Genomic DNA, 57,671 nt, shown 5'->3' on the forward strand with positions numbered 1-57,671 from the left:
GCTCTTGCGGCTTCTGCATCAGCTTTTGCTTTTGCTTCGGCGGCAGCTTTAGCTCTTGCAGCTTCTGCATCAGCTTTTGCTTTTGCTTCGGCGGCGGCTTTAGCTCTTGCAGCTTCTGCATCAGCTTTTGCTTTTGCTTCGGCGGCGGCTTTAGCTCTTGCAGCTTCTGCATCAGCTTTTGCTTTTGCTTCAGCGGCAGCTTTTGCTCTTGCGGCTTCTGCATCAGCTTTTGCTTTTGCTTCAACGGCAGCTTTTGCTCTTGCGGCTTCTGCATCAGCTTTTGCTTTTGCTTCGGCGGCAGCTTTGGCTCTTGCGGCTTCTGCATCAGCTTTTGCTTTTGCTTCGGCAGCAGCTTTAGCTCTTGCGGCTTCTGCATCAGCTTTTGCTTTTGCCTCAGCAACGGCTTTAGCTCTTGCAGCTTCTGCATCAGCTTTTGCTTTTGCTTCGGCAGCAGCTTTAGCTCTTGCGGCTTCTGCATCAGCTTTTGCTTTTGCTTCGGCGGCAGCTTTAGCTCTTGCGGCTTCTGCATCGGCTTTTGCTTTGGCTTCGGCGGCAGCTTTAGCTCTTGCGGCTTCTGCATCAGCTTTTGCTTTTGCTTCGGCAGCGGCTTTAGCTCTTGCGGCTTCTGCATCGGCTTTTGCTTTTGCTTCGGCGGCAGCGGCTTTGGCTCTTGCAGCTTCTGCATCGGCTTTTGCTTTTGCTTCGGCGGCGGCGGCTTTGGCTGCTGCTGTTTTTCTTGATCTTTCAGCTATTTCTTTAGCTTTTGTTTCTGCTAACAACTTAGCTCTTGCTGCTGCTGCTGCTTTAACTTCTGCTGCTGTTTTTCGTTTAACCGGAACTTTACTTTTAACAGAAGTTCTTCGTCTCACTGTAGATCGCTTTCTTCTTTTGTCAGGAATGATAATAGAAGCTTCTTCATCGTCACCACTATAAGCATATCTATATCTGTTTTTAAATTTATAGGCTAGTGTTATATCATGGGAATTTCCAAAAGATAACAAATCTCCTATAGCTTTTTCATAATTATATTCTATAGAAATTTGAGTACTTATATTTAAACCTAATCCTATAGATAATCCATATAAAGTATTATACCCCGCTTGTGCCCAAATACCTTTAGGAACAGTTAACATAGCTATTCCAGAAATAACTGTCTTATCTTTTTTAAATTCTGTTTTTATTAAACCAGAAAATTTACTTTCATCGAAAAAACCACGAGTGTCTGCATAACCCGTATACATAATATGGGCTTGTACACTTTGCTCAGGATCTTCTTCTACTATCTTGGATGTATTGAGATTATATAAAAAAATGTTATTAAGGGATAATCCAAAGTCAAGAAAATCTGTACCATAATTTATTCCAGGATTCGCTGTTATCAAAGAGTTTGATGGTATATTGTCTAAAGATGGGTCTGGGAAATTTGTTATGACTTTACCCTCGTTTATACCACTTTTGTAAAACCCCAAATTCATACCAAAAGTTAAATTGCTGTCTCTATTAAGTACAACATTGTAAGCGAAATTTAGAATGCCACCAAAGGTGGAAAATACGCCATAATTTTGTTGAAAAAGTCCAATACCAGCGCCTATGTTTTCTCTAAATCTTCCAGAATAACCAAATAAATATGTTTGAGGAGCATCTTCAAACTGAGCCCATTGTCTTTTATTATTAAAACTAATATATTTGTTTTGTTCTCTTACAAAACTAAAGGTAGGATTGATAGCATATCTATTAAACTTTAAAGAATTTCTAACAGGTAATACAAACGAAACAACTCCATCTTCTTCTTGAGTATGGAATTGTTGTGTAAAACACAAAAATAGAACGATATGTAATAGATATGTTTTCATATTATTTTACAACCGTTATAGACCCTTTTCTTGTTTTTTGATCTTCGGTTGTTATTATATAATAGTAAACTGGATTTACACTTTTAAAATCCAATTCATTTTCTGGCCAATTATTTTGATAATCATTGGTTTGTAATACTATTTCTCCTCGGGAGCTTATTATTAGAACTTCTGCATTTGTTCCACTTACGAATGTTTGTGGAATAACCCATGTATCATTCTGTCCGTCACCATTTGGACTTATTAAATTAGGTATTTTTTCAACTTCTGGAAATGCATCATTTATTACAAAAAGAAATTCTTTTGATGATATACAGCCTATGGTTTGATATATAACAGCTTTATAGTTACCTATTTGCGTTGCTTCATAGCTACTACTATTTTCTCCAGTAATTAGAGTGTCATTTAAGTACCATTCGTATTCTGGGCTATTAGCTGTATCTGTAATATTAATATCTAAAGTTCCACTAGCAGGCATTAAATTTACTCCTGGTAATTCTGAAACATCAATGCTACTCGTAAATTGATTGGCATCAAGCGTAATCGACGCACTGGTTGAACAACCATTTAAAGTAATATTAACGGAAAATGTACCTGATTCATTAGTTTGATATGTTTGCTCTGTGGCTCCAGAAATTTCATTGCCATCTTTAAACCATTGATAACTATTAGCCGAAACAGTACTTAAAGTTGTTAAACCCACACTAGCACAAAATGAATCTCCTAAACTAGAAGTTATACTGGAGGCTCCACCAGCCGATGCTTCACTAACGGTTACCTTGTTTGACCTTGCGGTCTCTGAAGTACATGATCCGTAATTTATTACAACAAAATAAGTTCCTGGGTCACTTACTGCTAAACTTGCCCCTGATGCAAAAGGATCCGATGTTGTCGGACCTGTTACTCTATGCCAAGTATATGAAAGTGAAGGATATTGTAATGGAGAATTATTATTTATAAGGTCTGGGTTATCTATTGTTAACAAATAGCTTCCTCCAGAACAAAAAACACCTGTATTTTCTAAATTATTAATAGAGAATCCTGTGTCAACAAATTTATAATAAGCAGGGAAAGCATCAGAAGAAACACTTGTTTCAACTGGATCTGTTCCTTTAACTCTAAGTTTAAATCCTTCTCCTGCTATTGTTGTTGGCACAGAAAAATTAATTATTCCTGGTGATGTGATAATTTCTCCAACTGAAGATGTATATAGTATCACTGCTGGATCTGAAAAATTTCCTGCTTCATCAGAGAGTTCTATTATAAACTGATTAGAAGCACCCAAACCTGATTCTGTAAAATCGAATTTTACTTCAAATGTATTAAAATCAGGATTAGCACAAGTTTTTGTAAATTCAAATGAAGGTTTTCCTATTTTTGGTTGTGCATACGCCTTTCCTACTACAAATAGTAAAATTAAAACAATAAAGTTAGTAAAAGTAAAGTTTCTCATACGACATTATTCTTTAGTAAATAAAACTTCTAGAAACAATTATCGTACTACTAACGACACCATTATAATTGAAAATCACTTTTATAATAATTAATTGTTGATTGGTTTACTAATAAGGGTCTTTTCTCGTTCTGAATTATTAATTAAGCTAAAGTAAAAACTAGAAATTTCTAGTTTTTACCGTTAGCAGCTATTATTTTATTAATACGTAATCTAAAATCTGGTCTTTTCTTATTCTTTAAATCTATAAAAGTTTCAGAATTTTGGCTTTTTGCGTATACATTATAAAATGATCTGTTACCATACCAGTTTTCTAAGTCCTCATTATTAGAATTGTTTTCTTTAAATATGTTTCCATTACAGTTATTGAAATACATATCTACAAATTTTATTCTCTCTAAGTTCTCTTGATTGATTATTATTTTATCGTCTAATATTACCGCTGGATTAAATCCAGAAATAACACTTTTATTAATATCAAGTGAAGCACTTTCTCCTATAAATATGGCTTCTTTAATTAAACCTAATTTAATATGCTCATTTAAATCATCACTAGTATTTATTAAAGTAACATTTTTAGCAATTACAGATGTTCCTTTTTTTGTAAAATCTACTTCTTCTTTTTTATCATAAGATGTTACTTGTAAGCATCTAGCTCCTTTACTACTACTACCATACGGAGATCTAACTGCTAATGAGTTAGTTAATACTACTTGTGTCCCATAATTAAATTTATAGTCATTAATGTTTGATCTATAAGAAATGGCATTTGATATATTAACGTTACCTCCTAATACTTCAAAAGAATCTCCTGCACAGTAACTTACCATAACATTTTCGAATACTGTTTCGCTTCCTACACCAGCTAAGAACAAACCATCAAATTTAGCTCCTGTTCTTAATTTTTTTCCTGCATATTCTATTCTAACATATTTTAGTATACCAGAATTACTTTTAGTGTTTGTTCCTCCATAGTTAGTATATACATAAGAAGAAGGATCCAGGTGTGCATACATAGATGCTATTGAGCTGTTTCCAAATTTATTTGTTGGTCCATCTCCTAGTATAATTATTCCTCCCCAGTCTCCTGCTTTTTTAACACTTCTATTTGAAGTAAAAATAATTGGGTCGGTTTCTAATCCTTCTGCTATTATAGTCGCTCCTTTACTTATAGTTAAAGATGCTTTAGAATCGTAATCACCTATAATAACTGTTCCTGGTTCTATAGTAAGTGTAACACTATCTGCTACAAAAACATTCCCCATTAACAAATAAGTATCTCTTTTTGATAGCTTGGTATCTTTGGTTATATTTCCTGTTATTATCTGACTAGGTTCCCCGTAATCAGACAGTTTAGGACTGAAATCTGTCCAGTTATTTAACCAGTTTTCTGTACCTACTATTCCTTTTTCCTGTTGTGCGGATGCGCTTCCAACTATTAAAAGCAACATCATTATTTGGGTGATTCTTTTCATAACAATTTATATTAATACTTGTTTAAGTCAAATTTACAATTAATTACATTTACATTCCATAAAAAGCTAATAAATTCGATGAAATACACTATTATGAAATATTTACTTACAAAAAAGTCCGATGTACTACATGTTTTTATCTATCAATTACGCATAAACGAAATTTACTTATAGTTAGTAAGAATTTTACCAACAAAATGCTTGTTCAAAAAAGTAAAGAAAAAGGAGATAAACAAAAATGTATTACAAATTAAAAAGTTTACTTATAATTAAATAATCGTTTGTACGAAATTATTTAATTACAAGTAAACTCATCAAAAAATATAAAGTATTGATCTTATACTTTACTAAAAAACGTCATTATTTTAACTTACAATTATAAGTATGTCTTGTTGACTTCTCAAAATTGAGTTTCATAAGAAAGTAGGGTTTAATTTTTTAAACCTTATAATATGATATTTTACTGAAAATTTACTGATATTATATTTAATTTAATAAATAAGTAATATCAAAAAAAGTCTACTAGTATGTATGATCAACGATATTCACTGTAATCGTGTAGCATCTTCATGGTATCTTCATAAAATATGATAGCTGCTACCAGATTACTTTTATCTGAGTATGGCAGCATCGTCCTCTGAAAATTAAGTGTTGTTTCCAGAAAAGCATCTGAAGCTTCATATTCGTCATCTAAAGTTGCTCTATTATCTTTTGTATTAGGAATTCCTAAAGTAGACATCGTTACTCCTGGTTTTGTAGCGAACGCTATATATGGTAGCGTTTTAACTAGAAGTTTTATTCTTTCAATATAAAGTTCTAACAATTGTCCCTTTTGCATGCGATCTAATTCTTCCTTATCATGGTATTTTTTTATTCCTACCTTATCACTGATAATACTTTTAGGCACATCTTTCTTTTGAGCAAAACTAGCTCCAGTTATTAAAAATAAACTTAAACTAAAAAATATAATTTTCATTTTCATATTATAAATTTTCTTGATTATGAATAGCAAAACTATGCAATTTATCTTAAAAAACAACATTTTGACCGATTTTTTTGCATTTTATCCTGTAATTTATAAAAATACGTAGTATTGTAGTGAGTTACAATTAGATAATAAAAAACCAAAACGAAGACTATTGCCTACAAATATTTAATATTTGTAGTTTTTTATATTCATATATGGTATAGAACCCTATTTTTTTTAAGAATTACATTAATTATTAGGGATAAAATATTTTATTCGAAATATTTCTTCTTTTTTTAGCCATTTATACAATAAATATTTGAAGACACTAAAATATAACCGATATTTTACTGTGTAAAAAATGTGTTTCCATGGGTAAATATCTTTTTTACATCGCCCAAAAAAGAAATAAACCATGGACTGGAAGTCCATAGGTTCGTTTTGGCAGACTGAAAGTCTGCTTCGTGAAATATGGTAAAACTGAATTTGTGTGAATTCGTGTCAAAAGTTTTTAGAAGCTGAAAGCGACATGCACTAAAGTACATAGTTTTAACTTCATTTGAGACCAATAAAAAGTCTGGTTTTAAGTTTTACGCTGGTCATATTCATTTTATATTTTTGTTATCGCGAATACGCTATCGCTATTTTGGCGGTCAAATTAGTTTTTGGTGTCTAAAAGAAATGCCCTTACACTATTGGTCATTTCACACTTATTAACTCTATTACATAAATTGTATATAATAGATTGTTTGTTCTCTCTTTCTAAGCTCAAACAACATTTATTTTTTAACGACATCTTCAAACATTTGACGCTTGCCTACAAACCTCTAGAGTGTTTACCTCCAATTCATGGTTTTAACAATTTTATAAACAGATCAATATTTGTGGGTACAACGTAGCTTTTCCAGCAGGTCTCCCTAAGGGTTGAAAAATTTTTAGATTAAGGTTTAAAAGTATCTGTTCTAAATGGGTATGCTGGTAAATCTACGCCATTTACTAAATTAACTGTTGGCTTACCTGTAAAGGCATAGCGCACATAAAGCGGTTTTTCTAATCCTGAAGTACTCAATATTATTGTTTTTCCTTTTATTTTGGCATCTGCAGGAAACCACTTTTTAGAATCATCTGATAACCAAAAGGCTTTTGGTGCTTTACCATCTTTTGTTTTAAGTTCTTTGGCATGGTCAAAGTAAATGACTAAGGTATTTTTTTTTGTTTTTATTTTTTTAAATATGGGGCCATAAGACTCTGTACCTGATTTTAAAACAGCATTCATTGCCAGTGATGCTAGACGTTTACCAATAGGTAATTTATCTTTGGGGTGTATATTTTTAACATGCCCTAAATCGATCGTGTTTACTACAGATGTATTTGGCAACTCAAGAACTTTTAATTGTGACTCTCGCATCCACGCCCATGAATGAGAATCGGGGCTTTCTAGATTAATATCTGTTCCTGAATCTAAAATTTTCCCATACCCTGGTAGCATAACCACCATAAAATGCATGTCGTCATTATTCCAAGACTTTCGATAATTTTTCACCCATTCTTTAAGTGTTTCTCCGTACTTAAGCATACCAGAGTTTCTTGAAAACCAAGGTTTTTTCGGCATGCCATGCATAGATTGTGTATTACGTTCTCCTTGATACCAAACTAATCCGCTGCATGCATAAGGAATTAATGGATGCATCATGGCATTATAAAGGATGTTTGATTGTCTGCGTAAAAAAATATCATCTTTTCTTGCCCATGGTTTTACTCCTTCTAAAATAGTTTTTATTCTATTTTTAGTATTAGTATCAGCATCAAACTCATCCATCATGGTTTTAAAATGAGGCACTGTTTTGGTCATTTCTCTTGGCATCCATGCTTCTATGGATGAACTTCCCCAAGATGTTAAAATAATCCCCACGGGAACATTGGCCGATTTCTGAAGAAAATAAGCAAAAGAAAATGCTACTGCACTATTTGGATGTTCATTCACCCATTCACCATCGCAAGTTTCTTGAGGTTGAAACGCCACTGTGTTTTTTACTTTAAAACTTCGAATATTGGAAGATGTGGGTATTAAAGCTTTAATTTCTGGGACACCTCCAACTCCCATTTGCATATTGGACTGTCCTGAACATATCCATACATCTCCAACTACGATATCTGAAATCTTTATAACATCTTTATTAATTGAAGATGTTATAAGCATTGTTCTAGACTCGAAGTTCGCATTTAATGCATCTAAATTTACACGCCATTTACCATTGGAATCTACTACGGTACTTTTCTCTGAGTTCGCAAACTTAACTGTAACGGTTGTTCCAGCTTCTGCCTTTCCCCATATAGGAATAGGCATATCTCGTTGTAAAACCATGTGGTCTTTAAAAAGAGAGTTTAGTTGGAATTCAATACGTTTCTTATTTTCTTTTTTATTTAAAGAAACAGACACATTACCAACTAATAAACAGATAATTAGTGATATACAAAAACTATACTTTTTCATATAATTTACTTTTAAAAACTTAAACAGTTTCTTATTTAATTTTAAAATTATTTCGGTAGAAATTAATTTTTAAAAATACAATATTTGTCTTAAAATTATTCCTCTATGGTTTAGAAACTGTTTAATTTTTAAAAGTATTAATCTAAGCCCATTACCCTAAGTACGACACTTTTGCTTGTTGGAAAATCTGCTTCTATATGATTATCAACTACATTGCCACTTAACCATTGTAAAGCTCTTACCATTGATTGTTGAAACGCTGCACAACGCATGCCTGGAGGCCATTCTTGGTTTTTCCACAAATGGCCATAGGTAGAACTATATACTTTACCTCTACCAAATTTCACAGTCCATTCCATAGGGAAGTTTAATTTTGTTTTTGGATCTCTAGCATAAGATATAACTTCTAAGTTTTCGGTTGTACCTCTTCCGTAGCGATAAATCTCTACATCGGCGGCTCTCCATGCTTTTGGCATACCTCTATGAATGGGATGATTGCCTATCTGGGTTATCAAGCATCTGTACGTGCTCCATGTCTTGTATTTTCTCCTTCTCCCTTTGCAATAACCTCCAGCTCTTCTTTATCATTAATAGTTACTGCTACACCAAAATCTTTATTTCGCCACCCTAAGGCTATCATTTTATTATATGCAGGCCATCCTTTAAAGGCATTGGCAGCACTGTGATATATGTATACGCCACCACCTTCGTCCACGTATTTTTCAAAAGATTGTTTTACATGATTGGGCCATTGTAAACTATCTTCCCTAAAAATATTATTGCAAGTTTGTATCACAACAGGGTATGTATTAAAATCAGGATTCCAATTTTCCCATTCTGATTTGTTTTCTTTTTGATTTGGACAGGTACTTACTGCTACTTTAAACTTCCCAGTAGATTCGAGTATTTTTCGTAAATATTTAGTATTTGTATCCCATTGGTGATTGCTAAAACCATCAATAATTAATACTGGTATTTTAGTAGAATTAGAAATATTATTTTTAATCGACTCTTTTTTTATTTGAGGTTCAACGCTTAAAATACCGAAAAAAAATACCATACATGTTATTACTGATTTATTTATATAACATCTCATAGATTATTTTTATTTACTGTTTTAACTAACTCAATAAGAACATTAGGTATTAGCTGTTAAAAATAACGATTAGTCATTGTCACCATAATATCGGTATTATTCTTTCTTCATAATTAGCTTCAATAAATACTGTAAAGCCAATCATTTATCAGGCTATTTATTCTCTAAAATAAAATCTACAATAGGTTTTGGATTTTTTAGTGAATGGGGATGATGCCCTACTTTGGGTTTACGAATAATGGTTAAATCCCAACCTAATGCTATAAGTCTTTTTTGTAATAAAGCTGTGTTTTCTATAACAGGAACAACGTTATCAATGTCTCCAACAACACTTAAAATAGGCACTTTATTACTTGCTAAATATTCCAGGTGGTTTACAGGGTTACCGTTATACAAAAGGGCTTCTTTTTCTGAAAAGTCATATTGTTTTAAACAGGTTTCCCAAGTAGATGGATTACCTTCTCCTACACCTTTTCCTCCAGGCCAACTTTTAAAGTCGCAAACAGGAGCGTCTACATAAATACAGGCTACTTTACTAGCATTACGATTTGCCCAATTAAAAACAATAAGCCCTCCTCTACTCATTCCTTCTAAAACAACTTTCGTATTTAAATTATATTTGGTTGTTATGGTATTATAAAAATCATCCCAAATTTGGATCGCTTTTTCATTTCCAAACAAACCGCCTACATTAATATATGCTACATGGAATCCTTTTTCTAAAAGCGCTAAATCGGTTTGTGGTTCATGACCCCAAAAACGGGCACGCCAAATCCAATTCTTTTTTTTATTAGCTTTTTTTGGAAAAACAAGTTTAAAATTAACGCCATTAAGTGTGGAATCTAATATTTTGTAACCATGCCATTCTTTTATATTATTAGTACTTTTTATTTTTTTATTATAAAAACTCAAAGCTCCTAATTTATTCTCTGAACCTTTAATCCAAGGTCCATTATAGACGTCTTTGGTATTTAAATAGAACTTATTGGGTACATATGTGATTTTATCAAAAACACTATTTTTTTTAACTTTTAGTGTTAATTTATCATGATTAATTGTTATGTTTTCTACCATGTTAGATACCTGTTCTGCACTATTTCCCTTTGAAAAAAAGAATTGATTTTTAAGGTAATGTATATTACCTTTTACTTTCTTTTTATCATTATAGTTAATAGGTTGATCAAATTTTAATACTATGTTATTATTATCCAGATAGTATGCATATTCCAGTTTTGGTGGTGTAATAATACCATCAGGTTTTTCATTATAAAAATCACCAGAAATCAGAGGAAAAATACGATGTGCAAACTCTAAATAGCCCTCATAAGAAAAATGGCAGCCATCATGACCAATAACACTGTTTGTAGACATTATATCTACCATGTCATATTTCTCCGAAATTTGATATTGCTTCTCTCTTAATTTAGATGCGTAATCGCCTCCACATCCTGGATGCAACTGAAATAAGTAAACCTTTTCTAAACCAAGGTAAACCCTTTTCCAATCATTAAAAAGGGTATCGAAATTTGATTCGTAAGATTCAGCTCCTTTCAAGGTATTGGTATTTGTTTCTCCTTGATGCCATAGAATAGCTTTAATATTATTTTTTAGTCCAGCTTGATTTACACGGTAAGCTAATCTACCAAAGCTAGTTTCTAATGATGGTTTTTCTGGGTAAAGCATGTTCTGCTCTATTGAAGAAGAACCACTACCGCCATTAATAATACAAACAGGAACTTGGTGTTTTTCTACAATAAGGCGCATTAATTCCATGCCCCAAACACCAACACCATGTGGATTTTTTTTAAACCAACCACCAACACCTTTTAAATTAGGGCAGTTTCCTGTGGCTAAGCCCCAACGTACTTTTTTATCTTTGTTATTATAAGATTCAAAACCAGTTTTAACCCCAAAACTTCTACAATAAGGACTACTATATGTTGATAAGCTACTACTTGCATGAGAGTTTGACTGACCTGTAATAATATAAGCATCTCCACAAACAACATTATTAGCTGTTAAATACAAACTGTCTGCATTATTTTTTTTGATGTAAAACTCAAATTTAAATTGGTGCAAACCTGCATCAATTTTAGTAGAAAGAGAAAACTTTTTATTTTTTAAAGTATCTTTTTGTGTATCATATAGTTCTCCATTCTTAAATACTTTTAATGTGTATTCTTTAAAATTGGGAGTTCCTTTAACGAGCCCAGAAATAAAAACTTTAGCACTATCTGATTTATTTCGTGCATATAGCTGAAAATCCTCAGGAGATTTTGTGATTTTTAATTCTTGTGCAGATAAATTTGCCATGAGAATTATAGAAATAATAAAAAAAAGATAGTTTTTAAAGTCGGTCATTTTAAGTTAAGTTTTTCAACATTGTTTGGTTTCTACAAATATCATGAAAAAATCTAGTTCACTCGCTCTATATCAATATAAAAAGCGTTGCGTAGTGTTCCATCCTCCGTATCAAAATAAGCTAAAAACGCTGTTTCTCCTTGAGGAATCTCCTTTTCTAGTATAGCAGCTTCTGCACTATTATCTATATTAACTTTTATACGCTTATCCCCTATTTTTAAGTTAAGCTTTTTTAAATTTATGGGACTTTCCATCTAATAATAGACTGAATATAAAAGAAACCTTGTTCTGTAACAAAAATACCCTGACCATTCAAAAATTCTTTTCTCAAATCAACCAATTATTTTCTCTGTTATAACAAAAAGACTATTAAGCGTAATCTTTTATTTATTGTAAACCTTTCATATAACTAACCAATCAACATTATGATAGGTTATAAAAATCGGTTTTCAAAATTTGCTGAATTATCTTAGAATTCTATTGTAATTTATCTATCAAAGATTTCTTTAACTCTGTTACTAAATTTGGATGTTTGTCTGCTATATTTTTGGTTTCATTTTCTAATGTTGTGTGATCATACAATTCTACGAAACCATTTTTATGAAGTAATAATCGATGCGTTTTAGTTCTTATAGTTGTAACGTTATTTTTATATGCAAATGCAGAGTGGCCTGCTTTATCTGGTTTTTCTAATATTTTTTTTAAAGACACACCTTGTGCAAATTTAGGGGTTTCTACGCCTGTTAAATCACACAATGTTGGAAAAATATCTAGTGTTTCTACAATAGCATTGGTTTTGTAACCTTCTTGTTTCATTCCTGGGTAGTGAATTATCATTGGTGAACGTAAAGATTCTTCAAACAAACTATGTTTCCCCCAAATAGCATGTTCTCCTAAATGCCAACCATGATCTCCCCAAAAAACAATAATAGTGTTTTTATCTGCTCCTGTTCGTTTTAATTCTGCAAGAATTTTTCCGACTTGCGCATCTGCATAACTAACACTCGCTGCATAATGACGCCGTACTTCGTCTGCAAAGTCTGTATCTTTATTTGGATCTTTACCCCAACGGTTATATTTCATAAATTCACTAGAATTGTGCCATGTGGTTCTTCCTTCTGGTTTTTGCGGATGCTTAATTTCTGGAAGTTTAACCTCTTTATACTTATCCAAATAAGATTTTGGAGCTCCGAAAGGCAAATGTGGTTTAATAATTCCAACGGCAAGGAAAAATGGCTTTTCGTTATTTTTGGCAAGTACTCTTAGCTGTTTTAAAGCTTCATTTGTAATCGCTCCATCTGGATATATAGTATCTGCTCCTTCTACGGATTGGAAAACATCCATACTTTTTGAATTTGTTCTAATTTCTCCATGTGCCAACCCATGCATCATTCCACGTGGATGTTGCCATTCTGCAATTGGCATAAGATGTTTATCCCACGCGCCTGGCATTTCAATAATTGTACTGTCGTTCCAGTTTTTACCGCCTCTTCCTCCTGGATGATGGGATACCTTTCCTACTGAAACTGTTGTATACCCTTGTTTTTTAAACCATTGGGGCATGCTTGAATTATTTTCTTTAGCGTTGATAAAAAAGGCATCATTACCAGAAGGACCGTATTGCCCTGTTAATAAGGTATAACGAGATGGTCCACAGCTTGGTGAATTAACAAAATGTTTTTGAAATGAAACACTAGTTTCTGCAAGTTGGTCTATATTAGGAGAAACTATATAATCTGCTCCAAAACATTTTAATTCAGGACGAAGGTCATCAACACAAATTAATAGAATATTTGGTTTTGCTTCTTTAGATGATTTTGAACACTGAAAAAATGATAGTGTACAAAAAAATAACGCGACTAGTAAATTCTTATTTTTCATTCTTAAATTTTCAAAAGAAATTTTGCACCACTATTTCTCTTATTTTTTTGGTTCAAAAACAAATGCACATAAACTATTTGCAGGTAATTGTACTGTATAGTTTTTACTAGCAAGTTTTATTTGCTGTGTTTCAATAATTTCGGTGTCGTTTTCTAAAAAAACAACGACATGTTTTTTGTTACGAACTGCCAGAGCATCAACATTATCTGGCGTTGTAGTTTTTATACTCTGATCTCCTGGGCGAACAAATTTACTAAACAACGCCATGGGTGCATAATCTGCATTATAGGTAATTGTTTGTGTTTGACGATCAATTTTAATCATACTATTTTGTTTCCAGCCCCATGCACTTTTACTTTCTTCATTAAGAACCATATTCCAATAGCAATAGTTTTCACATCCGCTATTAATCCACATGCATACTTCATTGAATCGAGATCTGGCTTGTTTCATAGTATTTTTTCCGTTCCAGCATTTTCCTTCGGTGTGCATAAAATTCATTTCTGGATAATTTTTATTTAGGGCTTTTATAGCTTTAGAACTACAGTATTGTAATCCAACACCATCAATCTTTTCAGCACCTTTTAAAGCCATAAATGCACTGGCATCTTTACGCTTACCTCTAAAACTTCCTGCCCATAATTCGGTTTTCAATTCTGCAGACTTAAATGTTGGACGAATATAATCAAAAGCTAATTCTGCCATTTGCTGAGGCGACATATCACAACCTGGATATGTTGGATTCATATCTGTTTCATTCTGAATAATCAATCGGTCTACTTGTACGCCATGTTTAGAATATTCTTGTATATATTTTGAAAAATAGAGGGCATATGCATTGTATATTTTAGAATTTGCAATAAGGGTATTATTCTCTGGATTTTCATTACCTCCATCCATTTTACCTGTTATTTTCATCCACCCTGGAGGACTCCACGGAGATGCAAAAATTTTCAGATTTGGGTTTTCAACATAAGCTGCTTTAATAAAAGGTATTACCGATGTTTCGTCGCGTGCTACAGAAAAATGTTTCATTTCAAAATCATCTGGGGTTTCACTATAACTATAAGCTCCTAAACCGAAATCGGACGATCCTATTGCCGTTCTACAATGCGATAGGCCTATACCCTTATCTGCATTAAATAATTCTGCTGCTAACTTATATTGTTGAGCTGCTTTCAAACTCATAAAAGCCTCGCCTCCTTGTTCGTTAAAGGCGCCTCCTATTCCGCTTAAATTTGGGTGAATAATGTCATTTAATCTAATTACAACCGAGGCGTCTTTAGTTTTAGAAGGCTTAATTTTAAGTCGTTTGGTTTGTATTGGTTGCGCAGTAACTGTAGTACCATCTGATAGGTTAACGTAATTTACAGATACTGGTTTATAATGCGTGACCGTTTGCGATTGTGAGAACCAAGACAAACTAATAACCAGAGTCCATGTGATAAAGAAAGTTTTATTTTTCATATATAGATTATTTACATTTTATCTTGTTTTTTCATTTTTATAAAAAAATTCCTCTTCTCTATTTATAAATTTGCTGAATCTTGATTCTTATAGTAATTTTTCACTAAAAAAAGGAGCTATATTCTAATCAAAAATAGATTAATTTTGAGAATAAAGTATTATATATTAATGATAAAAAAAATCTTAAAACTGACTATCCCTGCCTTTGCCAATAGGTGGCTCCGAAGCAAGTCATAAGAGGTATACTTCGGCTCCGCTCAACACAGATTTTCGCCAGTTTCATATCCAATCAAGTTGCCTTCAGGTTTTGCCCTTGGAAGCAAAAACCGAATTTTGTGTTTTGCCTCATCCAGAACTGCCTTTTTTGGCAGTTCTGATGGCTCCAAAGGTTGGACTAATAAGCTGATTGTTTTGTTAGAAAAAAACCGTTAGGCAAATCTGCCTCTATTGGAAACTGTTTCAATTCCTAAATCACTTTTAACTCTTTATTCGTCCCTATTTTATCTAACATCAGCACTTTTTATAGCATACTTTATGTTAAACATTGATCTTTATTGCCAATCTATTATTTACATAAATAGGTTAAGGCTTTTAATTAGTTACGGCGGAGATTTTGTATAAAATTTTCGTCGTTTTTTTGCAAAATTAAAACCTAATAAGATGGATGATCGTATATACAATTGATTAGAATAAAGAAAATAAAACTGACTTCTATTTTACGGAGTCATAAAAAAATATAGATAAACCATGGAAAAAGGAATATTACCGAAATATTATACGAATGAAAGAAGTATTCTTGAAACAAAAAAAACACAGAAACAACATATGATGGAGCGTTTAGAAAATGGAAATTCAATACTTGTAGTTGTTTCTAATTATAACCCATTAACATTTACTAGAGTCCTATAGTATTTACTACACATCATCAATCGTTGTATCTCAACCACAACTCACTACTATTTAATAGTTTACATAGATTTTTCTAAATATACAACGGGTTCTGTATATTAATTTAGTACAAAATTAAAGGCTTTTCTGTTCTTTTCTATTTCATCATAGCGATGCTATGATGAAATCAAGCAAGTACTTGATTATACTATACTTTTAATACTAACAACCTTCTAATGCATAACTCTGGTTAGCTATAACAATACTATCCTGATATTAAGAAAGCATCCAACCTTAGATTGGTTTTAAATGCAATAAAAAGTGATTTGTAGAAATAACAAACTGTTTATTTTTAAACTCTTTGCTTATTATATCTATCCCTGTTTTTATTCAAATAATACCCCGCAGCTCTGCTGCGGGGATAGAAAAACTAATCATTTGTTTTATTTATAGAAAATTGTCCATGCATAAGTTATAAATGTCCATTCCAAAACTCTTCGATTTGCAACAAATTTGCACTGTAACAAAAATTAAAAAATATGAAAACAAGAATACCTTTAAAAATAGTAATCCTGGTAATGTTTCTAGGATTTTCAATTCAATCATTTTCTAAACCCAAAAACAGTAATATTATGAAGAGTACAAAAGAAGAAATCATCGGATTATTAGTAACTATGAAAGCCAAATCTGGCAAAGAACAAGATGTTAAAAACTTTTTACTTAGTGGATTGGCACTCGTAAATAACGAGCCTCAAACGGTGTCTTGGTTCGCCTTTCAAATAGACGAAAGTACTTTTGGAATATATGACACATTTAAAGTAGAAGCAGGCAGACAAGCACATTTAACAGGTGAGGTTGCAAAAGCGCTATTAGCAAATGCTGAGAATCTATTGGAAAGCTTTGATGTAAACGTGAGTATTCGCCCCGTTAGTGTATTGGCATCTAACCATAAAGCAGGAACACAAAACAAAGGCTTATTAGTTATTATGAAAGCTAAAGCAGGTAAATCTACAGATGTAGAAAATTTTCTTCAGGTAGGTAAGCAATTAGTAGGAGATGAACCAAAAACTTTATCTTGGTATGCGATTAAGTTAGATGATATGACGTATGCTATATTCGACACTTTTGCAGAAGATACTGGAAGAGATGCACACTTAACGGGCAAAATAGCAGCAACTCTTATGGAAAATGCTCCTATTATTCTGGAAAATTTTGAAGCAACAGCTATTCAAAAAATAGATATTTTGGCTTCCAAATAATTGACTATAGTTAGAAGAGGCTAAAAAATATCATTCTGAGTATTACCGAGAAACAAAATATATTTTGTTTTGAAAGTAGCAGCAAAGCTGTGAAGAATCTCTGAAAATTTTAATGTTTTGATTTTTAATTGAATAAGATTCTTCAGTCGTAAGCTTCGCTTATATCTTCAAACAAAATATATTTTGTTTCTCGATAGCCTACCATTGACGTGTTTTGTAAATGACTAACTTTCAATTGTTTGTCATTCAGAGCGCAGCGAAGAATCTTTATCATTAATCCCTAAAGATTCTTCAGTCGTACCTCCTTCTGAATGACACCCCTATTACGTCATTTCATACGCTAGTTAAAATTTTTAACACAGATCTCTGAATGACAATAGCCTTTGCAAACATAGGATGACAAAGTTCATCACTTTTTAAACAGCCTCTTCTAACTATTTTTGAATAACGATTCCATGGAGCTGGTACGTCTTCTATTTTATTGCAAACCAATTGATGGAGTGTTTTTTAATTTTTCTAATTTAGCAAAACCAACTGTCTTTTTATAAATATTTGGTGAAACACCTACTTTCTTTTTAAAAAATCGACTAAAATAAAATTCATCTTCATATCCCAAAGATGCAGCTATCTTCTTTACAGGTTTTGATGTTAAATAAAGTTCGCGTTTAGCAGCTAAAATAATTCTATTGGTTATTAAATCTGTTAGGGTTTGATTTAAATATTTTTTTACCATTACAGCTAGAGTTTTAGGGCTTATACATAACATACCTGCGTATTCTTGTGGTGTATGCAACTTAAAGTAATTACTTTCAATAGCATCTACCAAATTTTGCAAAACTTCAGAATGTTTATCTACAAATTTTAATACAGTATCTTTATCAAATTTCTTTTTCTGTCTTACAGCTTCGATAAGAAAAATTTTTAAAAAAGCAACTAGCATTTCATATTGCGCAATAGAATCCTTATCCATTTCTCTTGAAATTTGATCTATGAGATTAAAAAACAATGTTTCTTCTGAGAGTTTAAAAAAAGGTAAGCCATGAAAATTACCAAAAAGAATACCTTCTGTTTCAATGTCATTTTGATGGCGGTATGTACAAAAAAAACCGGGATGAAAATTTAATAGAAAACCCGAGCATTCTTCATCTGAGGTCACCATAAAAGGTTGATAAGGAGATAAGCAAATCATATGATTAGCTTTGAGTTGATATTCTGAAAAATCTACTTTTAGATTAAAACTAGCACTGCGTAACAGAATGATAGAGTAATAATTCTTTCGTTGTAAATGATTAAAATGGTTTAGGTTATTGAATCGCTCTAACCTAAATGTTAATTCATCATTTTGCTTATTAATAATAATTTGTTTCATGAACTTATTTTTAATTACGTTTAACTCATTACATGTATAGTTTCTAGAACAAAGGCAGCATAAGACCTCTCTATTTATCAAACCTTTTTCTAAATCTTACAAAAAAACAGATGCTTTACCATTTTTATTACATCATCTCCCCCTTTGTTTCAGATGTAAAGTGAATAGAGCTCCAATTTAAAAGGGCATCATCTAGCGCAAAAATAATTATTTCGTGAGTATCCTATACTCTTTATAATTCGCGGAAGTTAAATGGTTTTGATTTTTTGTCGTGTACTTTAGGACTTTCTTTACAAATTTTATTTATGTAGAAAAAGGGAATAAAGAATTTCTTGAAACCAACTATCTTAAAGGAGGCAGAGCCACAGAGGTATTTCGCTGGTTTCATACCCAATCAAGTTGCCCACAAGGTTTTGACCTAAAAAGGTCAAAAACCAAAATTCTGTATTTTTCCTCTCCCAGAACTAAAAAAGGTAGTTCTGTCTTCTCCAAAGGAGAGGTGACATCGGAAACCCCGACGCAGAGTGTCGAGCAATTCTTTAGATTAAGGTTTCTATTGTAATGTTAAAATTATTTTTTTTAACATATAAAAAAAATCAATAATTGTACGATTTGCGTCAAGTTGAGTGTGGATAATAAAATACGGACACTTATTTACTTCCAATACAAAAACACTTGTTCTAAAAACGTCATTAATCGATGACTGGTATATTGTTTTTATTAGCCTATAATACTGACTATAAACACAATAATCAACAAATAAAATTATCCTTCTATAAATGCTTAGTACTAGCCAAACTTTAAATCAAATTAGCACGTATAACAATTTTAAGATTCCATTAATAATTAACCTAATTGCCAATCTTGGCAGAATTAAATTTTTTAAAATATGTTAAACAACAAGCACTATTTTTCCTTTTTAATGTTTTTACTGGTCTTTTCGGTAAATGCGCAAATAGATGGAGATCCAGATATTGGAGACTTATCGGCTCCAGGAATATTTTACGATAAGTTTGAAGCTCCTTTAGATGAAGATACTTGGCGGGTAGAACATAGAATATGGGGACAGCCAACCTATAACGATTTGTATTTACACGGAGGTGTTATACAAGAAAATTGTTATACCGAAAATGGAAATGCCGTTATGAGATCTTTAGGAGATTACTACAACGGTACTCTAACAAGTTTTAATGGCCAATTTAATACGCGCATGGGAGCAGCTATGCTTACAGATAAAAGATTTGCTTCTGGCCGTTTTGAAACCAAAATGAAAATAATACAACGAGAAAATATTGGTGTACTTTCCACAGCCTGGTTATATTGGTATGATGAAATTACAGAGAATGAGTATCCTGTACAATATGCAAAAGCGGTTACTGCTGGTAATATTGAGTATGAAAATGATGATGAAACTGTCGTAAAACTTAATAGTGAAATAGACATCGAAGTAAAAGGTATTGGGCTTTCGAATCCTGTATTTAAAAACTGGATTGGACCAGACGAAAGAGAACTCAATGAAGAGGCCGATGGTGGCGATACCCAATTACCTATTAATCTTAACGATGGTGAATATCATGTATACCGATGGGATTGGCACACAGGTGGAAATGGAGAAATTCCAAGAGTAGAATACTATATAGATGATGTATTGTATAAAACACTTTATAATAAAGTTCCTTATATAGCCGCTAATTATACTGTAGGCAATTGGTTTGCATGGTGGGCTGGTCATGATACAGGAACATATAATCCTCCATTATTTGATACAGACTATGTATATGTTGATTGGGTTAAAATAACGCCTTTTTATGAACCTAATGATGATTGGTTTCTTGCTGAAGGGCAAACACCATATCCAAATTGGGTATCTCATGAAATTCCAGGAACAATTTATGCTGTAAATTACGATCGTGGTGGTGAAGGCGTTTCTTATCATGATGATACTACAGATAATGTAGGAGATGGTATTAGACTAGACGAAAGTGTAGATACAAATATGGCCGACCCTATAAATGGAAGTTTAGGATGGATGAAAGCTGGTGAGTGGGTAGAATATACCGTATATGTTAACCAATCTGGTTTTTATGATATTAGTTTTTACGTGACCGCAGACGATGAAACTCCAGGTACATTTAGCCTAGAGGTAGATGGTACAGATGTTAGTGGTAATATTGATGCCATAAATACTGGTAGTTGGACAGATTTTCAAAGCAAAACCATTAATAATGTAGAATTGTTGGAAGGCCAACACGTATTACGAGTTAATTTTATAGAAGGTGGATTTAATTGGAACCAAATGGATTTTGAACTCTCTGCTCCTATTGTAATTCAAGAACCTTACCCAGTTGCAGATACAAGACATGCTATACCAGGAACCATTAGTGCTATCAATTTTGATGATGGTGGAGAAGGGATTTCTTATCATGATTCAGACACTATAAATGAAGGAAATAATACGACCCGAAATACAGGTGTAGATATTTTAGATGGAGATGGTGGTAGAGGAAACATAGGGTATTCTGCTACTGGAGAATGGCTAGAATATTCTGTAAATGTGGCACAATCTGGAAATTATGAAGTTGTTTTTAGAGTAGCTTCTAACTTAGATACCCCAGGATCTTTTAGATTAGAATTAGATGAAACCGATGTTACAGGCACTGTAAATGCGCTTTCTACTGGTGGATGGACTAACTTTCAAGAGTTAACAATAAATAATATAAACCTAACAGAAGGCGATCATATTTTAAGGTTTTATTACGTTGCATCTGGGTTTGATATTAGTGAAATGACTTTCACTCCAGAATATGAATCTGGACAAACACCATACCCTTCAATATTAGCAACCAGAATACCAGGTGTAATTCGAGCGGTAGATTATGATAATGGCGGAGCGGGCATTGCCTATTATGATGTTACTGCTGGAAATGCTAGTGGTCTAACAGATACGCCTGGACCTAGACAGGATGAGGATGTAGATACGACCTTTAATAATGACACAGAAGATGGAGCTGCTCCCACTATAGGTTGGGGTTCTACAGGCGAATGGGTAGAATACACTATTAATGTAACACAGTCTGGGATATATTCTGCAGAGGTACGCGTAGCATCGGTATCTGAAACTCCTGGTACATTTAGCATAGATATAGATGGTGTGGATAAAACTGGGGTTATTTCAGCCGTTTATACAGGTAGCTACTACCTTTTTGATGTTGTTACAGTGGATAATATTGATCTGGAAGAAGGTATTCATGTACTTCGCTTTAACATTGTAAAAAATGGTTTTAATTGGAGTAAATTAACCTTACAAACTAGTGATGATATTAATTTTACCAGTCAGGCTTTTTCTGATGTATCGCTTAATACAACAACTAAAGGATTGGAGGAAGACAATTCTAGAATAATCTATAAAAACCCAATACAAAATAAGCAATTAAATATTCGTTTGGATAAGACCAAAGGTTCTGAATTTGATCTTAAAGTTTTAAACTTAATAGGTTCTTTACAATTTAGTACAAAAATACAATCTGGAGACCATTTTGTAGACCTTTCTAAATTATCTTCGGGTGTTTACTTGGTTTTTGTAACTAACCAAAATAATACGTTTAAAAAAGTGGAACATATGGTTATACCTTAAACCATTTAGTAAATTATAAATAACTTAAAAAGTCTTAACCTTTTATTTAAAGGTTAAGACTTTTTTTATTCCTAACATTTTAGAGTAATAACCTGTTGTGTATTTTGATTTTTTTGGCTAAATCAGCTAGTCTTCATACCTCTTAATCTTCAAGCCCAATAAACGCCTCATCACTCAGCGTTTTCAAAAATGAAATAAGATTGTCCTTCTCTGTTTCTGTGAGCGGAATTCTATTGTTATTATCTTTAAGAATAGGATCTAAATTATCTGCTTCCAAAACACCATCATTTAAGTAATTAAGAACCTCTTTTAAAGTCGCAAACTGACCAAAGCTTCCGTAAGGTGCTGTATATTCAATGTTTCGTAACGACGGCACGCGAAAACGCATATAATCTTCTACATCACCTGTAACTCTAGCACGTCCAGCTTCTTCGTTATTTGGATTTATAGGAAACCCAATATTTCTAAAACTCTGGTCTGTAAAAAGTGCTGTACTATGACAACTGATACACTTGTCCTGAAAAACGGCATAACCTAAAGCTTCTGATTCTGTGAAAGTTTCTCCTTCATTTTTTTGTACTCTGTCATATTTACTGTTGGCAGAAATTAGTGTATATTCAAACTGTGAAATACTATTATAAATGCCTTCTGCCGTAATACCTCCACCTTCAAAAGCCTTATTGAATAATTCAATATAATCTTCGTCATTTTCAATTTTACCAATAACTTCTAGTATAGAGGAATCCATTTCTTCGTGTGTTATAATGGGAACTAATGGCTGACTCTCTAGCTGAAGTTTGTTTCCAACCCAGTTATATACTTGCATAAATGCCATATTCTGAACAGGTGGCGTATTACGAATTCCAACACGTCCTTCAATGCCTATACCTATTGCATTGTGATCTGCAAATGCATTTTCCTGTATATGACAACTCGAACACGAAATAGTGTTATCTGCACTTAATCTTTTATCATTGAATAGTTTCTCACCCAGTTCTACGCCATATACTGTTGGTATGTTCGTATAAAACGAACTATTTAATTCTGGAAAATTAATAGGAATATCCAGTGGAGCTTCTGGATTATCATAAGAAACGTGCTCAGAATCATCAGTGCTACACGATGTTAACCACAGTAGTATAAAAAGCATTCTTATTATACGTTTCATATTAAATATGTGTTTGTGAAACTATTAAAAGAGCCAGCTTGATGTGTCACCATAGCCGACTCTTATTTAAAATATTTTATTTAGTTTTCTACTGCAGTAATAGAGAACATACCCGTAATATCTTCGCTACCATCACCACCAATATTGTCTACAAACTTCTCCATTTCTGTAGCTGTATGTGCGCTTGGCGTTGCATTGTTCGTAATATCTCCAGTTGATACTAATGTAATGGTATAACTATTTCCACTTAATAAATAATCAAAATCAGCTTCGATCTTTATTATAGGTGCATTTTTACCAACAACAGCAATCGTTTCCAGGTCTAAAGTAATGTCTCTATAAGCATCTACACCCTGTGTGTAACTTCCTTCTACACCTTCTACTGTGCTACCCGAATGGAAAGACAGTTCTTTATTATCTGTATCGTAAAAACCTTCTATTTTAGTAAAACGGTATCCAGTCCCCCATTCCCAATGCATTTCGGTATCATTTTCTCCAGCTGCTTCATAAAAATTTGGAAAACTGACTTCGTCTAAAGTATTTAATTCTGTTTTTACACCTAAACCAAATTTGATTTTACTGTAATCATCTGTTGGAATGTCGCTTAAAACATATTGTAATGTTTCTGTTTTAGACTGGTCAACAATAGTTGCGCCGTTATCTAAATCGTTTACATTATAAGGAATTTCAGTTCCATCTGTCTTAATAAGACGAATATTAGTGATTACATATTTTAACTCAGAAAAATGGTAAACTTGTCCTGCTTCAGAAGTATTTACTGTTGCTTCTGTAGATGTTTCGTCTCCTAATACTATAGTCGTACCTTTAAAAGTGTTGTTGAATTCTAAGGTTACATTGTTTGCAACAGGGATGTCGTCGTCACTACAAGATGCGATGGTTAATGATAATATGGCTAATAAAAGGTAATTTGTTAAAATCTTCATTTTTTTTAATTTAATTATTAATAAGTATTTTTTTGTTAAATTTTATAAATCTATTTTTAAGGACGTGAAAATATTACGTCCCATTCTGGGGATATTTCCCCAATCTGCATACGTGCTATAGTATTCGTTAAATATATTTTCGGCTCCTACCTGAAATACAGTTTTGTAATTTTTAATATAAAAGGTGTAATCTGCAGATATATTCCAATTGGTATAAGATGGTGTTTCATCTTCTCCATATTCTGGGCTATAATCAATTTGTTTTAAATCGCCATGAAACGACGTTAGAAACCCTAGGTTTTGATACGAATAATGCAAGGACGTTTGATAACTTAAAGGACGAATAAATGGTAAATTATTTTTATTTTCATCTAAGCCGCGTGCATAAGTCAATGTCCCTTTCCAATGTAAATTCTCTAAAATAGAGTAATTAGCATGCATTGTTAAATTGAATAATGTAGCATGATCCAAGGAAGTATACCCTTTTACGCCTACCGATTGATAATTCATTGGGCTTCCCTGGCTTAAAATCTTTCCGATAATGTAATTCTGAATGTAGAAATAATTCACTTGAGCCTGAAGGCCTCCCTTTTTGTTTTTAAAACCAGCACTCGCATTGGCTTCATAAGAAATTTCATTTTCTAAATCAGGATTTCCAATGTAATCATATCTATCAAAACTGTTATAGATATAATACCCATAACCTTCAGATACAGATGGCGCTCTATGTCCGTAACCACCACCAAAAGAAGAATTAAAGACACCTGACTTAAACTGATAGTTCGCATATAGATTTGGTAAAAATCGCGTCTTTTCTTGAGAGGCTCCTGGATGAAAAATCCAATTAAATTCTGCATATTTTGAAAAATTGTAATTAACACCTAAAGTTCCTCCAAAATTCAACTGACTTTTTTCGGAAATATTCCATAAATTACTCATTGAAAGTCCCGCATAACGCGTAGTCACCCATGGCCAACTATAGGCAAACATGGTAGTTTCGCTGCGATCTTGAGGATACATACGCATTTCTGCTATAGATAAATTATTATAGGCATTGATTTGTATTTCAGATGAATAATTTTCCTTTTTTAGGTTTACTTTAGACAATAAGCCATAAGTAGTACTCCAACCTGGCATATCCATATGTACTAAATTTTCTGGTCGCGTAGTATCATCCATATAATGCTCTACAGCATTGAAATACAATTTAGTGTCCCAAACTTTTATGAGTTTGTTTTTAAAAAACTGTTTGTACGTTACAGATGTAATTAGTGCTCTGGACAGTGATAAATCCATAGGAAGTGCAGGATAACCAACATCTTTGGCTTTATCAAAAATGGCATCGATACGTACCGATGATAAATCGGTTGTTTTATATGCAATACCTAATGATGTATTGAATTTTTCATACTGCGAGTGATTGACTTCGTCGCCGTTACCATCGGTATAATTTTCTGCTTTTCGATACGACATACTACCGTCTGCTACCAGTTTATCACTTGAATACGACACATTTCCAAGGTTAAAAAGTTGTTTGTTATTAAATTCTAAACCTGTTTGATATGTACCATGCCATGTTTTTCCTAATCCAAAAGACGTTCTTTTCCGTTTCAAATCGATACTTCCAGCTACGGTTGCACCATTTATACTGCCTTCTTGTCCAGATTTTATATCAATATCAGACAAGTTATTACTTTCAACATAAGATGTTACTGGATCCATTTTATCTGTACAGGCTCCAAAAACATGCATCCCATCAATAGTAATTGCAGAGCGTTCCGTACTCATATTATTAAGTAACGGTTCCCACGCATATGCGCCACGTTTAATAAAGCTGATGTTATCTGACGATGCTAAAAATTCATCAACAGAAATAGTTTTTTTTATATCTGTTTTCATTTTATTTTTAACAGCAATAATCATCACTTCATCTAAAACCACATCCGAACTATCTTTTTCAATCGATGTATTTTGAGCATTTGCAAATGTTCCCAAGAAAAGTATTGCAAGCAGTATTCGTTTCATGGCTTAAAATAATATGTCTATATAGAGGTCACTTTTGGCGCCTTCAATTCCTGGTGTAAATTCTGTTGAAACCTCAGTACCTTTTAGCGTTTCCCCTTTTTCATTCTGAAAGATGAAATTCAATGTCCAATTTCCTGTCATCGTGTAATTCACAACACCATGATATAAACCATCATTTTCCATGGTTAAATCTTGATTGTTTGGAGATGAATGATTTCCCATAGAAGCTTCTGGCATTCTCGGGTCTAACAACAAGGTGTAATCTTGAACAACAGAATAAGCATATTGTGACGGATCTGGAAACGTGCCTTCAGAGCTAGTTGGCTGATTGTATTTGTAAATTCCAGCAACTAAATCGTTCTCTGCCACACCTGGACTTTGAGGAGACACTAATGCAATAAAATATTGCTCGTTGTCATTTCCAGTAAAAGCTGTCATATTGAGATTCATATTGGTCTGCTTTTCAACAGTAATAGATTGATCAACCTTGTATGATTGAGAGCCCTCCTGAAAATCAATATATAATTGCCAGCTTATTGTTGTATCACTTTCACTTGTAAATACAGCATAGCCTAAATAATAACCTTCTGTGGCATTATATTCTAAATTATAAGCATGTGGACAAGAAGACTTATTACCATTGGCATCTGTTACTATGGGTAAAAATGTAACATCTTTATCTTGTAAACTCACATTGGTCTGTGTGTTTATAATGTTTAGATGAATCTCGTTATATCCTTTATAAAGCGTAGCATTTAGCGCTTCAATACTTATAATATAATCCCCACTAGTTATAGAGGTTACCTCTTCAAATTCTATATATTCGGTCGTTTCGGTGCTTAATTCAGCTTCATAATCTGTTTTTTCTAAGGTACATGATGTTACCAAAACAAAAATTACGATTACTACAAAGTGTAAACGTTTCATTATTTATGGACTGTTTTATTAAAATTTTTTGAAAATAAAGTAGCTCTAAATAGAGGAGCTCATACCATTTGAAAAATTCAAAAAGGTTTAGTCCTATTTTAGGTAGGTGCAATTATTTTAATTGCTACCAAGATCGCTACAAAACATAAATAGAAACTCATATAAGTCGAAGATGCACCAATAAAGCTTTAGAGGGCTCCATTAGACTTTAAAACAATTGTTAAACAATACCAATACCTTTTTTAATGCATTAACATAAAAAAGCATATAAATAGATATGTATCCAAACAGAATTGTTAAATTATCAAGTTCCTTTTTATAATGAACTTAAGCTATAGGTGGTTGAAAAACGAAATCCATATAATAAAATTTATAAATTTTATTATATGAAGTATCTATTTTTGAAAGCTGTTCTGTAGAAAAGAACAACAGGTGATAATTATTAATATATTGAAAGTAAACTATAGAGCATTCAAATAAGATGGAAGCTCCTTTATCACTACTTTTCTCTGTATCTGTAGCTTTAGCTAATTCTTTTTTTAAATAGCATTTTCCGTTACATTGTAATTCAGGTGCTTCTTTGTTTTCACAAAGCTCATTTTTGATATAATCATAAAATACAGCATACTCCACTAATGGAATTAGTGGCTTAAATAGTAGGAATAAAAATAAGAAAATTGCTGTTATTTTCACTCTGCAAATTTGTGTGTTTTTTTTAAAATTTCCTAATTTTAACTGTTAATAATAGACAGAACAAACGCATCTAAAAAAAAGTCTTTAATTACGATTAGCAAGAAAAAACTTCTTAATCTAATATTATCTAGGTTTTGTGTTTATAATCAATATTTTATATACTTTGAAACAACAAAATAAATTAAAGTCAATTTTATTATTAATCTAATGTCCTAAATTGCTTAAAATAATTCGATTTAAAGATTGAAAGATTGAAAGATTGAAAGATTGAAAGATAAACCTATTCATATACTTTATCTTCTTACTCTATTAAAGCTTCAGATTTTTTATAGATTTCTTTTAATTCTGATATGGTTTCTTCTGAAGGCGCTTTCCACATACCTCTTTGAATCGCTTCTAGCATACGTTCAGACATATCTTTTAAAGCCCAAGGGTTATGTGCTTCTATAAAGGCTTTATTTTCATCATCAAACAAGTACTTTTCGGTAATTTGCTCGTACATAAAGTCTTCAATTAGATTAGTAGTAGCGTCATAAGCAAATAAATAGTCCATAGTAGCCGCCATTTCAAAAGCACCTTTATAACCATGTTCTTGCATCCCTTGCATCCATTTTGGATTGACAACTCTAGAGCGAAACACTTTTAATAATTCTTCCTTTAAGGATTTTACTTTAGGATTATCTGGTCGCGAATGGTCACCAAAATACATGTCTGGTTGCGTGCCTTTTATTTTATTTACCGCAGCCGTCATACCTCCTTGAAATTGATAATAATCATCCGAATCTAAAATATCGTGTTCTCTATTGTCCTGATTTTGCATAACGACTTCAATAGAAGACAAACGTTTTTCAAAAGTTTCATGAGCCGATGTACCGCTGTTATTTTTCCCATAATACGCATAACCACTCCAATTGATATAGGCTTGGGCTAAATCGTCGGACGTCGTCCAATTCTTTTCATCAATTAACCCTTGTAAACCTGCGCCATAAGCTCCAGGTTTCGATCCAAACACACGATACAAGGCGCGTTCATTAGCCTGATTTTCATCTAAGCCTTTGGCAAGCCATTGTTCTTTTTCTTGTAATACACGCTTTTTTATAGGGTTCTGTTCATCGGTTTCATCGAGTTCTGCAACTTTTTCGATAGCAGCATTAAATAGTGAAATTAAGTCTGGAAAAGCATCTCTAAAGAACCCAGAAATACGAAGCATGACATCAATTCTTGGTCTTTTAAGTTTTAAGGTAGAAATAATTTCAAAGTCTTTAACCCGCCTATTACTTCCTTGCCAAATGGGTTTTACTCCTATTAAAGCCAAAGCCTGGGCAATATCGTCACCACTGGTACGCATTGTAGAGGTTCCCCAAACGGACAAGCCAATAGATGTTGGGTATTCCCCATTTTCTTGCAAATAACGATCAATAATGTTTTGGGCACTTTTTTCGCCTAATTGGTATGCAGTTTCGGAAGGTACTGTGCGAACATCTACCGAATAAAAATTTCTTCCTGTTGGTAAGATATCCAATCGCCCTCGTGTAGGAGCACCAGAACCACCCGCTGGTATGTATTTGCCGTTCAACCCACGAATTAAATGAGTTAATTCATGTCGTGTTTTGTTTAAAACAGGAATGGTGTGTTGCTGTATGTATTGCAGTAACTGTTGGGTGTGTTTCCCTATGTTTCTTGGTGCTTCTCCTTTTAATAATTGTTGAATAAGTCCTTTTGATTTATTTTCTAAAAGCTCAACGGCTTGACCAAATGTTCTGCATTCAATACCAAAGATTTCTTTATTAAATGCATCTGAATAATTAACATGTAACGGATCAAAATTAAGCTGAAAATCTTTTGCTAAACATTGTGTGATCCCTTTTAAATTATTTTGAGGCAAACGGTGTAATGCCACTATTAAATCGATTAATTTTTCATTTTCGGGAAGACAACCCAAAATATGTAAACCACCTCGTATTTGGGCTTCTTTTAATTCACACAAATAGCCATCAATCACTTCTAATAACGCATCAATATTTTTTCCATCTTGATTTAAATCGGTTTTAAGATGGGTTTCATTTACCAGGTTTTCAATTTTGGTTTTAATGAGTGCTGCTCTTTTTTTATCGACTAAAGCAGATTCGTAGAACTCATCAATTAAAAGTTCCAACTTCAATAAATCACCATAGTTTTCAGCCCTTGTCATGGGAGGAATTAAATGATCAAGAATAATAGCCTGATTTCTTCTTTTGGCTTGTGTGCCTTCCCCAGGATCATTAATAATAAAAGGATAAAAATGCGGAATGGCTCCTAAAATGGCTGAAGGAAAACAAGTTTCGTTACTTAATGCAACACTTTTCCCTGGGAGCCATTCTAAGTTTCCATGTTTTCCAATATGTACCAAAGCATCTGCTTTAAAGTCGTGCTGTAACCAAATGTAGTAAGCCAAATAAGCAGGTGGAGGCGGTAAATCTGGGGAATGATAACTGGCTTGCAAATCTAAATTGTAACCTCTACTCGGTTGAATACTAACCAATACGTTTTCAGAAATAAATCCTGGGATTAAAAAATAACCTTTTTTATAATTGGGCGATTTGTTTGGAGCGCCCCATTGTGTTTCTATTTTTGTCCGAAGTGTGTCAGAAAGTTGGTTGTAGTAACGATAGAACACCGTTTCATCCAACTTAATGGCATGACGCTCATTTAATGAATTTATCGTTTCTAAACTGTTCGTAACAGAGTTGGTTAACTTATCTATTAACGCATTTGTAGTTTTGGGATAATCTGGAGCTAAGGTGTAATTTTCATCTGCTAATTCTTTTAAAATTTGCAAAGTACTTTGAGGGGTGTCTAGCCCTACCCCATTTGCTAACCGACTATTTTTGTTAGGATAGTTAGGTAGCACCAAGGCTATTTTTTTATGAGCATTTTCTTTTTGCTGTAAATGGATCCACCTTTTTGCCATTTGAGCCACAAACAAACAGCCTTCTGTATGCGGTACATAAGAAACAACTTCAGAATCTGTTATAGCATCTTTTTCTATAGACTCTTTAAAAGATATCACTTTTGAAATAATTTTGCCATCAACCTCTGGTAAAGCAATATTCATAGCAATATCTGTGGGAGGCAAACCAAAATCTCCATCCAGCCAACTTTCATGGTTGCAACTCCCCATGATCGCCTGAATAACGGGAACATTAAATACATCAAACAGGCTTTGCTCAGTATCATGAAAACCTTGAACACTAAAACCTGTCGTATTTATGATAATTTGAGGTTTTTCAATTTGATAGTGTTTTAACAAATCGAATATTTGTTGCTGTATATCTTTTTCGCGATAACCCGATGCCATTAGCACCGTTGATGACATACCTTCTTCTTCTAAAGCATTAATAATAGCATGAATGGGATCTAAATTATTAGATAAATAATAACTCCTATAACTAAAAATAATAGCTTGTGCTTTCTTTTCAACTCGTGTTGTTGTATTCCAAATACCTGTGTTGGGATTGTATAAAAATAAATCTGGAATTGTAGTAATCTTTGAAGGGCTTAAATTAAAATCACCAATTCTATTTATTAATAATTGTAATGCTGACTGACAGTTTTTAACACCTCCAGATTGTACATATTTCCATATAACATCGACTTCTTTTAGCGACATAGTAGACGAGCTCATTAACTCTAAATCTGGTTTATTATCTCCAGGCAAGAATATAAGCTGAATGTTATTTGTTTCACAACATTCCGTTATGGCTTCGCAGAGGTAATTATAATATGCTTTTCCTCCTAAAAGTTTAAGTATTACAATCTTTGCAGAAGAAATGACTTCATCCACATAAGTATCTATAGTCAGCTCTTGCTTAAAATAGGAAAGATTGGCAAAACGAAAAGAAGGGAGCGCATCTACGGCATGATATAATGATTTGTAGGCATTGTTCATCATAAATAAATCGGAATCTGCTGAAGACAAAAAAACAATGTCTCCAGGAGATTGATCGATGTAAAAAACACCTTCATCATTGGGATTCCATCCACCAGGTATTGTAGAAATTAAATGCACTAAATTGAGTTTTCTGCTTTTAATTCCTCAACCCCTTTACCAATAACAACCAGTTTTGTTTTACGGATTTCATTTTCTTCCCAAGGTCTTTCAAAATAATAATCGAAACGAGCCCCTACGCCTTGTAAAACCATACGCATGGGTTTGTTTGGGATGTTAACAAATCCTTTTATACGATAAATTTCATGATTTTGGACTAAGCCTTTTAAATCTGCAACTAAAGCCTTAATATCTGCTGTTTCTGGATATTCTAGTAATGCATTTTGAATATCATCATTGTGATGGTGGTGATGCCCATGCTTATGATGTTCTTCATGAATGGAATGACGGTTATCCACATCATTTTCTGCTGAAGCTTCTAAACCTAGTAATAAGGCGTTATCTAACTCGCCATTTACAACAGGAATAATTTTAGTATTTGATCTTGCTTTATTGGTTATAATTTGATTGATTTCTTCAAATGTCTCATCATCAACTAAATCTCTCTTGCTTACTAAAACCAAGTCGGCACAGGTTAATTGATCTAAAAACAGTTCTTCTATTGGCGTTTCATGATCTAACGAATCATCTGCTAAACGTTGTGCTTGCACACGCTCTCGATCACAAATTTCTCCAGTAGCGATCCCCACAGCATCTACGACAGTAATAACGGAATCTATTGTAATATGAGGTTTTAAATCGGGCCAGTTTACTGCTTTCACCAAGGGCTTAGGCATCGACAATCCCGATGTTTCTATGACAATATGATCTATTTGATCTTTACGCTCTAATAATTGCAACATAGAAGGTAAGAACTCTTCTTGTACGGTACAGCAAATACAGCCGTTTGGTAACTGGATTAAATCGCAGTCATCATCCTCACATCCTGTTGCCCCTATCAATTGACCATCTACATCTACTTCTCCAAATTCATTCACCAAAACAGCGATACGCTTGCCATTGGCATTTTTTAACATATTGTGAACCAAGGTCGTTTTTCCTACGCCTAAAAAACCTGTAACTATAGTAATTGGTATTTTATTCATTGTAATCGTTTTTATGAGTTTGTTTTTTTCTTTCTTTTATATAAAAATAAATTCCACTTTTCTTCGGCAACGCCGTGTTTGTCCATTTCTGCTCTAGCCATTGTAAAAAACAAATCTGAGAGCCTGTTTATATATCTGGAAATGTAATCGTGAACACATTCTGGATCTTCTTGCATTAAAGTAACCAACTGCCTTTCTCCCCTTCTTACTTGAGTTCTGCAAACATGGCAAAGTGCAGATATTTCGTTTCCTCCTGGCAATAAAAAATAGTCTGAAGGCGAACTAATGTTATCCTCTAATTCGTCTAACCAATTTTCGCAAAATTCTGCGCCATCTTCTGGTTTTGGATTCGGATTTTCTTTCTTAGAATCTGATGGACGCGCCAAGTGTGACATCATATTCATCATATCTTTTTGGATTCGATGCAGATTGGGCTGCCATTCATGATCGTTTCCTAATTTGCTTCTCAGCAATCCTATGGTAGAATTAACTTCATCAAGCGTTCCTATACATTCAATTCGTGGGGAGTTTTTAAATTCTCTTTTGCCTCCAAAAACACCTGTTGTTCCTTTATCTCCTTTGCGGGTATAAATTTTCATAAGTTGTGGTTTATTTCGTTTATCAATTGTGAAAGTCGTTCTGTAGTACCAAAATAATGATGTACGTAAGACCCCATTACATGCTGTTTTTTATAAATTTTCGTGGTTGTTTTACCGCCTCTAGCATTTATGATGTTTGCCTCCATACTGGTTTCGTTATCGTTTATTATACTTGAATAATGAAACTCATGCCCTTTAAAAGAATGATTGTTTATTTCAGACGTACGATACCCCAGATGCAGTTTGGGATTGGCAATGGTAGATTCAAAATTAAAATAGTTTACCATGTTATAGGTTTCATTATCTTCGGATAGAATCGATTTCCCCAAATACATCATCCCGCCACATTCTGCATATATTTTACCATCATTTTGAGCATATTTTTTAATTGCCAAAAGCATCTCTTTATTACTAGAAAGTTCTTTTAAATATAGTTCTGGGTAGCCTCCTGGGAAATAAATGAAATCGCAATTAGGAGTGTCTTTATCATGTATCGGACTAAAAAACTGTACATCGCCTAATTGTTGCATCACTCTAATGTTTTGAGGATAGATGAAATTAAAAGCTTCATCTTTAGCTACTGCAAATTTGATTTTGTTTTTTGACTTCGTTTCTTTTGATGAAACTGTTGTAGTTTCTATGTCTTTTGAAGCTTCTAAAATGGCTTTCCAGTTTACTGTTTCTTCTAGTTTATTTGCAATTTTGTCAATTACGATATCAAACTTTTTAATGTCTTCTATATTTAAGCCTAAATACCTTGAAGGTATAGCAATGTCTTTTATATTCTGAAGGTACCCAAACGACTTTACACCAATATCCTCGCAAGCTTCTTTTAAAAAAGTATAATGATTTGCAGACCCTACGCGATTAAAAATAACGCCCATGATCTTAAGGTTTTTATCAAAATTCACAAAACCTTGAATAAGCGGTGCTACTGAGTAAGCAACTGCTTTTGCATCAATGACCAACAACACTGGTGTGCGGAGTTTTTTTGCTAATTCTGCCGTACTCCCTTTATCTTTTTTTGCGCCATCAAACAAGCCCATAACGCCTTCTATACAATTCACTTGTGCGTTTCTACTATAAACATGTAAACTTGTATTGATGTCTTCTTGAGTCATCATATACAAATCAAGATTTACACCTGTTTTGTCACAAGCCAATTGGTGAAACTTAGGATCTATATAATCAGGACCTACCTTAAAAGGTTGGGGTGCTATATTTTTTTGCTTAAACAAACGCAATAACCCTAAAGTGATCGTGGTTTTTCCCGCATTACTATTTGGTGCTGCTATGATAAATTGTTTTGTCATTTTTTTTAATGGGTTGGAATTTCTGAAACCATAAAATTTACTTTAGTTGTTGTTTAAGTAATGAAACTATGTCATTCCGAACGCTACGGAGAGTAAAATATATTTTACTTGAACGTATATAGCGTAGCTATCGAAGAGGAATCTCATCCCTCTGAGATGTCTCGTCGCTCATGCTTCGCTCTGTCGACATGACAAAACAATTGTTCTTCTATTAATCATTCCCTGTAATTAAAACTTCATACTCTGCATGGATTTGTTTGGCAAGCTCTTGAGCGACCCCTATTTTTACAATGCCTTTTTCTGCATCTACAATTTGAGTTTTATGTATGCCTTTACAATAGGTTTTAAAAGCGAGTATTACATCTTCCAAATGGCTACCTTCATTTAATTTTCCATCTGTAATAACATGAAGAACATGATGATAGTCCATATCTGAACACAACCCTTTTATTTGCTTAAAACCAGCAATTAAATTGGTCTTCCCTCCTGTTTTTATTTCTGCTAATGTTGTTTCAACAGTATTTAAAACAGTAGTATTTCTTAAAATAATTTGAGCGCCTCCATCAAATAAAGAAACCATAGAAAATTGAGTGCTTTGTGTTTTTGTTTGCTCCGCTATTTTATTTACGGTGCCTTTGGCGTAGGCAATGATCTGATTTTTAAGCATCGATCCACTAGAATCTATTAAAAAAATATGATGTTGTTTTAAAACAGTGCTTTTGCGTTTGGTTTTTAGCTCAAATTTATCGGTTGCTAAATATTGATTTACTGTTTTTTTTGTATCTATTGCTGTAAGATTACCATCTAAACTTTGCGTTGAATAAGCGCCATTTTGAATGGTATTGGCATTTATTTCCTTTGGCTTCTGAAATTCATTTTCAGGTATTAAAATAGTGGCCTTTTCTTCTTTTGAAGTATTTGTATCTGGGTCTGATTCTTGAGGCTGATGGTTTTGCTCTTGTGGTCGATTTTGTTGATCTGGCGTATTCAAACTTCTATGATTTAGCACAAAATCTGCAATACTATCAACCTCCTTTGTGGTTACTTCTGTTATATTTTTATAAGCAGCATAGGCTCTCGCCGTTTTTATTAATAAAATATCGGCTCGTAAACCTTCTACTTGGTGTTGTATGGCTAATTCACTACAGTATTCAATAATGCTATCATCTATTTTTATAGATAACAACTTGCTTTTAGCGGTTTTAATTTGTGTGGCTATGCTTTCGTCTTTGCTTTTGTAATTGATTATAAATTGTGAAGGATCATCATCAAAAGCTAAACGTTGTTTCATGATTTTTTGACGTACTTTAACATCTTTAGGAGTCGTAATAGTCACACTTAATCCAAAACGGTCTTTTAGTTGTGGTCTTAAACTTCCTTCTTCGGGGTTCATAGACCCCACTAAACAAAACTGGCTTTTAAAATAACGCGATATGCCTTCTCTTTCTAAATAATAGTTGCCAGAAGCGGTAGCATCCAACAAAATATCGGTGAGATAATCTTGCAACAGATTCACTTCGTCTACATACAAAACACCTTGATGTGCTTGTGCCATTAATCCTAAGTTGACCACTTCTTTTTTAGCATTAATCAATTGTTCCAAATCAATGCTTCCAACAAGTCGATCTTCAGAGACGCCAATAGGCAAATTAACAAAGGGGGATTCCTTTTCATCTCCCATTAAATTTGTTAAGGCTCTAATCAAAGTGGTTTTTCCTGTGCCTTTATCTCCAATGGCTAATACCCCGCCAATCAATGGATCGATCAAATTTAAAATAAGCGCTAGCTTAAAGTTGTCTTGACCAACAATGGCCGAAAAGGGAAACTTTATTTGGTTTTTATCTTGTCTCATAATCCTGAAAGCGCATTATATGTCCAAAAAATTCCTATAAGGATGGATGCAAGCCCTGCCAGGCCGTTCATCCATTTAAAAACTGATAAATTCCGTTCTAAAAACCGACTCATTACGGCTATTAAAACATAACTATAAACACCCATTGCTATAATAATCCCTAAAGATTCTATAGCTAAGACCAATAAGGCTTCATTTACTGTACTGGAACTCAATACTAAAGCAGACGTTAATGCGCCGCCAGTTCCAGCTAAACCATGCATCATTCCAATCCAAAATGATTTATTCATCGGGTTTACTGCGATTTCTTCGCCTTTGGTTCCGTGAAGATGTATGGGGTTAGAGATGTCATGCTCGTGTGGTTCAATTTTTTTGTGATCTTGTACCATCTCATTAATGGCGTAATTTCTCTTAATTGCCGTAACCCCTAACCAGATCATAATAGGGCCAACAATAAGTTCTGCCCAAAAGGAAATATCCTCAATAATCAAACTAGCCATACTTCTAAAAAACAGTGCCACACCACCAAAAAGTAAAAGTGTCACCGAATGTCCGAAGGCCCATTGAGAGGCTTTAAAAACAGTTTTAATGTTAACCCTTTTTTTATTGATAGCATTTTCTGTTGCCAATACAGAAACAGCTGTTACATGATCGGGTTCAAAAGAATGTAAAATACCCGCCATTAGGGGTCTGATTAAAGAAGTTATTGTCATTTTTTATATTTAATAAGTGTTCCGTCTTTATGAATAAGGTAAATCTCTAATGCTACCTGTTTAATTTTTACCTGGGTATGCTGGTAGCAATGCTTTAATAACAGTTGGAAGAAAGCTGAGTTTTGTTCAAAATCAAACAACTCAATTAATCGTCCAGCCATATTTAATGTTCTAATTTTTTCAGTTTCTTTAAATCCAATTTCTTCGGCTAACCGAACTACAAAATCTTTATTCCAGCTAGAAACGCAGCTATGTGTGTAGGTAACCCCTCCTGCTAGTTTTACCGCTTTCCCCAACATAATACCAATGCTTACTTTTTTTATAGGTGATTTATTGATTTTAGTTAGGGTTTCTCCAATCCAATTACCATAATGAATAAATGCATGTTCTGGAAGATGGCTAAACTTTGTTCGCAAATATTTTTCGCTTCTTGCACCAGAATTAATAACCAATTCGCTGGTTTTATTGGCAACAGCAACGTCTATACCTTGTTCAATACTGGCAATATAAGATGAGGAAGAGTAAGGTTTTACAATACCACTGGTTCCTAAAATAGAAATGCCATTCATAATACCTACACGTTCATTGAGTGTACGCTTTGCTATTTTTTTTCCATCGGTAACAAAAACAGTTATCGATACACCGCATTCTAAATCGTAATCGTGCAATAGTTTTTGAATGGCGCTACGCATCATTTTTCTTGGAACGGGATTGATCGCTGGTTCTCCAATAGCAAGTTCCAAGCCTTTAAGCGTAACCGTTCCAACACCTTCACCTGCAAAAAACTGAATATCTTTTTGTTGTGTTAGTGCTACAATACATCCTATTTCTGCGCCATTAGTTACATCTGGATCGTCTCCAGCATCTTTAATCACCGAACATTTAGCAGTATCTTCTGTAAATTCACAACAATGTATTGGTAGCTCAACAACTTTATCAATTGGCAGATGTATCTTTACTTTTGAAGTCGCTTTTTGATGAATAATAGCCATTAATCCAGCTTTCGTCGCAGCAGTTGCACAGGTACCTGTTGTAAATCCCTCTCTTAATGGTCCTTTTGGAATCTTCCTTAAACTCATAGCAGGCTCTTTTTAGAAATGACTAATTCCAATTCATTAACATCATACACTATCTTAAAATAGCTTGGTATTTTAGGTTGTTTGATGATGATAATCTGTGTGTTTGTTTTTAGAGCAGCCTCAATTTTTGTGGATAAAAAACCACTGTTCCCTGTTTCTTTTGTTAGTACAACATCTATTTTATACTTTTTAAGTAATGAGATTTCTTCTTCCAAATTTGCAGAAGGCAAACCTAGGATCAGTTGTTTTTCAGAAAAGTTACTTTCTTGAGCAATAGCAATGGATTCTGGTCTATTAAGGATTCTAAAATAGCTTGTATTATTTTGCCACCAAGGTTTTAATCTTTTGATGGATTGAACACCCGTTAATGCCAATAGGGTTTGATTGCTTTTTAATAATTTTAAAGCGTCATTATATGTATTTACATAAGATACTAGCGCATGGTTTGTTTTAGAAAGTAATTGTCGTCCAAACCGTATAACAGGAATCTGTAATTTTTCAGCAACCTTTGCTATGGTTTGATGCAGTATTTCTGCAAAAGGATGGGATGCATTAATAATGATATCGATACTTTTTTCTATAAGATAAGCTTCTAATTCTTTTTCATTTAGCGCGCCATATCGATAACTAGCAACTTCTGTTTCTTCAAAAGCAATGTTGGTTTTGGTAGAATACACAAAAGGCATAGCGCTTCCTTGTAGCACCTTTGCTACCTTTCTTCCTTCTGTTGTTCCGCCAAATACTAGTATCATTCTTATTTTAAAATGGTATTACTCTGTTATTACAAATTTCTTATTGGTTCTAAAAATATGTTTCCATTCTGGGCTGTATAATTGTGATCTGTTTTTACGTGCTCCAATAGCATGCCCTACCACAATTAATACGGTTCTTGTTTTTTTACTGTCTTTTACAATTTGTGCCAGATTTTCTAATTTTCCTTCAAAAATTTCTTCATCTTTCCAAGTGATCCGATACATGACAGCCACAGGAGTTTCCGGATCAAAGTGCTCTAATAATTGTGCTTGTACTTTGGCTGCAATACCTACGCTTAAAAAAATACACATGGTCGCATTTGTGGCTGCAAAGGCAGCAATACTTTCTTTTGGCGGCATAGGCGTTTTACCTTCTCCCCTAGTTAAAACAATAGATTGTACGACTTCTGGAATAGTAAATTCAGATTTTAAAACTGCGGCCGCAGCACTAAATGAAGAAATACCGGGTACAATAAAATAATCCATTCCCAGTTCGTCAAAAATGGTCATTTGTTCTTGAATAGCACCATACAAAGACGGATCGCCACATTGTAAACGCACAATGGCATTCCCTTTTTTATAATGTTCTTGCATTAAAGAGACCTGTTCTTCGAGCGTCATCATTGCCGAATTACGAACTACAGCTCCTGCTTTACACCAATCGGTCATTTCTTCGGGGATTAAACTCCCTGCATATAGCACACAGTCGGCTTGCTCCAAATAGTATTTCCCTTTTACGGTGATGAGTTCTTCGTCACCAGGGCCTGCTCCAATAATGGCAATGGATGTTTTTCGTTCTGCATGGGTATTTAAGGCAACAGAAAAGGTGAATTTTTCATTATTGTCTAAATGTATTTTTTGCTTTTCAACCAATACATTTTTATTTCCAGAGAGTAATATGGCACAAGATTCTGATACCCCATCTACTCCAATTTTAGATTGTACCACGGCACTTGGGTTAGGCACAGAAACAGTGTTTATTTTTTCTGAAGTAAATGTGCGAAACGGAATCTTGTTTTTTGTACTAAAATCTAGGTAAGCTTGTTGTTCTGCTTTAATATCAATTGAACCGAAATTTTTAATGGCAGAAAATCTTAAACCTCTTGTTTTTAGTTCTGATTTTAAGGTTTCTTGAAAAAGAAATGGATCTAATTTTTTGGAACATCCAGATCCAACCGAAAGTACTTTTGGAATAAAAAACAAGCTTGGAATTGTGGCATCGTAAATCTTGTAACTTACTGTAATGAATAATTCGAATTGAGAAAAATCAATAGCACTTTCATCATAAAAAACAGTCACAAAACCTGGAATCGTTTTTTCCAAATGTTCGGTGCCTTTGTCTTTAATATCTAAAAGTAAGGCAGTTGGTTTGTTGTTTACAAACAAGGCCATGATGGTGTTCATGGATACCGAACTTTCTGTTTGCCAATCAAATTGATTTCCAATGGTATCTAAAGCCCAAATTTCCTGAACATCGCTTGAGGTCGATATAATAGCCTTTCCTCCTAAAATGGTGGCTATTTTTAAACAAAAATCATTTGCACCTCCTTTATGACCACTTAGTACCGATTGTACATTTAAGCCCAGATCATCAACAGAAATTACAGCAGGATCGGTGTTTTTATCTTTAAGGTGTGGTGCAATTAAACGCACACAAATACCTAAAGCGGTTACAAAGCAAATACCGCCTAACTTCGAAAAATTTTCGGATAGATAGTCTGAAATAGATGGGATGGTCGATACATGATCGTTGTTTGATTGCAAGGTGGTAATAACCAATGATTTTGGAAATTCTTTCTGAATAACAAGCGCTTTTTCTACTCCTATTTCAGTAACTGCTATAATGGCTATTTTTTTCATTTATTTCTTTTTTCTGCTGTGTGAATGCTAATTTTATTGTGTTCGTTTACCTGAATGACAGTCGTGCTAATCGTATAATTCAATTTTGTAAACTCTTCTATAAATGTGTTGGTACTGCTTTCTTTTACGGCATTGGTAACAAAACGAGCAGATGGATTTAACTGATGAATGGTATGAATTAATTCTTTTAGTCTACCTCCGTGTCCGCCAATAAAAACGGCATCTGGAGTTGGATAATCTTTTAAATTTAGATTGAAAAAATCGTCTATAACGATCTCAATCCCTGGTGTAGAAAAACGTTCTGTGTTTTGTTGAATTATGGTTTCACATTCTGTTCGTTTTTCGAAGGCAATAATTTTTACATGTGAAAAGTGTTGCTTGGCTTCAATAGCTACAGATCCTGTACAAGACCCTACATCCCAAAACACCCCTTTATTTTGTAGTTGTAAAGCACTAACGGTACTTAATCTAATAGGCATTTTGGTAATCATATTTGCCCGATTAGGTAATGGTACAAAAGCATGGTCTGGAATACCAAAGGGTTTGTCTTTTGGTGTTATTTGTTTTAATAAAACACAGTTTAAGCGGTCGTGCTCTTTTTTGGTACAGGCTAATAGATCGAGTTTTTCTATGTGTTCATTATTTCCGTCCAGAGCTTCGCCAATCGTTATTGAATAATTATCAAAACCATATTGCAACATGCGTTTGGCTATTGCTGCTGGTGTTTTTTTAGCATCTGTTAACACCCCTATTAACTCACTTCTATCAATTAAAGCGCTATCTAAAGCCGACCAATCTCTACCATGTACTGATACTGTTTTTAGTGCGTTGTAGTTGGTTTTTGTTTTATGACAGAGTAACTGAATACTATTGAAATAGGGATATGCTTTTAGTTTTGCATGCGGTAATAAACGTTGTAAGGTATTCCCAAAACCATAGAAGAATGGATCGCCAGAAACGAATACAATTATGGGTAAATGAATTGTTTTATATTTTTGAATGAGGGTTTCCATCTTCCCTGAAATTTCTATCCAAGAATGCTTTGCGGGCAAAAACGGTTTCACTAATTCGTAATGACGTTTTCCTCCTGAAAAGACAGTGGATTGTTGCACCAATGCCAAAATAGCATCATCCCATTTTGGAACAGCATGATTCCCTATTCCAACCAGATAAAAATCGATATGTGCTTTAGGTACATTCATTTATTGGTACGATTCTTTTATCACCACATCATTAATATGCTTGCGCTTTTCCCATTGTAACTGTTCTAGTTCTGGGTTTTCATAAAATTTATCGACATGTCCTAAACATAAATAACCTATTAGTTGCCTATCTTCTGGTGCATTTAAAATGTTTTTAATTTTTTGAGTATTTAGAATACTTACCCAGCCCAATCCTATATTTAAAGCGCGTGCCATAAGCCACATATTTTGAATGGCACAGACCACGGAATATTCGCCTGCTTCCTTCATTGAGGTTTGTCCTAAAACGGGATGGTTGCTTGGTTTGTAAAAGACAGCGATATTGAGCGCAGATTCTATAATACCTTCTAATTTTAACTGTGTATATGCATTTGCTTTTTTTTCTTCAAAAAGTTGTTTACCTTTTTCATTCTCTTCAAAAAAACTATCCCTTATTTTATTTCTAATTTTTAAGTCTTTAATAATCACAAATTCCCATGGTTGAGAAAAACCAACTGATGGGGCATTAACGCCAGCAAATAAGATTTTATCTAAATCCTTTTGTGTTATTGGTTTATCGATAAAACGATTCCCTCTCACATCTCTTCGAGCCAATATTATTTGCTCTAGTGTTTCAATATTTTCAGAAGTGAATTTGTTCATTTTTTAAGATTTAAAATAGTTTGAAGCTTCTTCTAAAGTAAATGCGGCATTGGTAATCGCCGCGGCAACATTACTACCGCCTCTGTTACCTTCTATAAGTGCCCAATGGGTGTTTTTGGTTTGAGACAACTGTTCTTTGGCTTCTAAAACGTTAACAAACCCAACTGGCACACCAACAATACCTGCTGGTTTAAACCTGTTATTTTCTCTTAGCTGTTCAATAATTTCAAACAATGCTGTCGGGGCGTTTCCAACAACATAAAGGGCATTCGGGTATTGCTCAATGGCTTTTCTAATACCTGCTTGCGATCGGGTTATGTTTTCTGTTTTTGCTAATAATTGGGCATCTTCATCGTTTAATAAACAATGTACTTTGGTGTTGTATTTTTTAATGAATGCTTTTGTTATTCCTGCTTTCACCATAGTAACGTCTGTTACTATTTCTCCACCATTTTTAAGATGGTTGTGCCAGTTTTCGATAGCATTTGGTGTTGCGGCATAATGATTAAAATCTTCTAAAATTCCTGTGGTATGAATTATTCTGGTAATGGCCCATTTATCGGCAACAGAAAAGGAAAGGTCTTTAATATGTTCTGTAACAATCCTAAAGCTTTCTTGTTGAATTTCTTTACCTGTGTGTGGTTTTCTGTTAAGATAGCCTCTTGGGGTAATTAAATAATTTTTAAATTGATAGGTTTGGGAATTACCAATCATCACTAAACAAAACATATCGACATCGTCTGGATTCAATGCCTCTAAGGTTGTGATTTTAATGTCTTCTTCTGGGCGCGTTACATGCCTAACAATGGCTACTGGTGTAGAAGACGCACGTTCTTCCAAAAATATTTTTTGTAATCGTCCTAATTGCCAATGTCTTTTTTTACTTTTTGGATTGTATAAACTAGTAACAAAATCGCCCATGGCCGCTGCTCTAATTCTTTTTTCAATCATGTTCCAGGGCGTCATTAAATCGGATAAAGAAATACAACAAAAATCGTGACCCAACGGAGCGCCTAATTTACTTCCTGCTGCTAAAAATGCCGAAACACCTGGTAGGGTTTCTAATTCAAGATCGTCTAACTCATCGTCTCCTTTAGAAACCATTTCGTAAACAATACTTGCCATAGCATAAATACTGGCATCTCCAGAACCTATTACCACAACATTTTTACCAGTTTTTGCTTTTTTAATGGCGACTTCGGCACGGCCTTCTTCTTGTCCTAATGGCATCGAAATTAATTCTGCATCCGTTTTTAAATACGGTTTTGCAAACTGAAAATAATAATCGTAACCAATAACTACTTCTGCTTGTTGTAATGCACTTTGCACAACAGGCAATATATAAGCATTATCTCCTGGGCCTAAGCCTGTAACGGTAATTTTCATTTAGTAATAGATTTATTTTTTATGATAATAAGAGAAAAATAAGGTGTCTCTCTTTGCTTAATAGTGTCCCAATGGTTTGTAATAAACTGCTCTTGTGTTCCTAAACGTTCTGCGTAGGTTATGTGATGCTTGTCTTCGTTTGTTGCAGATTCAATAATATCCATAACAGATTTTATTTTCATCAAAACAACAGTATCAAAATAATTAATTGCTTCTTTCAGCTCTTCTTTGCTCTGCACACGGGGAATAACAACTACTTTCTCGTTTTGTAAGCATAAAGGCATGGCACTCTCTGCAGCCAAATGCAAATACGATGTAATGCCTGGAATTAAATTAATAGTTAATTGGTGGGCTTTAATTTTTTCCAATAGATAGGAAAACGAGCTGTAGGTACTAATATCGCCTTCGCTAACAATAGCGATAGATAAGCCTTTGTTATAATCTGCTAAAATTTGTTGAAATGTGGTTTCATAAATGGTTTTAGCTTGTTCTCTTTCCAAGTCCATTTTTAAATAAAACCCTTCTAGTTTTGCTGAATCTAATTCATAATGGTTTAGAATAGCGCGAGAATAACTAGCTTTTCTACCCTTTTTAAATAAGGATCCTGGATAATAGATTTTATCTACTTTATGCAGGATTTTTAATCCTTTTAAAGTGATGAGATCAGGGTCGCCTGGACCTAATGATACGCCGTATATTTTGCCTTTTGTCATATACCTAATCCTTTTTTTATTTTTGAAAGGACACTGTTTTTTTGTCCAACTTTTTCATCTTCTTCAAACAATACCCCTTTTACATTTAAGTGATGCCCAACTTGTTCTTTTCCTTGTTCAGATTCTACTCCAACAATTTGCTTGCGGTATTTACATAATTGGCAATTCATATTTGCGGTACCGTTAATGGCTTCGTCCAAACGTTCGTCAAAAGCTTTTAGAATGAGTTCATCGACTCCAAAAGCCTTTGTGTAAATGTATTGGAGCGGTGAGCTTTCATTAAAATCGCGTACTTGTTTATAGATGCGTTCTAAAAGAATGCCTGTAAAAAAGAAAAAAGGAATGGCTATGGTGCGTTTAAATGCCATTTTACTTGTTAGCTCTAATCCTTGAGTAACATTGGGGTAAGCGGTACCACTGTATGAAACCGTTGTAAAACCAAAACCCATGCCTTCACCCAACATGCAAGCCAGTTTATGTACATCTGAATTGGCATCAGGATCGGTTGTGCCTCTCCCAACAACCATTAAACAGACCTCTCTTCTATCAATAGGTTCGTGTTTTTCTTCTTCTTCTAATATTCTTTTTTGGGCTAATTCTAATAAAAAGGAATTGACACCAAGGTGTTTCCCCATTTTAATGGTTAAATCGTCATAATATCCCTGTATGGTGTTCATTTCATATGGAATATCATTTTTGGCGTGAGAACCTGCAAAAAGAATAATGGGCAAAGCGTAAATCTCACGAATGCCTTTTTGGTACATCCGCTCTATGGATGCTTCGTAAACGGGGTGATTAAATTCTAAAAAACCATAATCTACTTCGTAGTCTGAATAACGTGCTTGCAGAATGCCAACCAGTTCTTTAAACGCAGCGGTTCCCGTTTTGGTTCTACTACCGTGTCCGCAAAGTAAAATTCCTTTTTTCATTGTTTTAATTAATTGGTTTTACGCCTATTAAAAACACTACTGGCATTTGTAATTCTTGTTTTTTTACATCTTCTTCAATACCTCTTAATGTTGAGGTTAGCAATACCTCGTTATCTCTTGAAACATTAGAAATGGCATTCACTGGGATATTAGGATTTTTGCATACTTCCATTAGTTTAGGAACAATTTTATCCAAGCTTTTTAAGCCCATATAAAGTGCTAAAGTGTTACCAGCGTTTAACATTTCGGCAATGCCGTTTAATTGGGCTGTAGAATAATCGGCAGTATGCGCTGTACAAATTAAAATGGCATTGGATTGTCCTCTTTCCGTAATGGGAATATTAACGGTATTGGCCGCTGCTAATGCTGCTGAAATCCCTGGGATTACTGTAAAAGGTAGTTTGTGTTGTTTTAAATAGCGAACTTCTTCGGCAGCTCTACCATAAATATATGGATCGCCAGATTTTAATCGAACAACACTTTTGCCTTGCAGACAATACTTCTTCATTAACGCATTGATGTTGTTCTGCCTCTTTTCCTGACTTTCTGCATCGCCAAATTTCTTGCCTACATAAATCTTTTCTGCTTGGGTATTGATCTCTAAAATCTCATCTGAAACTAAATTATCATGTAATATTACTTCTGCATTTTGAAGCGCATGAAATGCTTTTAAGGTCAATAAGTTTTTATTTCCTGGCCCCGCCCCTACAATAGCTATTTCTGGCAATTTACTTTTTGAGAAAATCCATTCTGGGTTTGCATATTCATACTCAAAATGAAGTGCTTTTTTTGATTTTGCATTGCCAACTAGCTTATAACTTTCATGTTCTGTGTCTTCAAAAATAGGTGCTGGTAGCTCCAGTTCTAAAGCTGCTTTTTCGTAAAATGCTTTCCGTTTAGGATGTTCATCTGCACATCCATTGATAATTTCTCCGAAATAGTGCTGTTCTATAATGGACTCAATTAATCCAATCGCATCTTTTTGATGAATTAAATTGACAGGTACATTTGGGTTTTTCAAATGTTTCTTGTTTGCCAAAAACCGTCCTGGATGTCGTTGTGGACCGATCAATCCTGCCAAACGTAAAATGGTTAAGTTACTCCCAAAATGCGCTTGCAATAACTGCTCTGCTTTTAAGACCCCTATACCAGAAGCTTTTTCTGGCTGACAACGTTCTGTTTCATCTGTTAAACGATTTGTATTTTGATATACAGAAGTGGAACTAACAAAAATGATGTTTATATGTTTGGGTGTGCGTTGAATAATTTGTTGGATTTGAAGCGGATAGATAGTTTCAATATTTTCAATTCGCTTTGGAGGGAAATTAATGATTATGGTAGATGCTTCGTATATAAAGGCATCCCAATCACCAATAATTGTATCCGATGTAACGTGTATTCTTGTCGTAGGAAACGTATGCTTTGCAAAGGCTTTTAGGTTGTCTAACGCTGAGACAGAACCACTGATTGAGTACCTTTTTTTTTGAAGTTCTAAAGCAAGTGGTAAACCTAACCAACCTAATCCTAGTATAGAAATTTGTTTCTTCATGACACGATTGGGCTTGTGTTTAGTAACTGAATTTTTGTACAATAGTTCCAGGCATTACTTTCATTTGAATTGATGGAAATTTTCCCTAAAGTTTTTCCAAATTTATTCTTGAAACGTATCCCCGTTTGTTGGGTTTCCTTTTGATGAAAATATTCTGTAACAGAAATTTTTGATTGCTGCAATTCTTTATTGTCTTTTGGAACTGCGGCGATAGTTAATGGGATACTATCTGTTTTAGTAACCAATTCAAGTATGTGCTCTTTGGAATAGTCTACAGCACATATTTCTTTAAACGGAATTGAATTTTGGTTGGGGATATGAAGTGTTACGCCTTGTGGGTTTTCGAACAGGTATAAGAATAGTGGATATAGGTATTGATCTGAGCTAAACCCCTTAGTCATATAGCATTCACCTAATTCTTCATCATCCTTTAATTCAAAAGGTTTTGGTTTTATTGGGGCTCTTTCATTATTTGAAGCTTGCTTTTCCCAACCATTTCGATATAATAATTCGGTTTCAATTGGACATTGATTATCTATATGTCCTTTTACGATATGATTTATTTTTTCTGGAGTCAGTTCTTTATACCAAAACTCTCCTGGGTGTACTATACATGTAGGAGCGTCTTCACACCTTCCATTGCATCTGGTTTTAATGGTGTGTGTGTTGTTCCAAAGCTCATTGTTGCGCAAATAAGCTCTTGCTGTTCTTACAACTTCTTCGCTTCCTGCTTTTTTACAAGAACCTCCATCACAAAAGAAAAAGGTATGTGTCGTATTGGCTATATTTTTCCCCATCTTACTTTTTATAAAGAAATAAAAATGAAGAGTAAGGAACCCAGAAATTGGGCTATCGAACACTTTAACTTTTATTCCCGAAAGTTTAAATTATGTTGTGCATTAGGCAGGTCTTCTGACTTACTCTACTTTTAACGTCTTCCCATTCTTTAGAACAGTGACTTTTAATGTTAAAAGCTTTTTTAGAGCTTACAGCTGCGGGAACAGTTTTGGATTTACACCAAATTCCCTTTTAATTCTATTTTTTTTAATAAAAAAATAAGAAACCAAAAGCGCTACGAATGTATCATTTTTTTTTGAACTAAAGGATTAAATTCAAAATGAATTCTATTCTTTTTAAAGGAGTTGTTTTTGAGAGCATAATAATATCAAACCCTCTTTTTTTATAATATTCTAAAAGAGTCTTTTCTAATTTGAGGCAATAATCAAATTCTTGTAATCGTTGTCCGTCTTTACAATAAATCTCGAACCAAGTTGGAGCAAAAAATACTTTTTTATGATAGGTTTCATGATAAGGAAATGTTTTTAAGTATTTTGGAATTTCCTTTTCTGCAACGGTTAAGTAGGCTTCCAAATCTAGTAAAGAACGATCACAAACTAGTGCCTTACTGTTTGATAATGCTTCATTTGTTATTTTATAAACAAGATTGGTAAATCGATTGATGTCTTGCCAAGGCATGCCTTTTCGTCCATGCTTTTGTTCATCAATAATTACTTTTCTAGACACTTCGTCCATACATGGTACGTTGTGTTTTAGAAGTTTTATCAAAGTCGTTTTTCCAGTACCTGGAGCGCCAGTAATAATGTATTTTTTTTGAAGATTATGCATTATAAAGGACTAAAAACACAGCAATAATTAAGATACAAAACAAAGTACTTACTGCGTAGTTAATTTGACTGACTGTTTTAATTTCTTCGTGTTTAATTTCACGATTATTACTTCCTATAAATGGTTTTTCAACCAATTTACCATGATAGTAATTGGGACCTCCAAATTGACAATTTAAAACATAGGCTAATGCGGCTTCTGGATAGCCTGCATTTGGACTGCTGTGCTTTTTTCCTTCTTTTAAAATAAAGAAAATGCCTCTTAATTTAAACTGAACAATTACTATTAAAAAAGCAGTAATTCTAGCAGGTAGGTAATTAACGACATCATCTAGTTTTGCGGCAAATTTTCCGAACAAAATATAGCGATCATTTTTGTATCCGATCATAGAATCTAATGTGTTGATCATTTTATAAGCCATTACACCTGGGATTCCCAAAATTGCAAAATAAAACAAGGGGGCAATGACGCCATCACTTAAGTTTTCAGACATCGTTTCAAAAGTGGCTATCCGTATTTGTTGTTCGTTTAAGTTGTTAGTTTCCCGTCCCACAATCCAAGATAAACGTTTGCGTCCGGCGTCTAAACCTTCATCTTTTAGTATTTTAAAAACAGCCTTTCCTTCTTGTATTAATGTTTTGTTTGCCAAGCAATAAAATAACATAGCTATTGAAAATAAAATACTAAGGATAGTAAAACCCTTAGAATTTAGCCATTGTATCATTAATAACGGTATTACAAAAGCGGCGCTTATTAATACAATAGATAAAAGTATCCCTTTTAGTAATTTACCCCTCCCCTTGTTACATATTTTTTCACCAAAAGCAATGGCTTTTCCATAGAAAACAATAAGATGTGGCATCCATTTAGGATCGCCAAAAAGCAGATCTAAGCAAAAGGCACTAATTAATATGTAAATAGTATTTAAAGCCATTCCTTTAAGGCTTGAATAAGTTTGATATTAGCTTTTTTACTTTGGGTAGAGACTCGAATATACTCGCCTTTTAATCGAGAAAAATTGGTGGCATCTCTAATAAGTATCTGGTGTTTTTTTATCAGGAACTCCTTTAATTCCTTGGCTGATTTATTTTGTAATCGGACTAAAAAATAGGGTGTATTACTTTCACAAACGTTTAATCCTTCTAATTGATCGAGTTGTTTTTTAAAAACTGCAGCTTCTGTTAGTAATTCTGAAGCGTTAAACTGAAGTGTTTTATAATTGTTAAAAATAAATTCACCTGCTTTTATAGCCAATGAATTTACGCTCCAAGGCATTTTTAAATTTAAAAGCTTCACGATATTTGAAGTACTTGAAACGATATAGCCTAAACGTAACCCAGGAATTGTAAATGTTTTGGTTAAAGAACGTACCACTATTACATTACTGTAATTCTCAGTAAGTGACATGATAGAATCAATACTATTGGTAAACTCAATATACGCTTCATCAATAACAAATGTGGTATTTGGTTTTTGCTTAAACAAAAATTCTAATTCTTTTTTTGAAAAAACTGTTCCGTCAGGGTTATTTGGGTTGCAAATAAACACGAGGTCAGTGTCTGTGTTCCCTAAATCTGTTCGTGCAATTAACTTGTAATTGAGTTTAAAAATTTTACATGCATCTTCATATTCTGAAAAAGTAGGAGCTACAATAGTCGCTTTCTTATTAGAAAATAATTGAGCTATTAGGTAAAAGGCTTCGGTTGCTCCATTGGTAAATAAAAACTGATCATTGCTTAATTGAAATGTTTTAGCCGCCAACTCATTAAGCTCATTAGCAACAGGAGAAGGGTAATTTTGAATTTGATGAATATTGCTTAAAATGGCTTCTGTTAATTCTGAAGGGCATCCTTTATAATACACATTAGAACTAAAATTGTGTTTTATTTTTCCTTCTATCAAATGAAGGTCATCACCATGTCCGTTTAACATTGTTCCATGCTATTTTTTAAAATGGTTGCCATATCTAAATTTTCATCAATCCAATCTGCTAATTTGTCAAATTGCTTAGCTTTAAATGATTTGTAATTTCTAGCTTTAGCATCTGGATATTTTACTTGAAGTAATTCAGTAACCACGTCTTGGTTATCAAAAATCCCATGAAGATAGGTTCCCCAACTTTTATTTCCGTCAAAATAGCCTTCTTCTTTGTTATTTACAACGTTTAAATGTTTGTTTTTTGGAACATTTGTTTCTCCCATGTGAATTTCATAACCTTCACAAATCGCCTTTAAGTCTTTAAATTTAAACTGACGTTGTACGGTTTGTTTCGTTTTTGAAAGTGTGGTTTCTATATCAAAAATATTCAGACCTTTTTCTAAAGTCGTATTACTTTCAACTGAAAAAGGGTCAGCAATTGATTTTCCTAGCATTTGATAGCCACCGCAAATTCCAATAATAGGAATGTGTTTGTATTGTTCCTTAATTACTGTTGCCAATCCATCAGATTTTAAGGCTATTAAATCTTCAATCGTATTTTTTGTTCCTGGAAGAATAATGATGTCTGCTTTTTTTAATTCTTCTGGATCTCTTGTAAAATAAAGATTGATTAATGGTTCTTGTTCTAATGATTGAAAATCGGTGTAGTTAGACATATAATGAAATTTTACTACAGCAATATTTAATTTATTAGCTCTGGAAGTTACCGCTCTTGAACCAAGCGCAACCGAATCTTCTTCTTCTATAATAATATCTTTAGCGTAAGGCATAATGCCTAAAACCGGTAAACCCGTAATCTCTTCTAATTTTTTTTTACCTTCTATAAATAGTGCTGGATCTCCTCTAAATTTATTAATAATAATCCCTTTTACCAGTTTTCGTTCCCAATCTTCGAGCAACTCAATAGTGCCATATACACTACCAAACACACCGCCTTTATCAATGTCTGCTACCAAATAAACACAGGCGTTTGCTGCTTCTGCCATGCGCATGTTTACTATATCTCTGTGTTTTAGGTTGAGTTCACTAATACTCCCTGCTCCTTCCATTACAATAGGGTTATATTTTGCAGCTAATTGGTGAAACGCCTTTTTGGCTTCTTCGAAAAGATGCTTTTTGTCGTCGCCTAAAAAGTACTCTTGAGCTGTTTGGTTGCCTATAGGTTTACCATGTAAGACCACTTGTGATTTGTTTACTGATGACGGTTTTAATAATATAGGGTTCATCTCTACCCTTGGAGGAATTTCACATGCTTCTGCTTGTACGGCTTGTGCTCTTCCTATTTCAAGGTTATCTGGTGTTGAGAAACTATTTAAAGACATATTTTGAGCCTTAAAAGGCGCTGGTTGATATCCTTTCTGTTTAAGCCATCTACAAATTCCTGTTGTTATCCAACTTTTACCAACATCTGAACCAGTGCCAACTAGCATTATAGGGTGTAGGTTCTGCATTTTATTTTTATACGTTTTACTGGCAAAAATATTGAATTAGATATGACTTTGTAGGGGATTTGTAATAAAAAGTTTAGGGTGTGTTTTGTGGTTTTTAGGTGTTGGTGTTTGGTTGAGGGTTGTGAGGGTGTTTTGTTATTAGCTATTGGAGCGAAGGCTAAATCGTAGTATGTGTAAAATGATGAGGGGATTAAATTTGTGCTTGATTTTGTTTTTACATTACTCAAAACATTTGTGATGTTATTTACCACCCTTATGTTTCTTTTTTATGTAATTATAAAACATAATCAGTATTGAAAATGAAAGTTTTATATGGATATTTTTGGGATTATAGTGACCTCAAAGTCTCACGACTTAGCGGAATATTAATCAACCAAGAGTATAAAACCTGAAAGAAGGTTAGAAACTAACTTAGTGTAAAGTTTAATCTTTAACTTTTGTAAAGGATGTCCCTTAACGAACATTTAAACAAACATTATGAATCAAATTTTAAAAAATAAATACTTAAGAAGATTCTTTTGGATATCTAGTACTGCAATTTTAATTTGTTTACTTCTAATTAGATTTTATATTTTTAATAAGCCTACAACTGAAAGCCCCGATTGGTATAATTTCATATCTGATGTGATAGAAGGGCTTGTGGCAACAATTATTACAACTATTGGAATTGGGGTTATGATTTTCTATGTAACACCAAAGGTAGACCCAAAGGATGGTGCTGAATTCCTTCATTCTAGAGAGTTTAATAAATACTTTAAATCTGTACTTAAAGAGAATCCTAACGAATGGTATTTCAGAGGTGGATTTGGAAGGTATTTAAGAACAGCGGTCATTCCTCGTTTACACCAAGTAGCAACAGACGGAACTGCCGTAACAGTAAAGGCCCAGATTCTTAATCCTCAAAACGAAAGGTTATGTAAAATACACGCTCATTTACGAAATACTGTAAATAATTCCGAAAAGAAAACAGATTGGGACGATAAAGAAGTTAAAATCAATTTATATGCTACAATCGTAGTTTGTTCGATATATGAAAGTAATAACGCATTTTTAGATATTTCTATATATCTGATAGATTTCTTCTCAACTGATAGAATAGATATTAGCACAAATTCAGGAATACTAACAAAAGACGACCAAAAATCACCAGGTTTAAAATTTCATAAAGATTCTAATCATTATAGAGCATATAAAGGAGATTTAACTGTAACAGAACAACAAGCATCTGATGTAGTTAAAAAATTGAATGTTAAATATAAAATAGGAAAAGTCACAGGAGATAACATTAAAAAAATATTAAAAGAACTCAATTTTAATGAAAACTTTTCAAGTGCGGATAATGATAGAATTGCATTATTGGTAAATGATAAATCTATTCCATATGAATAATATTATTTATTCTTTATTCAATTCATATTCTAAAGTTAATATGATTAAAATATTAGACTTTCTAATCGACGATATTAATAATATTTGCGCTGAATGGCATCCTCTTGGATTTATTTATATTAAATTAATTCAAGGCAAAAAAAATGATTATCGATTACATATATGGCCAAAAGAAACTAGAAGTTCAAATAAAACGAAGCATCCTATCCATAATCATATTTATAATATAGAAAGCTTAGTAGTGTCCGGTAAAGTAGGATGTGAAGCATATTCAATAGAAAAAAAAACTATTTCTAAAACAAAATTATATAAAGTTCATTATTCAAAATCGGGGTCTAAGTTAGTATCAACAAATGAATCAGTTAATATAGAAAAGAAAAATATCTCTTGGACTAACACAGGAAACACCTACATAATTGAGAAAGGAGATTACCACCAATCCGTGGTAGAACAAAATACTTTTGCAGCTACAGTAGTTAAAAACTATAATAAATCTGACAATATAAAACCAACTGTAATTGTGAATGAAGTTGATTTTTATAAACATAATTGTCCAACGGAAAAAATTGACAAAGATTTCGTTTTAGTTAAATTAAAAGAGCTAAGAAATCGTGTAAATAATAACTTATAGCGAAAAAATGTAAAGTAACTAAGCGTTCATGTGATCAGCACGAACGATCCCCGCTCCGCAAAGTCTCCCGAATTAGCGGAACATTAATCAACCAAGGGTATAAAATTTGAAAGAAAATCACAAAATATAATCAGTATTGAAAATGAAAACTTCATGTGAATATTTTTGGAATCATAGTTACCTCAAAGTCGGGAGACTTTGCGGAGTGGGCAGGATATCCAAAAACAATAATTAAGATTATCTATGTCAGAAACTAACAACGAAGACCTTGAAAGGAATAAATTAATTCTCGAGATAAGTCAACTTGAAAATAAGATTAACACACCATGGTATAAACGAAGTGAGTTCATATCTGTATTAATACCTGCAATTCTCACAATCTTTTCATTGTTCATTTTGTACAAAGCTGGGTCGTATGATGAAAGGTCGCAACAATTTAGTCTTGAACGAAAATCTTTAGAAATAGAACGAGCAGAAATTGAAAACTTCAAAAATGAAATTGACTATAATATTAAGATGTATTCGGATAGTTTAGATCAATTCAAGACTAAATACTTCCATTCAATACTTCAAGGTACAATACAAAACTCATTCATAACCAAGGAAAGAAGTGACAATGAAAAACTGCACACATTTCTTCAGTCAATATTGTTTGACTCTTCACAAACTAAAGAATCACTCATTAATAAAACAGCACGTTTTCTAATCAAAAAAGATACTAATTACACCAAATTGGTAGAACAAAATATTCTTCTTGCTTTAGAAAGAATCAGTGATGAGAAAATAGGTTTACCTCAAAAAATACGAACTGAATTGCGCAGGGATTCATTGCACAAAGACGATATTCTAATTACTTTTAGATTTATTCACAGATATTTCCCTGGAGCTAAGTCCAACACAACATGGAAACATGATCTAGAAAATTTTGGTGAAGTAGTTAAACTTATAATAGAAAATATTTTGTGGGACAACCAAGGACGAATAGATAAAATTGAAATAAATGGCAATGCTAATGATGATCGATTCTCGACTAAATATGATGGGTCACTTGGTGACATTGAAGGCATTAAATACACCTATAGAGATTATCGAGATTCAATAAGAGAAACTAAAATGTATTTATATAAAGGTTCTCATTTTGGCAATAAAGAGCTTTCATTTTTACGTGGGTTTATTATAAAAGATAAACTTGAGGAATCAAAAAAAATAAATTCATATAATATTAAATTAATATCAAGTCTAAATGAATCAAGAGGCTCTAGAGACATCGAGGTCAATATTAAAATCAAAAACTGTTATACGAAATTCAAGAAGTATTATAGATTCGACGAAGACGTTATTCGAAAATATTGGAATAAATATTATAATGTGAATGACAGCCCATAACAAAGGTAATCATTAACCCACTCCGCAAAGTCTCCCGACTTAGCGGAAAATCAACAAACCAAGAATATAAAACTTGAAAGAAGGTTACATTATACGAGATCAAGAAAATACACATTTTATTACTGCAACAGTAGTAGATTGGATAGATGTCTTTACACGAAAGTCTTATAAAGGTATTGTTATTGATTGTTTAGGGTTCTGCACAAAAAATAAAAGCATCCTTTTGTATGGTTATGTTATTATGAGCAATCATATACATATAATCATTCAATCTAAAGATGGTAAACTATCAGATTTAATAAGAGATTAAAAAAAATTCACGGCTAAAAGCATATTAGAAAAAATTGAAAACGAACCCGAAAGTAGAAAAGAATGGATGCTAGAAAGATTTAAAAAAGTTACAGAAACGCATAACAGAAATACCAACCCGCTAGCGCGGAAATGTTTTCCGTGCCCGTAAATAAATAAAAGAAGGCTTTTGTAGTGAGGTGAAAGCTTCATATAATGGGTTATGTTTAAGATAATGAATCACGGATTAAAAATCCGTGCTATTGGGTTATTTGAAGGACAAACAAGATGTAAATACAGTACCATTAGCATAAGAGCCATATTTAGAAAAGTCGTGAACGATACTAATTTGAACCCATGGGCAACAGTACATACATTGCGCCATTGGTTTGCAACACATTGTATTGAAAACAACATAAATATTCGTCATTGTTCGCCAAAAACGACAGAAATTTATACCACAACTATTGAAATTAACAATAAGACCATTATAAGTCCATTGGATACTTTATTAAAAAGTAATACATTGCATGTATAAACGATATAACCACAATTGGATCACTATTTATTGTGGTTATACAATTGTTGTGCTTAATTTACCCAAATGACCGAAAAGGAAGTAGAGAAAATAATTGATTCCAATAAAATTTTGTCCGATGACCTCGACAAAGATAAATACTTCGGATTTTTTCCTGGAGTTGGAGTAACTCTTGCTTTTGGAATACTTTTATTACCTTTTATTACCGATAAAACATCTTTTAGTCCATTAATTAAATGGATTGGACTTTTTGTTGGTTTATTACTGATTTTATTGACATATTTAAGTTTTAAAATCGAGAAAAAATTAAAATTAATCATCACTAATTTAGATAAAGAATCTAACCAACAAATTATTAAGGAATATTTTAAAAAACATAATATTCCATTGACAAAAAATTCAAATTACTACTCAACATTTCTACCGACATTATTTTATAAAAAAGGTTTAAAACTCATAATTATACCTTGGAATAATAAAATCCTTTTCAACATTAGAACAATTGGGTTTGCAGTGGAAGGAGGAAGAATACCGTACTCAATTGGAAAAATAATACAACAGAATAAGCTGACTAAAAACTTTAAAAAACTAAGCACAACATTGGTGGCTGTTGCACAACTACTTTTTTTGACTGAATTAGGTTGTTTCTGAGAACTTTAAAAATAATGAATATTGATAATCAACAACTTAACAATCGTTTGAAAATTAAAAACGCATGATTTCCTAAAAATTTTGAGTTGTGCAACAGTCACAATGACTATAAGTAATTACCCCCGCTCCGCAAAGTCTCCCGACTTAGCGGAACATT

General features: G+C 33.3%; 46 protein-coding genes and 1 riboswitch. Of the genes, 9 read left to right on the top strand and 37 right to left on the bottom strand.

Annotation, left to right across the window (positions count from 1 at the left end; translation table 11 throughout):
• From Q4Q40_RS18435 to Q4Q40_RS18485, 11 genes are all read right to left on the bottom strand, one after another.
• Window positions 1-1,853, bottom strand: a 1,853-nt coding sequence (locus Q4Q40_RS18435) for a PorP/SprF family type IX secretion system membrane protein (protein WP_303303654.1), incomplete at its 3' end; no start/stop codon positions are given.
• A gap of 1 nt (window position 1,854) precedes the next feature.
• Entirely contained in the window at window positions 1,855-3,306 is a 1,452-nt protein-coding gene (locus Q4Q40_RS18440) for a T9SS type B sorting domain-containing protein (protein ID WP_303303450.1), read from the bottom strand.
• A 170-nt stretch (window positions 3,307-3,476) separates the two neighbouring features.
• Window positions 3,477-4,781, bottom strand: coding sequence for a beta-helix domain-containing protein (locus Q4Q40_RS18445; protein WP_303303451.1), 1,305 nt, complete (start codon window positions 4,779-4,781; stop codon window positions 3,477-3,479).
• A gap of 535 nt (window positions 4,782-5,316) precedes the next feature.
• Window positions 5,317-5,763, bottom strand: coding sequence for a hypothetical protein (locus Q4Q40_RS18450; RefSeq protein WP_303303453.1), 447 nt, complete (start codon window positions 5,761-5,763; stop codon window positions 5,317-5,319).
• 925 nt (window positions 5,764-6,688) lie between these two features.
• Window positions 6,689-8,242: a sialate O-acetylesterase gene (locus tag Q4Q40_RS18455; RefSeq protein ID WP_303303454.1), complete on the bottom strand. Its 1,554-nt coding sequence runs from the start codon at window positions 8,240-8,242 to the stop codon at window positions 6,689-6,691.
• Between the two features lie 137 nt (window positions 8,243-8,379).
• Window positions 8,380-8,757 (bottom strand): type 1 glutamine amidotransferase family protein, encoded by a 378-nt coding sequence (locus tag Q4Q40_RS18460; RefSeq protein WP_303303455.1) that lies wholly within the window; start codon window positions 8,755-8,757, stop codon window positions 8,380-8,382.
• Complete coding sequence (locus tag Q4Q40_RS18465; RefSeq protein WP_303303457.1) at window positions 8,754-9,338, bottom strand: type 1 glutamine amidotransferase family protein; 585 nt, start codon at window positions 9,336-9,338, stop codon at window positions 8,754-8,756. The genes Q4Q40_RS18460 and Q4Q40_RS18465 overlap by 4 nt, the downstream gene beginning before the upstream one ends.
• A gap of 153 nt (window positions 9,339-9,491) precedes the next feature.
• Complete coding sequence (locus tag Q4Q40_RS18470; protein ID WP_303303458.1) at window positions 9,492-11,651, bottom strand: sialate O-acetylesterase; 2,160 nt, start codon at window positions 11,649-11,651, stop codon at window positions 9,492-9,494.
• A 101-nt stretch (window positions 11,652-11,752) separates the two neighbouring features.
• On the bottom strand, window positions 11,753-11,953 hold the full coding sequence (locus Q4Q40_RS18475; RefSeq protein WP_303303459.1) for a hypothetical protein: 201 nt from the start codon (window positions 11,951-11,953) through the stop codon (window positions 11,753-11,755).
• A 223-nt stretch (window positions 11,954-12,176) separates the two neighbouring features.
• Complete coding sequence (locus Q4Q40_RS18480) at window positions 12,177-13,580, bottom strand: sulfatase (RefSeq protein ID WP_303303460.1); 1,404 nt, start codon at window positions 13,578-13,580, stop codon at window positions 12,177-12,179.
• Window positions 13,581-13,619: 39 nt separating this feature from the next.
• The gene (locus Q4Q40_RS18485) at window positions 13,620-15,047 is read right to left on the bottom strand and encodes a glycoside hydrolase family 30 protein (protein ID WP_303303461.1); all 1,428 of its coding nucleotides are present in this window, start codon (window positions 15,045-15,047) and stop codon (window positions 13,620-13,622) included.
• A 747-nt stretch (window positions 15,048-15,794) separates the two neighbouring features.
• On the opposite strand from Q4Q40_RS18485, the gene Q4Q40_RS18490 reads away from it, so the two are divergent.
• Window positions 15,795-15,956: a hypothetical protein gene (locus tag Q4Q40_RS18490; protein ID WP_303303462.1), complete on the top strand. Its 162-nt coding sequence runs from the start codon at window positions 15,795-15,797 to the stop codon at window positions 15,954-15,956.
• Between the two features lie 611 nt (window positions 15,957-16,567).
• Window positions 16,568-17,194 carry a putative quinol monooxygenase gene (locus Q4Q40_RS18495; protein WP_303303463.1) on the top strand — a complete coding sequence of 209 codons (627 nt, stop codon included), beginning with the start codon at window positions 16,568-16,570 and terminating at the stop codon, window positions 17,192-17,194.
• A gap of 478 nt (window positions 17,195-17,672) precedes the next feature.
• Here the strand turns inward: Q4Q40_RS18495 and Q4Q40_RS18500 are convergent, their stop codons facing one another.
• Window positions 17,673-18,563 (bottom strand): helix-turn-helix domain-containing protein, encoded by an 891-nt coding sequence (locus Q4Q40_RS18500; protein ID WP_303303464.1) that lies wholly within the window; start codon window positions 18,561-18,563, stop codon window positions 17,673-17,675.
• A gap of 889 nt (window positions 18,564-19,452) precedes the next feature.
• Here Q4Q40_RS18500 and Q4Q40_RS18505 point away from each other — a divergent pair.
• Window positions 19,453-22,197, top strand: coding sequence for a carbohydrate-binding protein (locus Q4Q40_RS18505; protein WP_303303465.1), 2,745 nt, complete (start codon window positions 19,453-19,455; stop codon window positions 22,195-22,197).
• Between the two features lie 142 nt (window positions 22,198-22,339).
• Here the strand turns inward: Q4Q40_RS18505 and Q4Q40_RS18510 are convergent, their stop codons facing one another.
• The 25 genes from Q4Q40_RS18510 to Q4Q40_RS18630 form a co-directional block, all read right to left on the bottom strand.
• Complete coding sequence (locus tag Q4Q40_RS18510) at window positions 22,340-23,365, bottom strand: cytochrome-c peroxidase (RefSeq protein WP_303303466.1); 1,026 nt, start codon at window positions 23,363-23,365, stop codon at window positions 22,340-22,342.
• An 80-nt stretch (window positions 23,366-23,445) separates the two neighbouring features.
• Window positions 23,446-24,309, bottom strand: a complete 864-nt coding sequence (locus Q4Q40_RS18515) for an MbnP family protein (RefSeq protein ID WP_303303467.1) — start codon at window positions 24,307-24,309, stop codon at window positions 23,446-23,448.
• Between the two features lie 42 nt (window positions 24,310-24,351).
• On the bottom strand, window positions 24,352-26,334 hold the full coding sequence (locus Q4Q40_RS18520) for a TonB-dependent receptor plug domain-containing protein (RefSeq protein WP_303303468.1): 1,983 nt from the start codon (window positions 26,332-26,334) through the stop codon (window positions 24,352-24,354).
• Between the two features lie 3 nt (window positions 26,335-26,337).
• Entirely contained in the window at window positions 26,338-27,261 is a 924-nt protein-coding gene (locus Q4Q40_RS18525) for a hypothetical protein (protein ID WP_303303470.1), read from the bottom strand.
• Between the two features lie 327 nt (window positions 27,262-27,588).
• On the bottom strand, window positions 27,589-27,954 hold the full coding sequence (locus Q4Q40_RS18530) for a hypothetical protein (RefSeq protein ID WP_303303471.1): 366 nt from the start codon (window positions 27,952-27,954) through the stop codon (window positions 27,589-27,591).
• A 301-nt stretch (window positions 27,955-28,255) separates the two neighbouring features.
• Window positions 28,256-32,002 (bottom strand): cobaltochelatase subunit CobN, encoded by a 3,747-nt coding sequence (gene cobN / locus Q4Q40_RS18535; RefSeq protein WP_303303472.1) that lies wholly within the window; start codon window positions 32,000-32,002, stop codon window positions 28,256-28,258.
• Window positions 32,002-33,027, bottom strand: coding sequence for a cobalamin biosynthesis protein CobW (cobW, locus tag Q4Q40_RS18540; protein ID WP_303303473.1), 1,026 nt, complete (start codon window positions 33,025-33,027; stop codon window positions 32,002-32,004). Before cobW ends, cobN begins: the two co-directional genes overlap by 1 nt.
• An 11-nt stretch (window positions 33,028-33,038) precedes the next feature.
• Window positions 33,039-33,626 carry a cob(I)yrinic acid a,c-diamide adenosyltransferase gene (locus Q4Q40_RS18545; RefSeq protein WP_303303474.1) on the bottom strand — a complete coding sequence of 196 codons (588 nt, stop codon included), beginning with the start codon at window positions 33,624-33,626 and terminating at the stop codon, window positions 33,039-33,041.
• The gene (locus tag Q4Q40_RS18550) at window positions 33,623-34,939 is read right to left on the bottom strand and encodes a cobyrinic acid a,c-diamide synthase CobB (RefSeq protein ID WP_303303475.1); all 1,317 of its coding nucleotides are present in this window, start codon (window positions 34,937-34,939) and stop codon (window positions 33,623-33,625) included. The genes Q4Q40_RS18545 and Q4Q40_RS18550 overlap by 4 nt, the downstream gene beginning before the upstream one ends.
• Window positions 34,940-35,150: 211 nt before the next feature.
• Window positions 35,151-36,791, bottom strand: coding sequence for an AAA family ATPase (locus tag Q4Q40_RS18555; protein ID WP_303303477.1), 1,641 nt, complete (start codon window positions 36,789-36,791; stop codon window positions 35,151-35,153).
• On the bottom strand, window positions 36,788-37,504 hold the full coding sequence (locus Q4Q40_RS18560) for a cytochrome c biogenesis protein CcdA (protein WP_303303478.1): 717 nt from the start codon (window positions 37,502-37,504) through the stop codon (window positions 36,788-36,790). Before Q4Q40_RS18560 ends, Q4Q40_RS18555 begins: the two co-directional genes overlap by 4 nt.
• A complete protein-coding gene (gene cbiD / locus Q4Q40_RS18565; RefSeq protein WP_303303479.1) occupies window positions 37,501-38,583 on the bottom strand; it encodes a cobalt-precorrin-5B (C(1))-methyltransferase CbiD in 1,083 nt (360 codons plus the stop codon). The genes Q4Q40_RS18560 and cbiD overlap by 4 nt, the downstream gene beginning before the upstream one ends.
• Window positions 38,580-39,335 carry a precorrin-6A reductase gene (cobK, locus tag Q4Q40_RS18570; protein WP_303303480.1) on the bottom strand — a complete coding sequence of 252 codons (756 nt, stop codon included), beginning with the start codon at window positions 39,333-39,335 and terminating at the stop codon, window positions 38,580-38,582. The genes cbiD and cobK overlap by 4 nt, the downstream gene beginning before the upstream one ends.
• Before the next feature lie 18 nt (window positions 39,336-39,353).
• Window positions 39,354-41,195, bottom strand: a complete 1,842-nt coding sequence (gene cobM / locus Q4Q40_RS18575; protein WP_303303481.1) for a precorrin-4 C(11)-methyltransferase — start codon at window positions 41,193-41,195, stop codon at window positions 39,354-39,356.
• Window positions 41,192-42,397 (bottom strand): precorrin-6y C5,15-methyltransferase (decarboxylating) subunit CbiE, encoded by a 1,206-nt coding sequence (cbiE, locus tag Q4Q40_RS18580; RefSeq protein ID WP_303303482.1) that lies wholly within the window; start codon window positions 42,395-42,397, stop codon window positions 41,192-41,194. The genes cobM and cbiE overlap by 4 nt, the downstream gene beginning before the upstream one ends.
• Window positions 42,398-43,039 carry a 5,6-dimethylbenzimidazole synthase gene (bluB, locus tag Q4Q40_RS18585; protein WP_303303483.1) on the bottom strand — a complete coding sequence of 214 codons (642 nt, stop codon included), beginning with the start codon at window positions 43,037-43,039 and terminating at the stop codon, window positions 42,398-42,400.
• A 3-nt stretch (window positions 43,040-43,042) separates the two neighbouring features.
• Window positions 43,043-44,425: a precorrin-3B C(17)-methyltransferase gene (gene cobJ / locus Q4Q40_RS18590; RefSeq protein WP_303303484.1), complete on the bottom strand. Its 1,383-nt coding sequence runs from the start codon at window positions 44,423-44,425 to the stop codon at window positions 43,043-43,045.
• On the bottom strand, window positions 44,422-45,138 hold the full coding sequence (gene cobI, locus Q4Q40_RS18595; protein ID WP_303303485.1) for a precorrin-2 C(20)-methyltransferase: 717 nt from the start codon (window positions 45,136-45,138) through the stop codon (window positions 44,422-44,424). Before cobI ends, cobJ begins: the two co-directional genes overlap by 4 nt.
• Complete coding sequence (locus Q4Q40_RS18600; RefSeq protein WP_303303486.1) at window positions 45,135-46,067, bottom strand: sirohydrochlorin chelatase; 933 nt, start codon at window positions 46,065-46,067, stop codon at window positions 45,135-45,137. Before Q4Q40_RS18600 ends, cobI begins: the two co-directional genes overlap by 4 nt.
• A 4-nt stretch (window positions 46,068-46,071) precedes the next feature.
• Window positions 46,072-47,616 carry a uroporphyrinogen-III C-methyltransferase gene (cobA, locus tag Q4Q40_RS18605; protein ID WP_303303487.1) on the bottom strand — a complete coding sequence of 515 codons (1,545 nt, stop codon included), beginning with the start codon at window positions 47,614-47,616 and terminating at the stop codon, window positions 46,072-46,074.
• Window positions 47,613-48,413 carry a (2Fe-2S) ferredoxin domain-containing protein gene (locus tag Q4Q40_RS18610; RefSeq protein WP_303303488.1) on the bottom strand — a complete coding sequence of 267 codons (801 nt, stop codon included), beginning with the start codon at window positions 48,411-48,413 and terminating at the stop codon, window positions 47,613-47,615. The genes cobA and Q4Q40_RS18610 overlap by 4 nt, the downstream gene beginning before the upstream one ends.
• Window positions 48,414-48,501: 88 nt before the next feature.
• Window positions 48,502-48,699: riboswitch (cobalamin riboswitch) on the bottom strand.
• 15 nt (window positions 48,700-48,714) lie between these two features.
• Window positions 48,715-49,242, bottom strand: coding sequence for an AAA family ATPase (locus Q4Q40_RS18615; RefSeq protein WP_303303489.1), 528 nt, complete (start codon window positions 49,240-49,242; stop codon window positions 48,715-48,717).
• Window positions 49,235-50,176, bottom strand: a complete 942-nt coding sequence (gene cbiB, locus Q4Q40_RS18620) for an adenosylcobinamide-phosphate synthase CbiB (protein WP_303303490.1) — start codon at window positions 50,174-50,176, stop codon at window positions 49,235-49,237. The genes Q4Q40_RS18615 and cbiB overlap by 8 nt, the downstream gene beginning before the upstream one ends.
• Window positions 50,167-51,174, bottom strand: coding sequence for a pyridoxal phosphate-dependent aminotransferase (locus tag Q4Q40_RS18625; RefSeq protein ID WP_303303491.1), 1,008 nt, complete (start codon window positions 51,172-51,174; stop codon window positions 50,167-50,169). Before Q4Q40_RS18625 ends, cbiB begins: the two co-directional genes overlap by 10 nt.
• Entirely contained in the window at window positions 51,168-52,631 is a 1,464-nt protein-coding gene (locus tag Q4Q40_RS18630; RefSeq protein WP_303303492.1) for a cobyric acid synthase, read from the bottom strand. Before Q4Q40_RS18630 ends, Q4Q40_RS18625 begins: the two co-directional genes overlap by 7 nt.
• A 477-nt stretch (window positions 52,632-53,108) precedes the next feature.
• Here Q4Q40_RS18630 and Q4Q40_RS18635 point away from each other — a divergent pair, with 477 nt between their 5' ends.
• The 6 genes from Q4Q40_RS18635 (at window position 53,109) to Q4Q40_RS18660 (ending at window position 57,514) form a co-directional block, all read left to right on the top strand.
• On the top strand, window positions 53,109-54,020 hold the full coding sequence (locus Q4Q40_RS18635; RefSeq protein WP_303303494.1) for a hypothetical protein: 912 nt from the start codon (window positions 53,109-53,111) through the stop codon (window positions 54,018-54,020).
• Window positions 54,013-54,651 carry a hypothetical protein gene (locus tag Q4Q40_RS18640; protein WP_303303495.1) on the top strand — a complete coding sequence of 213 codons (639 nt, stop codon included), beginning with the start codon at window positions 54,013-54,015 and terminating at the stop codon, window positions 54,649-54,651. Before Q4Q40_RS18635 ends, Q4Q40_RS18640 begins: the two co-directional genes overlap by 8 nt.
• A 243-nt stretch (window positions 54,652-54,894) precedes the next feature.
• Window positions 54,895-56,037, top strand: coding sequence for a DUF874 domain-containing protein (locus Q4Q40_RS18645; RefSeq protein WP_303303496.1), 1,143 nt, complete (start codon window positions 54,895-54,897; stop codon window positions 56,035-56,037).
• 73 nt (window positions 56,038-56,110) lie between these two features.
• Window positions 56,111-56,347, top strand: coding sequence for a hypothetical protein (locus Q4Q40_RS18650; RefSeq protein ID WP_345027233.1), 237 nt, complete (start codon window positions 56,111-56,113; stop codon window positions 56,345-56,347).
• Window positions 56,348-56,560: 213 nt separating this feature from the next.
• Window positions 56,561-56,863 (top strand): tyrosine-type recombinase/integrase, encoded by a 303-nt coding sequence (locus Q4Q40_RS18655; protein WP_303303497.1) that lies wholly within the window; start codon window positions 56,561-56,563, stop codon window positions 56,861-56,863.
• A 66-nt stretch (window positions 56,864-56,929) separates the two neighbouring features.
• Window positions 56,930-57,514 carry a hypothetical protein gene (locus Q4Q40_RS18660; protein WP_303303498.1) on the top strand — a complete coding sequence of 195 codons (585 nt, stop codon included), beginning with the start codon at window positions 56,930-56,932 and terminating at the stop codon, window positions 57,512-57,514.
• Window positions 57,515-57,671: the final 157 nt, after the last annotated feature.

Origin of the sequence: Flavivirga jejuensis (assembly GCF_030540765.1) — a bacterium.
GTDB classification, from domain to species: domain Bacteria; phylum Bacteroidota; class Bacteroidia; order Flavobacteriales; family Flavobacteriaceae; genus Flavivirga; species Flavivirga jejuensis.

Coding starts and splice junctions, on each gene's coding strand:
- Q4Q40_RS18450 (WP_303303453.1), bottom strand. CDS start 5,763: ATGAAAATGAAAATTATATTTTTTAGTTTAAGTTTATTTTTAATAACT.
- Q4Q40_RS18610 (WP_303303488.1), bottom strand. CDS start 48,413: ATGGGGAAAAATATAGCCAATACGACACATACCTTTTTCTTTTGTGAT.
- Q4Q40_RS18640 (WP_303303495.1), top strand. CDS start 54,013: ATGAATAATATTATTTATTCTTTATTCAATTCATATTCTAAAGTTAAT.
- Q4Q40_RS18525 (WP_303303470.1), bottom strand. CDS start 27,261: ATGAAACGTTTACACTTTGTAGTAATCGTAATTTTTGTTTTGGTAACA.
- cobM (WP_303303481.1), bottom strand. CDS start 41,195: ATGAAAAAAATAGCCATTATAGCAGTTACTGAAATAGGAGTAGAAAAA.
- Q4Q40_RS18510 (WP_303303466.1), bottom strand. CDS start 23,365: ATGAAACGTATAATAAGAATGCTTTTTATACTACTGTGGTTAACATCG.
- cbiE (WP_303303482.1), bottom strand. CDS start 42,397: ATGAATGTACCTAAAGCACATATCGATTTTTATCTGGTTGGAATAGGG.
- Q4Q40_RS18655 (WP_303303497.1), top strand. CDS start 56,561: ATGAATCACGGATTAAAAATCCGTGCTATTGGGTTATTTGAAGGACAA.
- Q4Q40_RS18520 (WP_303303468.1), bottom strand. CDS start 26,334: ATGAAACGAATACTGCTTGCAATACTTTTCTTGGGAACATTTGCAAAT.
- Q4Q40_RS18515 (WP_303303467.1), bottom strand. CDS start 24,309: ATGAAGATTTTAACAAATTACCTTTTATTAGCCATATTATCATTAACC.
- Q4Q40_RS18545 (WP_303303474.1), bottom strand. CDS start 33,626: ATGAAAATTTATACCCGCAAAGGAGATAAAGGAACAACAGGTGTTTTT.
- Q4Q40_RS18660 (WP_303303498.1), top strand. CDS start 56,930: ATGACCGAAAAGGAAGTAGAGAAAATAATTGATTCCAATAAAATTTTG.
- cobA (WP_303303487.1), bottom strand. CDS start 47,616: ATGAAGAAACAAATTTCTATACTAGGATTAGGTTGGTTAGGTTTACCA.
- Q4Q40_RS18555 (WP_303303477.1), bottom strand. CDS start 36,791: ATGAGACAAGATAAAAACCAAATAAAGTTTCCCTTTTCGGCCATTGTT.
- Q4Q40_RS18500 (WP_303303464.1), bottom strand. CDS start 18,563: ATGAAACAAATTATTATTAATAAGCAAAATGATGAATTAACATTTAGG.
- cbiB (WP_303303490.1), bottom strand. CDS start 50,176: ATGGCTTTAAATACTATTTACATATTAATTAGTGCCTTTTGCTTAGAT.
- Q4Q40_RS18635 (WP_303303494.1), top strand. CDS start 53,109: ATGAATCAAATTTTAAAAAATAAATACTTAAGAAGATTCTTTTGGATA.
- Q4Q40_RS18485 (WP_303303461.1), bottom strand. CDS start 15,047: ATGAAAAATAAAACTTTCTTTATCACATGGACTCTGGTTATTAGTTTG.
- Q4Q40_RS18475 (WP_303303459.1), bottom strand. CDS start 11,953: ATGGAAAGTCCCATAAATTTAAAAAAGCTTAACTTAAAAATAGGGGAT.
- Q4Q40_RS18480 (WP_303303460.1), bottom strand. CDS start 13,580: ATGAAAAATAAGAATTTACTAGTCGCGTTATTTTTTTGTACACTATCA.
- cobJ (WP_303303484.1), bottom strand. CDS start 44,425: ATGAAAATTACCGTTACAGGCTTAGGCCCAGGAGATAATGCTTATATA.
- Q4Q40_RS18505 (WP_303303465.1), top strand. CDS start 19,453: ATGTTAAACAACAAGCACTATTTTTCCTTTTTAATGTTTTTACTGGTC.
- Q4Q40_RS18455 (WP_303303454.1), bottom strand. CDS start 8,242: ATGAAAAAGTATAGTTTTTGTATATCACTAATTATCTGTTTATTAGTT.
- Q4Q40_RS18600 (WP_303303486.1), bottom strand. CDS start 46,067: ATGAAAAAAGGAATTTTACTTTGCGGACACGGTAGTAGAACCAAAACG.
- Q4Q40_RS18615 (WP_303303489.1), bottom strand. CDS start 49,242: ATGCATAATCTTCAAAAAAAATACATTATTACTGGCGCTCCAGGTACT.
- Q4Q40_RS18560 (WP_303303478.1), bottom strand. CDS start 37,504: ATGACAATAACTTCTTTAATCAGACCCCTAATGGCGGGTATTTTACAT.
- Q4Q40_RS18445 (WP_303303451.1), bottom strand. CDS start 4,781: ATGAAAAGAATCACCCAAATAATGATGTTGCTTTTAATAGTTGGAAGC.
- Q4Q40_RS18630 (WP_303303492.1), bottom strand. CDS start 52,631: ATGCAGAACCTACACCCTATAATGCTAGTTGGCACTGGTTCAGATGTT.
- Q4Q40_RS18495 (WP_303303463.1), top strand. CDS start 16,568: ATGAAGAGTACAAAAGAAGAAATCATCGGATTATTAGTAACTATGAAA.
- Q4Q40_RS18550 (WP_303303475.1), bottom strand. CDS start 34,939: ATGACAAAACAATTTATCATAGCAGCACCAAATAGTAATGCGGGAAAA.
- Q4Q40_RS18490 (WP_303303462.1), top strand. CDS start 15,795: ATGGAAAAAGGAATATTACCGAAATATTATACGAATGAAAGAAGTATT.
- Q4Q40_RS18440 (WP_303303450.1), bottom strand. CDS start 3,306: ATGAGAAACTTTACTTTTACTAACTTTATTGTTTTAATTTTACTATTT.
- Q4Q40_RS18645 (WP_303303496.1), top strand. CDS start 54,895: ATGTCAGAAACTAACAACGAAGACCTTGAAAGGAATAAATTAATTCTC.
- cbiD (WP_303303479.1), bottom strand. CDS start 38,583: ATGAGTTTAAGGAAGATTCCAAAAGGACCATTAAGAGAGGGATTTACA.
- Q4Q40_RS18465 (WP_303303457.1), bottom strand. CDS start 9,338: ATGAGATGTTATATAAATAAATCAGTAATAACATGTATGGTATTTTTT.
- cobW (WP_303303473.1), bottom strand. CDS start 33,027: ATGAATAAAATACCAATTACTATAGTTACAGGTTTTTTAGGCGTAGGA.
- Q4Q40_RS18470 (WP_303303458.1), bottom strand. CDS start 11,651: ATGGCAAATTTATCTGCACAAGAATTAAAAATCACAAAATCTCCTGAG.
- bluB (WP_303303483.1), bottom strand. CDS start 43,039: ATGAACAAATTCACTTCTGAAAATATTGAAACACTAGAGCAAATAATA.
- Q4Q40_RS18625 (WP_303303491.1), bottom strand. CDS start 51,174: ATGTTAAACGGACATGGTGATGACCTTCATTTGATAGAAGGAAAAATA.
- cobI (WP_303303485.1), bottom strand. CDS start 45,138: ATGACAAAAGGCAAAATATACGGCGTATCATTAGGTCCAGGCGACCCT.
- cobK (WP_303303480.1), bottom strand. CDS start 39,335: ATGATACTAGTATTTGGCGGAACAACAGAAGGAAGAAAGGTAGCAAAG.